General features: G+C 60.5%; 34 protein-coding genes and 1 tRNA gene. 24 read left to right on the top strand and 11 right to left on the bottom strand.

Features of this window, described 5'->3' with window-relative positions; all coding sequences use genetic code 11:
* Positions 1-80: 80 nt before the first annotated feature.
* A complete protein-coding gene (locus DW233_RS10180) occupies positions 81-548 on the bottom strand; it encodes a hypothetical protein (RefSeq protein ID WP_147326350.1) in 468 nt (155 codons plus the stop codon).
* Between the two features lie 275 nt (positions 549-823).
* On the opposite strand from DW233_RS10180, the gene DW233_RS07590 reads away from it, so the two are divergent.
* Entirely contained in the window at positions 824-1,255 is a 432-nt protein-coding gene (locus tag DW233_RS07590; protein ID WP_035138719.1) for an Hsp20/alpha crystallin family protein, read from the top strand.
* An 81-nt stretch (positions 1,256-1,336) separates the two neighbouring features.
* Here the strand turns inward: DW233_RS07590 and DW233_RS07585 are convergent, their stop codons facing one another.
* Positions 1,337-2,146, bottom strand: coding sequence for an MBL fold metallo-hydrolase (locus DW233_RS07585; RefSeq protein ID WP_118267576.1), 810 nt, complete (start codon positions 2,144-2,146; stop codon positions 1,337-1,339).
* Positions 2,147-2,194: 48 nt separating this feature from the next.
* On the opposite strand from DW233_RS07585, the gene tilS reads away from it, so the two are divergent.
* The 5 genes from tilS to DW233_RS07560 all read left to right on the top strand — a co-directional run bounded on the left by tilS (position 2,195) and on the right by DW233_RS07560 (position 8,913).
* The gene (gene tilS / locus DW233_RS07580) at positions 2,195-3,736 is read left to right on the top strand and encodes a tRNA lysidine(34) synthetase TilS (protein ID WP_199574613.1); all 1,542 of its coding nucleotides are present in this window, start codon (positions 2,195-2,197) and stop codon (positions 3,734-3,736) included.
* 147 nt (positions 3,737-3,883) lie between these two features.
* Entirely contained in the window at positions 3,884-4,432 is a 549-nt protein-coding gene (hpt, locus tag DW233_RS07575; protein WP_055251779.1) for a hypoxanthine phosphoribosyltransferase, read from the top strand.
* Positions 4,433-4,493: 61 nt separating this feature from the next.
* Positions 4,494-6,572 (top strand): ATP-dependent zinc metalloprotease FtsH, encoded by a 2,079-nt coding sequence (gene ftsH, locus DW233_RS07570; RefSeq protein ID WP_304999861.1) that lies wholly within the window; start codon positions 4,494-4,496, stop codon positions 6,570-6,572.
* 169 nt (positions 6,573-6,741) lie between these two features.
* Positions 6,742-7,932, top strand: coding sequence for a pyridoxal phosphate-dependent aminotransferase (locus DW233_RS07565; protein ID WP_118267572.1), 1,191 nt, complete (start codon positions 6,742-6,744; stop codon positions 7,930-7,932).
* 159 nt (positions 7,933-8,091) lie between these two features.
* Positions 8,092-8,913, top strand: coding sequence for a phosphatase (locus DW233_RS07560; RefSeq protein WP_118267570.1), 822 nt, complete (start codon positions 8,092-8,094; stop codon positions 8,911-8,913).
* Between the two features lie 79 nt (positions 8,914-8,992).
* Here DW233_RS07560 and rlmD read toward each other — a convergent pair whose 3' ends face one another.
* Positions 8,993-10,438, bottom strand: a complete 1,446-nt coding sequence (gene rlmD / locus DW233_RS07555) for a 23S rRNA (uracil(1939)-C(5))-methyltransferase RlmD (RefSeq protein ID WP_118267568.1) — start codon at positions 10,436-10,438, stop codon at positions 8,993-8,995.
* A gap of 338 nt (positions 10,439-10,776) precedes the next feature.
* Between rlmD and DW233_RS07550 the strand changes: the two genes are divergently transcribed.
* The 4 genes from DW233_RS07550 to DW233_RS07535 all read left to right on the top strand — a co-directional run bounded on the left by DW233_RS07550 (position 10,777) and on the right by DW233_RS07535 (position 15,584).
* A complete protein-coding gene (locus DW233_RS07550) occupies positions 10,777-11,637 on the top strand; it encodes a transporter substrate-binding domain-containing protein (protein WP_118267566.1) in 861 nt (286 codons plus the stop codon).
* A gap of 150 nt (positions 11,638-11,787) precedes the next feature.
* Positions 11,788-12,441: an amino acid ABC transporter permease gene (locus DW233_RS07545; protein WP_099432382.1), complete on the top strand. Its 654-nt coding sequence runs from the start codon at positions 11,788-11,790 to the stop codon at positions 12,439-12,441.
* The gene (locus tag DW233_RS07540; RefSeq protein WP_118267564.1) at positions 12,434-13,198 is read left to right on the top strand and encodes an amino acid ABC transporter ATP-binding protein; all 765 of its coding nucleotides are present in this window, start codon (positions 12,434-12,436) and stop codon (positions 13,196-13,198) included. The genes DW233_RS07545 and DW233_RS07540 overlap by 8 nt, the downstream gene beginning before the upstream one ends.
* Positions 13,199-13,508: 310 nt before the next feature.
* The gene (locus tag DW233_RS07535; RefSeq protein WP_118267562.1) at positions 13,509-15,584 is read left to right on the top strand and encodes a translation factor GTPase family protein; all 2,076 of its coding nucleotides are present in this window, start codon (positions 13,509-13,511) and stop codon (positions 15,582-15,584) included.
* A gap of 129 nt (positions 15,585-15,713) precedes the next feature.
* On the opposite strand, the gene DW233_RS07530 is transcribed toward DW233_RS07535, so the two are convergent.
* On the bottom strand, positions 15,714-16,691 hold the full coding sequence (locus DW233_RS07530; RefSeq protein WP_118267560.1) for a DNA/RNA non-specific endonuclease: 978 nt from the start codon (positions 16,689-16,691) through the stop codon (positions 15,714-15,716).
* Positions 16,692-17,000: 309 nt separating this feature from the next.
* Positions 17,001-17,879 (bottom strand): ATP-dependent sacrificial sulfur transferase LarE, encoded by an 879-nt coding sequence (locus tag DW233_RS07525; RefSeq protein ID WP_118267558.1) that lies wholly within the window; start codon positions 17,877-17,879, stop codon positions 17,001-17,003.
* A gap of 173 nt (positions 17,880-18,052) precedes the next feature.
* Between DW233_RS07525 and DW233_RS07520 the strand changes: the two genes are divergently transcribed.
* The gene (locus DW233_RS07520) at positions 18,053-18,703 is read left to right on the top strand and encodes an HAD family phosphatase (protein ID WP_118267557.1); all 651 of its coding nucleotides are present in this window, start codon (positions 18,053-18,055) and stop codon (positions 18,701-18,703) included.
* A 113-nt stretch (positions 18,704-18,816) separates the two neighbouring features.
* Here DW233_RS07520 and DW233_RS07515 read toward each other — a convergent pair whose 3' ends face one another.
* Complete coding sequence (locus DW233_RS07515; RefSeq protein ID WP_118206402.1) at positions 18,817-19,929, bottom strand: LacI family DNA-binding transcriptional regulator; 1,113 nt, start codon at positions 19,927-19,929, stop codon at positions 18,817-18,819.
* A gap of 311 nt (positions 19,930-20,240) precedes the next feature.
* Between DW233_RS07515 and glmS the strand changes: the two genes are divergently transcribed.
* Complete coding sequence (glmS, locus tag DW233_RS07510; RefSeq protein WP_118267555.1) at positions 20,241-22,088, top strand: glutamine--fructose-6-phosphate transaminase (isomerizing); 1,848 nt, start codon at positions 20,241-20,243, stop codon at positions 22,086-22,088.
* Between the two features lie 118 nt (positions 22,089-22,206).
* Here glmS and DW233_RS07505 read toward each other — a convergent pair whose 3' ends face one another.
* Entirely contained in the window at positions 22,207-22,908 is a 702-nt protein-coding gene (locus DW233_RS07505) for a GntR family transcriptional regulator (RefSeq protein ID WP_050766156.1), read from the bottom strand.
* Between the two features lie 193 nt (positions 22,909-23,101).
* Here DW233_RS07505 and DW233_RS07500 point away from each other — a divergent pair, with 193 nt between their 5' ends.
* From DW233_RS07500 to DW233_RS07490, 3 genes are all read left to right on the top strand, one after another.
* Complete coding sequence (locus DW233_RS07500; protein WP_117803964.1) at positions 23,102-24,136, top strand: YeiH family protein; 1,035 nt, start codon at positions 23,102-23,104, stop codon at positions 24,134-24,136.
* 280 nt (positions 24,137-24,416) lie between these two features.
* Positions 24,417-25,634: a helix-turn-helix domain-containing protein gene (locus tag DW233_RS07495; protein WP_118267554.1), complete on the top strand. Its 1,218-nt coding sequence runs from the start codon at positions 24,417-24,419 to the stop codon at positions 25,632-25,634.
* 84 nt (positions 25,635-25,718) lie between these two features.
* Positions 25,719-26,294: a hypothetical protein gene (locus tag DW233_RS07490; protein ID WP_158567828.1), complete on the top strand. Its 576-nt coding sequence runs from the start codon at positions 25,719-25,721 to the stop codon at positions 26,292-26,294.
* Between the two features lie 41 nt (positions 26,295-26,335).
* On the opposite strand, the gene DW233_RS07485 is transcribed toward DW233_RS07490, so the two are convergent.
* Positions 26,336-26,857, bottom strand: a complete 522-nt coding sequence (locus DW233_RS07485; RefSeq protein WP_118267550.1) for a nitroreductase — start codon at positions 26,855-26,857, stop codon at positions 26,336-26,338.
* Positions 26,858-27,151: 294 nt separating this feature from the next.
* Between DW233_RS07485 and DW233_RS07480 the strand changes: the two genes are divergently transcribed.
* From DW233_RS07480 to DW233_RS07465, 4 genes are all read left to right on the top strand, one after another.
* Positions 27,152-27,442 (top strand): CDP-alcohol phosphatidyltransferase, encoded by a 291-nt coding sequence (locus DW233_RS07480; protein WP_118260475.1) that lies wholly within the window; start codon positions 27,152-27,154, stop codon positions 27,440-27,442.
* Positions 27,443-27,621: 179 nt separating this feature from the next.
* The gene (locus DW233_RS07475) at positions 27,622-28,122 is read left to right on the top strand and encodes a MarR family winged helix-turn-helix transcriptional regulator (RefSeq protein WP_118267548.1); all 501 of its coding nucleotides are present in this window, start codon (positions 27,622-27,624) and stop codon (positions 28,120-28,122) included.
* The gene (locus DW233_RS07470) at positions 28,122-29,846 is read left to right on the top strand and encodes an ABC transporter ATP-binding protein (RefSeq protein WP_118267547.1); all 1,725 of its coding nucleotides are present in this window, start codon (positions 28,122-28,124) and stop codon (positions 29,844-29,846) included. The genes DW233_RS07475 and DW233_RS07470 overlap by 1 nt, the downstream gene beginning before the upstream one ends.
* 1 nt (position 29,847) lies before the next feature.
* The gene (locus DW233_RS07465) at positions 29,848-31,848 is read left to right on the top strand and encodes an ABC transporter ATP-binding protein (RefSeq protein ID WP_199574610.1); all 2,001 of its coding nucleotides are present in this window, start codon (positions 29,848-29,850) and stop codon (positions 31,846-31,848) included.
* 112 nt (positions 31,849-31,960) lie between these two features.
* Here DW233_RS07465 and cysE read toward each other — a convergent pair whose 3' ends face one another.
* Positions 31,961-32,665, bottom strand: coding sequence for a serine O-acetyltransferase (gene cysE / locus DW233_RS07460; RefSeq protein ID WP_118267545.1), 705 nt, complete (start codon positions 32,663-32,665; stop codon positions 31,961-31,963).
* A 224-nt stretch (positions 32,666-32,889) separates the two neighbouring features.
* On the opposite strand from cysE, the gene DW233_RS07455 reads away from it, so the two are divergent.
* Both DW233_RS07455 and DW233_RS07450 read left to right on the top strand, forming a co-directional pair.
* Positions 32,890-33,537 (top strand): DedA family protein, encoded by a 648-nt coding sequence (locus DW233_RS07455; RefSeq protein WP_117564330.1) that lies wholly within the window; start codon positions 32,890-32,892, stop codon positions 33,535-33,537.
* 288 nt (positions 33,538-33,825) lie between these two features.
* Positions 33,826-34,878, top strand: a complete 1,053-nt coding sequence (locus tag DW233_RS07450; protein WP_118267543.1) for a branched-chain amino acid aminotransferase — start codon at positions 33,826-33,828, stop codon at positions 34,876-34,878.
* Positions 34,879-35,439: 561 nt separating this feature from the next.
* Here the strand turns inward: DW233_RS07450 and DW233_RS07445 are convergent.
* A complete protein-coding gene (locus DW233_RS07445; RefSeq protein WP_118267541.1) occupies positions 35,440-35,991 on the bottom strand; it encodes a LemA family protein in 552 nt (183 codons plus the stop codon).
* 212 nt (positions 35,992-36,203) lie between these two features.
* On the opposite strand from DW233_RS07445, the gene DW233_RS07440 reads away from it, so the two are divergent.
* Positions 36,204-36,788 carry a TetR/AcrR family transcriptional regulator gene (locus DW233_RS07440; protein WP_118260291.1) on the top strand — a complete coding sequence of 195 codons (585 nt, stop codon included), beginning with the start codon at positions 36,204-36,206 and terminating at the stop codon, positions 36,786-36,788.
* 3 nt (positions 36,789-36,791) lie between these two features.
* On the opposite strand, the gene DW233_RS07435 is transcribed toward DW233_RS07440, so the two are convergent.
* A tRNA-Ser gene (locus DW233_RS07435) sits at positions 36,792-36,881 on the bottom strand.
* Between the two features lie 51 nt (positions 36,882-36,932).
* On the opposite strand from DW233_RS07435, the gene tadA reads away from it, so the two are divergent.
* Complete coding sequence (gene tadA, locus DW233_RS07430) at positions 36,933-38,714, top strand: tRNA adenosine(34) deaminase TadA (protein ID WP_118267539.1); 1,782 nt, start codon at positions 36,933-36,935, stop codon at positions 38,712-38,714.
* A gap of 500 nt (positions 38,715-39,214) precedes the next feature.
* Positions 39,215-46,828: a Spy0128 family protein gene (locus DW233_RS07425; RefSeq protein ID WP_118267537.1), complete on the top strand. Its 7,614-nt coding sequence runs from the start codon at positions 39,215-39,217 to the stop codon at positions 46,826-46,828.
* Positions 46,829-46,867 lie beyond the last annotated feature (39 nt).

Below are 46,867 nucleotides of genomic sequence, written 5' to 3'. Positions count from 1 at the left end.
GCCCCCCCCCTTTTTTGTGTTTGCGGGGCGTAAATGACTCAATTACACCAGACGATCTTATCGTTTTTGGTATTGAGCTTTTATTTAAAGAAAATAAATCGAATAACGAGGGCAACTGCTATGGCCACAATGATCATTAGCAGGATTGTCAGTCGATGCTGCTTGCGTCGTTTACTTGATGAAACGAAGATTGATTTTCCCTGTTTTGGCGTTTCGAGATAGCGAGCCGAGTGCGTCAAGGTTTGCTTGGGTCGAGGCCCTCTTTGTCGATGAGCGACGGATGCTTTCATCGGCTCATTCCTATTTGCGCTGTTTTTAGATAATGGTGCGTCTTTCAGATACACAGGGTCACCCGAGGCCACACCCATATGCTTGCGTCCCGTTTGCGCATCTTCGAGTGTTTGATAACGGTTTCTTGTCACATATTCGGGCTCTGGGTCATTGATGGGCTCTTGCGAGATGTGGGGGCGATGGAATCGAATCGGTTGCGGGCTGGATACTTCGTCCTGCTCCGGCATAAACGCGTTGTCCTGTTTTTGATCGTCCATGATGCCCTTAGTTCGTCATCAATATCGTGTATGCGCCCATTGTAAGCCAGCCGTCTAGTTTTGATGGGATTGCATACATTATTTAAGCCTTCGTTCAAATTCCGTTTATTAGACAAAATCTTAGTCAACCAGACTAAGATATGCTTATATCAATAGACTCAAAAAACTTTATAGTCGATGTATATATAAGAAGCGGTTGGGCATATATATGAGCGTCAAAAGAAGTCCCAGTCACCTAGAAGATGACTCGGCAGTCCTATAAAGGAGTGGTAAACATGGCAAGCATGGTTCCTTATCGTTCGGTTTTTGGCGTTCGTCCCTCTGCTAGCTCGCTGTTCGATCTGTTTGATGATATGAGTGATCTGGCGAACAGCTCGATTGCCTCTAAGGCGTTCCCTGTTGATGTTGAGGATAAGGGCGATGGCTATGAGGTCAAGGCTTATCTGACCGGCGTCGCCAAGGACGATATCGATGTCGAGCTTAACGAGGGCCGTTTGTCCATTAGCGTGAATGTCGAGGAAGACGAGGAGAACGAGGGCAAGAACTTCCTGCAGAAGGAGTTTAGCTCGTACAGCGCGACGCGCGGCGTGTATCTGAAGGACGCTTCGAGCGAGGGCCTTTCGGCTAAGTATGCTGACGGCATCCTGACCGTTACGGTTCCCAAGATTGTCGAGAAGAAGAACGTTACGAAGATCTCCATCGACTAACGATGGCTCTGCTTCAATCGAGAGTATGAGTTAAGGGGGGCTGGGAAGTGATTCCCAGCCCCCCTTTGTTGTCTTGAGGGGCTATTGAATGGTTGTCGGTTGATACTGGCTTGCAGGGCGTATCGAGAGCTTCCGTGGCCCTTGAAGACGGGTGGCAGAACTGCCGAGTTCATCATCGAGACTTGCATCAAGCGCGTTGGCATAGCTTTTGACGGTAAGGCTTGGACGATTATTGTCCTGGCTGATGTGCATGGCGATGAGTTGTTCGGTGCGATCGGTAACAAGTTCGCGCGCGGCTTCGGCGGCCTGGTTGTTGGAGAGGTGCCCCTTTGTGGACAGGATGCGCTCCTGAAGAAAGCGGGGGTACGCTCCTTCGCGCAACATAGTTACATCGTGGTTACTTTCGAGCGCGAGAACTCGACAGTCTTTGAGGATGCCTATGGCCTTGCTCGATAACTCTCCGGTGTCGGTGGCAAACCCAATGGAATCATCGAGAGCATTAAATCGATAGCCGACAGGATTGATGACATCGTGCGATGTTGAGTAGGTTTGCACGTGGATGCCGGCAATGGGGAGCGTGTCGCCGGGGTCAAATTCCTCTACGGGCAGGTGCGCGAGGTTTTCTTTGCATGAAAGGGTATCCCTGCTGGCAAAGAGGGGACCATGCCAGTGCTTGCACCATACATCGAGCCCCTTGATATGGTCACCATGCTCATGGGTGATTACTAGAGCGGCGACGTCGTCTGCCGAGAGGCCAAGCTCCGCCATGCGTTTAAGTGTCTCGCGGCGGGACAGGCCGTTGTCGATCATGATGAGCCCCTGAGGCCCCTCGACGAGTGCGCAGTTGCCTTTTGAGCCGCTGCTGAGGATATGAAGGTGCAGGCGAGACATAAGATTCCAAAGGATACAATGGGTGCGGACGAATAGAGGAGGAAGCGAATGCCAACGGTATCTCAGCACTATGGACATCATGCCGCACCGAGGACGGATAAGAGCGACCTGGCAACGCGGCAGGCCGCTGCCCCCGTAGTGCTCATGGTATCAGGCGGTGCGGACTCGACGGCGCTGCTCCTTATGGCTTGCACATCAAAGCTGGATATCCAGGACGGGCGCGGCGTCGCTCCCATTGCGCGCGAGCGATTGCACGTGCTGCATGTAAACCATCATCTGCGCGGGGAGGCATCCGATGGCGACGAGGCCTTTGTACGTGACCTGTGCGCGCAATACGGCTTGCCACTGTGTGTTGAGCATGCCTATTTTGATGACGAATCGGGCAATATCGAGGCTGCGGCTCGCGAGGTGCGCTATGCCGCGGCACGGAGATATGTTCGCGAACTTTGTGCCGAATCGGGCGCACCGCGGACGGCGGCTCGTATCTGTACCGCGCATACTTCGTCGGACCGCGCGGAAACATTTTTGATGAACGCCATTAAGGGGTCGGGTCCCGCGGGTCTATCGAGCATTCCGCGCCGTCGGAACATTGTGGTTCGCCCCTTGCTCGACCTCACGCACGATGAGCTCGTGAGCTATCTGCAGGTGCACGGTCAGCCATGGCGGGAAGATGAAAGCAACGAGGACGTTTCGTACCTGCGCAACTATGTACGCCATCGGGTGATGCCGGTGGTGGCACGGCGCAACGCGAGCGTCTGTAAGACGATTGGCGCCGCTTGCGAAATTCTGGGCGACGAAGACGCCTTTCTTTCCCAGCTTTCGGCACAGGCGTTTCGAAGCTGTCTGCGCAAGGAAGCGGCGGGCGCACTGGTGCTCGATGCGCGCCGTCTTGCCGCCGCTGAGGTTGTGATTGCACGGCGTATCGTGCGGTTGGCGATTAAGCGCATCGATCCCGACGCGCGACCGGAGATGCGGCACGTGGAGCGCGTGCTCGCCTGCGTCGCTGCGGGCTCGGGCTCGGTAACGCTTCCTGCGGGAATTGATGCCCGTGTGGAGTTTGGCATGCTGGCGTTCAAGGCCCCGGCGGCGCGCGAGGGCTTAGTGGCCGATTGGATCTCCGTTCCCGGTCATCTGCCGCTGGGGGCGGGGCGTATGCTGACAGCAGAGCCGATGGCTGTGGAGCCGGGGCGCGATATCGTGCACCGTGCCCGCGAGCTTGCTGCTGCCGGAGAGGTTGCGGCCTTGGTGGATGCGGCGGCCCTGGGGTTCGCCGACCGCGATAGCGAGCGGATGCTAGCCGGCTCGCGCGGGGAGATTCCCGCCGAGGCGCGATTGGCGCGCCTGTGGGTGGATAGCCCTGTGCCGGGAGACGTGATGTGCCCGTTGGGGATGAACGGCCGAAGCAAGAAAGTGTCAGACCTGTTAAACGAGGCGCGCATTCCTGTTTCAGACCGCTCTGGCGTACCCGTGGTAAGAACGGCTCCGGGAGGTGCCGTAGTATGGGTCGCAGGCGTTCGCACGGACGAGCGTTTTAAATGCACGGCCGCAACGCGCGTGGCGTATCTGCTTCGTGTGGTCGATGCGGAATAGCGTCCCACGCCAGCTATTCTGTGCGACGTTGACGGTATTCCCGCGCTGATGGCGCACGGGCTGGTAAATATACCCCGTGCGCTGCTAGAATGTGTAGTTCGCGTCCATACGGCGGTGTGTGGGCGATAAGCACAAGAAAGGGTTGTCATGGCTTCTCAACATCCGGATATCGAGAAGGTTCTGTTTACGCAGGAGGATATCGACGGTATCGTCTCTCGCCTAGGCGAGCAGATTACTCGCGACTACGCGGGTAAGGATCTGGTGCTGATTGCGGTCTTGCGCGGCGCCGTGGTCTTTATGGGCGACCTGATGCGCAAGATCGAGCTGCCGACCAACATCGATTTCATGGCTGTTTCGAGCTATGGCGACGGTGTGAAGTCCTCGGGCATCGTGCGTATCATTAAGGACCTGGATATCGACATCCGCGGTCGCGACGTGCTGATCGTCGAGGACATTCTGGACTCGGGCCTGACGCTCAAGTATCTGATGAAGAACCTCGAGAGCCGCAAGCCCGCCTCGCTGGAGGTCGCCGCCTTCCTGTGGAAGGACGTTGAGGACCGTACCTCGGCCGTCACGCCCAAGTATGTTGGAACCCATTGCCCCGATGCCTTTGTGGTGGGCTACGGCCTCGACTATGCCGAGCGCTATCGTAACCTTCCGTATCTGGGCATTTTGAAACCGGAGGTTTATTCGTAAGATGCCCGATGACCGTAACGATAACAATTCCCAGACTCCCCGGGAGCCTAAGATCCCGGGGATGCCCGGAGGCAAGAAGCCCACGCGTACGGGCTGGCTGTATTTTATTTTGGCTTGCGCGCTTCTGGGCTACGCCTTCTTTAACATGGGCTCCGGCTTTGCCAACTCCAGCAATACCGTTAAGCTCGCGACGAGCGAGATGGTCAACGCCATTAAGCAGGACCGTGTCGAAGATTTGACCTATACGGTTCAAGACGGAAGCGTGGCGGGTCATTACTGGAAGACAAAAAAGGACAAGGGCGATACGAGCGAGCTCAAGAGCTTCTCCTCGACCTATGTCGGCTCCGATTCGCTTGCCGAGCTTATGGCGGAGCACCCCAATACCAAGTACATCGTCAACACCAATGACCCCGATTTTTGGGGCGACCTGGCGATGAGCGTGCTTCCGACGATCGCCCTGATCGCCATCATGTTCTACTTTATGCGCCAGATGATGGGCGCCAACAACAGGAACATGCAGTTTGGCAAGACTAACGCCAAGACCAACGAGGCCACGCGCCCCAAGGTCAAGTTTGAGGATGTTGCCGGTGTGGACGAGGCCGTCGAGGAGCTCGAGGAGATTCGCGACTTCCTGAGCGATCCGGACCGCTATCGCAAGCTGGGCGCCAAGATCCCGCGTGGCGTGTTGCTGGTGGGCCCTCCGGGTACCGGTAAAACGCTGCTGGCCAAGGCCGTTGCCGGCGAGGCGGGCGTGCCGTTCTTTAGCATCTCGGGTTCCGACTTTGTCGAGATGTTCGTGGGCGTCGGCGCCAGCCGTGTGCGTGACCTCTTTAAGGAGGCCAAGTCCCAGGCCCCGTCGATCATCTTCATCGATGAGATCGATGCCGTAGGACGTCAGCGCGGAGCCGGCTTGGGCGGCGGTCACGATGAGCGCGAGCAGACGCTCAACCAGCTGCTGGTCGAGATGGACGGTTTTGAGGAGAGCGAGTCGGTCATCCTGATCGCCGCCACCAACCGCCCCGACATTCTGGATCCGGCGCTGCTGCGTCCCGGCCGTTTTGACCGTCAGGTTACGGTCGACCGTCCGGATGTGAAGGGCCGCGAGCAGATCTTGCGCGTGCATGCCGAGAACAAGCCGATGGACGAGGACGTGAAGTTTGAGAAGCTCGCCCAGATGACCGTTGGCTTCACCGGCGCCGATCTGGCGAACTTGCTCAATGAGTCTGCACTGTTGGCTGCCCGCCGTCATCGTTCTGTGATCTCGATGGACGAGGTTGAGGAATCGATGGAGCGCGTGATTGCCGGACCGCAGCGCAAGGGTCGCGTGATGACCGAGGCCGAGCGCACCACGATTGCCTACCACGAGAGCGGTCACGCCCTGGTGGGCCACATCCTGGAGCACTCCGATCCGGTCCACAAGATCTCGATCGTCAGCCGCGGTCAGGCTCTGGGCTACACGCTGCAGCTTCCGCAGGAGGACCACTTCCTCAAGACCAAGAACGAGATGCTCGACGAGCTCGCCGTGTTCTTGGGCGGTCGCGTTGCCGAGGAGCTCATGTGCGATGACATCACGTCGGGCGCGAGCAACGACCTGGAGCGTGCGACCAAGATGGCGCGCGAGATGGTTACGCGTCTGGGCATGAGCGAGGAGCTGGGTACGCAAGTGTTTGGCGAGGCGCAGCATCAGGTGTTCCTTGGTCGCGATTACGCCGATCACCAGGATTATTCCGAGGAGACGGCACGCCGCATCGATATCGAGGTTCAGCGCATCATGCGCGAGGCCCATCGCCGTGCAGTCGAGATTCTGGATGCCCGTCGCGGTCAGCTCGATCTGATGGCGAAGGTGCTGCTCGAGCGCGAGACCGTCGAGGGCGATGCCGTGAACGCCCTGCTCGACAACGAGTGGGACGCCTACCTTGAGCGCGAGGGTGATATCCTGGCGGCCAAGGAGGAGCGCAATGCCAAAGCTGCCGGCATGCCGACCAAGAAGCGCGCGCCGCGCATGAGCGAGGAGGAGCTTGCGGCGGACGCTGCGGCATTTGCGCAGGCGGCTATGCAGGAAGATGCCGAAGTCGCATCCGATGATGCCGACGATGACTGTGCCGTCAATGCCGGTGCCGACACCGACGACGACAAATAGTCTTTATGGCGAAAGCCTCCGCGGGGAAACCTGCGGAGGCTTTTTCTTCATTGATTGGGGACAGACTTAAATGAGCGTTTTCACGCATTTAAGTCTGTCCCCAATCAACATTGCTGCGGCGCTTTGCCCGACTAAAGCGTACAATAGCGCCTATGCGAAAGGGGAACAGATGATCAACGAAACTATGTATGCTCGCGGTGCGGAAAGCTCCATCATCCGCGAGATTTTTAGCTATGGCCTTGAGCGCAAGGCGCAAATCGGCGCGGAAAACGTGTTCGATTTCTCGCTGGGCAACCCGAGCGTTCCTGCTCCCGCTGCCGTCGCGGAGTCCATCAAAAAGGCGCTTGAACTGCCGAGTGACCAGCTGCACGGTTATACGCCCGCTCCGGGCCTGCCGCAGTGCCGTACCGCCGTGGCTGAGTCTCTTAACCGTCGCTTCGGTACGAGCTATGAGGGCAAGGATGTCTTTATGACCGTGGGCGCGGCGGCTTCGCTCACCTGCACGCTCAATGCCGTTACGAACCCGGGTGACGAGGTCATTGTTATCGCCCCGTACTTCCCGGAGTATCGCGTGTGGATTGAGAAGGCCGGCTGTACGTGTGTCGAGGCGCTCGCCGATGAAGATACGTTCCAGCTGAGCGTGGATAACGTGCTCAAGGCGATTACCGACAAGACGGCAGCTGTCATCATCGACTCACCGAATAACCCGACGGGCGCCGTGTATACGCGCGATACCCTGACGCGACTGGCCAATGTTTTACGCGAGGTCAACGCCAGGCGCGATCCCGAGAATCCGATCATGCTTATCTCGGATGAGCCGTATCGCGAGATTGTCTATGGCGCCGAGGTGCCTTGGGTGCCTTCGATCTACGAGCACACCATCGTGTGCTACTCGTATTCCAAGTCGCTTTCGCTACCGGGCGAGCGCGTCGGGTGGATCCTGGTTCCCAATACGAATCCTCAGGCAGCTCGTCTAATGCCCGCCGTTGCCGGTGCCGCCCGTACGCTGGGCTTCGTGTGCGCTCCGGCGCTCTTCCAGCGCGTGATTATTGATTGCATCGATGAGCCGAGTGACGTTGAGGCCTATGCACGCAACCGCACGGCGCTTACCGATGCGCTGGCGGAGTACGGCTACACCTATGTTGAGCCGGATGGTGCATTCTACCTGTGGGTGAAGGCGCTGGAGCCCGATGCGAACGCTTTCTGCGAGCGCGCGAAGAAGTATGAGCTGCTCGCGGTGCCTTCGGATAGCTTTGGCATGCCGGGCTGGTTCCGCATTGGCTACTGTGTGAGCTACGAGACCATCGTCAATTCGTTGTCTGCCTGGAAGCAACTGGCCGACGAATATCGTCGAAAGTAAAGCGCTCTGCTTGCAATGTTTTACGTGAAACGGGGTTTGGCGCTAAGCCAGACCCCGTTGTTTATGCCGTTGTGTGATTGGGATGAAGCAGTTTTACGACTGCCGAAGGCTATGCGTACAATGAATATAAGCGACGGCCATGCCAGATAAGGAGACCCGATGCCCTACCTGCTTTCTTGTGACATTCATACTCATACGATGTTCTCTGCGCATGCATATTCGACCATTGAGGAGAACGTGTACTGGGCGGCAGAGCGTGGCCTGCAGGTGCTCGGATCCGCCGACCATCTGAGCTCTATGGTTACGGCTTGCCCCAATGACCTGCGCAGTTACCAGTTCTTTATCAACCAGGATATCTGGCCGCGCATTTGGAGCGGCGTGCTAGTGCTGCGTGGTGCCGAGGCCGATATCGTTTCGCTGGACGGAAGCCTGTTTGGTGAGGACACTCCTGTCACGCTCGATATTGCCGGCGATTCATACAGCCGTCAGCATTCGCTGTTCGATTTGGTTACGCGTAATTTGGATTATTTGGTTGCAAGCGTGCATAATCCGCAGATTGCTGAGGGCGCGACGCTGGCCCAGACGACCGAGATGTATATCAACGCCCTGGAGCACCCCAAGGTGTTTATGCTTGGGCATACGGGTCGTTCGGGCTTGCCGTTCGATATCGATGAGGTGCTGCTGGCGGCCAAGGCCAAGCACAAGATTATCGAGATCAACAACCATAGTCTTGAACATGGTGTCGACACTGAGCATTGGGCCGTATGCCGCAAGATTGCCGAGCGTTGCGCCGAGCTGGGCGTGGGGATTGGCGTTTCGACCGATGCGCATATTGGCATGGCGATTGGTAAGCTCGACCAGGCGCGCAAGATGCTCGACGAGATTCACTTCCCGCTGGATTTGATCGTGACGCGCGACCGCGAGACGCTGCTGCGCGAGATGGCGGCAGCCGGCGTGTGTGACCTGCGCAAGGGGATGTAGCGGAGTTCATAAACCAAGCGAAGGGGGCGGTCCAGACGGGCCGCCCCCCTTTCTTGTCTCGAAAATCTACCGGGGTGGATTAGCGGCGCTCGAGGACCGCTACGGTTTCGGTGTGGTCGGTATGGGGGAACATGTCGACAGGCGTGATCTTGAGCAGGCGATAGCCTCCGTCGAGGAGCTGGTGCAGGTCGCGCTCTTGGGTCACAGGGTTGCAGCTGATATAGGTGATGCGGCGCGGCTTGAGTGCGCAGGCGGCTTCGAGGAACTCGGGGGTGGAGCCGGCGCGCGGCGGGTCGATGGAAAGGACATCGATCCGCTCGTTGTTGTCGGCGGCGTCCAGGATGTAATCGGTGGCGTCGTCGGCCATAAACCAAGCGCTGCGGGTGAGGCCGTTGAGCTCGGCATTGCGACGTGCGTCGGCAATGCCCGCCGGGTTGCGCTCCACGCCGAGCAGCATAATGCCGATGCCCTTGTCCTGGGCATCCTTCGCGGCGCACAGGCCGATGGTTCCGCTGCCGCAGTAAGCGTCCATAAGAATGTCACCCTGCTGCAGGTCCATGCCGTCAATGGCAAGTCGATAGAGCAGCTCGGTTTGCTGCGGATTGGTCTGATAGAACGCGGTGGGGGAGATATCGAACTCGCAGCCGAGCAGCTGGTCGCGCATGCATTCGGCGCCATAGACGATACGAGTCTCCTCACCCAAGATGGCATTGCCGGGGCGACCGTTGATGTTCTGAGCGACGGTGACGATATGCGGATCGAGTGCGGCGACAGCCTCAAAGAACTCCTGCGCATGCGGCAGGTCGCGCTGAGCGGTCACGAGGGTGACCATAATCTGGTCGGTGCGCCAGCCGCAGCGAACGACGGCATAGCGAAGCAGTCCCAGATGCTTGTCTTCGTTAAAGGCGGGAATATGCAGACGTTCGGCCTCGCGAGCGATGCCGTTGAGAATCTGACGAGCGCCCGGCGCCTCAACGGGGCATTTGGGAACGGCGACGATTTTGTGCGTCCCACGTTCAAAAAAGCCGCAGCGGACAGCGCCCTCTTTGCCGGGAGCAAACGGAGTGGCAGCCTTATGACGAAAACCACGCGGCGCAGGATATTTACCCGGGTCTCCCAGGGTGACTCCCATACCGCGAATGGGGTCGACGCTAATGCCCTCGCGCTCGCAAAGCGAGGCAAAAAGCTCCTCCATGGCAGCCTGCTTGGCCGCCAACTGCTTCTTATAAGGACGATTGAGCGCCGTGCACCCACCGCAGGCCTTCATGATGGAACAAGGAGACTTGGGATCCACAACCTTACGAGCAGGCGAAACCGAATCTTTATGCGGGCGCTTGGAGCGAGTCTGAGGCGCTTTATCGCCGTCCCGACGAGAACCAGAACGCTTGGTCTTAGCCCTGCTCTTGTTCGATTTGCTTTTTGCAGCTTTAGAAGACTTGGATTTCGTGGAAGATTTCTCCTCCGACCCCTCAGCCGCCTCGATCAAAGCACGACGAGCCTTACGCTCCGCACGAGATTCTGCCATCAATAACTCCACTAATTCATGAATTTAAGCTGCAAGTATTGTACCGTGCCAAGCCAGCAGACGATATACAAGCGGTTTATTCGTGTCGGTGATAAGCCCAACGACGGTTGCCCGCCGCGTGAGGGGTGTGGGGGTTAAGTTTATCGCGAGTTCCGCACGAACAGGAGGCCACTTAATGTGGCCTCCGTCGTGAGCAGGACTGTAGAGCAGGAAACTTAACCCCCACACCCCTCACGCGGCGGGCAAATTCGCCTTGTGCTCTATCACGCTAAAGTGTATGATTCTGAACGTTACATGACTCACTTTACTTAACTAAAGTGCTATCAAGGGGGAATACCATGAATACCGATATGTCTCGTCGTCAGTTTGTTGGTCTAGCCGGCTCGCTCGCCACGGTGCTTGGCCTTGGTCTTGTCGGCTGCGGCGGTGGTGCCGGCAAGGGCTCCGCTGCTGGTTCTGCCGCGGCCAAGGATGTGAAGGGCGCTGCGGAGTCCAAGAAGCTCGTGGTGGGCTTTGATAAGTCCTATCCTCCGTACGGCTTTGTGGGCGACGATGGCGAGTACACCGGCTTTGATCTCGATCTGGCCAAGGCTGTTGCCGATAAGCAGGGCTGGGAGGTCAAATACGAGGCCATCGACTGGGACGCCAAGGATACGCTGCTTAACTCAGGCGCCATCAGCTGCATCTGGAACGGCTTTACCATGGAGGGTCGCGAGGACGACTACACGTTCTCCGAGCCGTACATGCTCAATGAGCAGGTGCTCGTGGTCAAGAAGGACGCGGGTATCAAGAGCTGGGACGATCTTGCCGGCAAGACCGTGATTACCCAGACTGATTCCGCTGCGCAGGATGTGCTCGAGGGCGACCAGAAGGATCTGGCCGCGACGTTTGCCACGCTCGATACCATCGGTGAGTACAACACGGCGTTTATGCAGCTCGAGAGTGGTGCGGTCGATGCCGTTGCCTGTGACCTCTCGATCGCTCAGTATCAGCTGGCCGCCAAGCCAGATGCCTATACGCAGCTCGACAAGCCGCTGTCCAGCGAGCACTACGCCGTCGGCTTTAAGAAGGGCGACACCAAGTCGGCCGATGCTGTAACCGAGTCACTCAAGGCGCTCTACGAGGACGGCACGGTCAAGGACCTGTGCGATAAGTATTCAAGCTATGGTCTTTCCTTCGACAACTGGGTGCTCAAATAGCGGCTTTCCCAGGCACCCGATTTTGCCGTTCAAACCGTCGCTTGCGTACATTTAGTACGCGGCGCTCCTCTTTCACGGCAAACTCGGGCACCTGGAAAACCCGCTTTAGCATTGGGTTCGCTGTTCCGTTACTGTGAAAGAGAGCTTGGGTTGTCTATTCAGGTCATGATGCAGATGCTTGGCCAGGGATTCTTGGTCAGCTTGCAGCTGTTTGTGCTGACGTTGCTCGGGTCGATTCCGCTGGGAATTCCCGTGGCGTTTATGCGCATGAGCAAAATTGCGCCGCTTCGCTGGATCGCGCGCATCTATATTTCGGTCATGCGCGGCACGCCGCTCATGCTACAGATGTTTGCCATCTACTTCGCCCCGTACTACGTGTTCGGCATCTCGCTCACGCCCGATTCCAAGTGGACGGCGTGCGTTGTGGCGTTCATCATCAACTACGCCGGCTACTTTGCCGAGATCTATCGCTCGGGCCTGCAGTCGATTCCGCGTGGTCAATATGAGGCCGCCGAGGTGCTGGGCTACTCGCGTCTGCAGACATTTTTGTACATCGTGATGCCGCAAGTTGCCAAACGCATTTTGCCGGCGATGGGCAACGAGATCATCACGCTGGTCAAGGACACATCGCTGGCGTTTGCCATCGGTGTGGGGGAGATGTTCTCGACGGCCAAGGCGCTGGTTGCCTCGCAAGTGAGTATGGTGCCGTTTGCGATCGCGGCGCTGATTTACTGGGTCTTTAACTTTGTGGTCGAGATGCTGCTGGGCGCCGCCGAAAAGAAGCTGGACTATTATCATGACTAACTCAGTGATGAAAATCGAAAGCGCGCGTAAGGCGTTTGGCGGCAATGAGGTGCTCAAGGATATCTCACTCGAAGTCAAGCGCGGTGAGGTCGTGGCGATTATCGGACCTTCGGGCGGCGGTAAGTCTACGCTGCTGCGGTGTGCCACGCTGCTCGAGACACTCGACGGAGGCTCTCTCTCGTTTGGCGACCTTGCCGTTGCGACGGACGCGGGGCCGGGTGCGGTCTATGCGAAAGGCGACGTGCCCAAACAGGCGCGCTCGCGGTTTGGTCTGGTGTTCCAGAACTACAATCTGTTCCCGCACTATACGGTGATGAAAAACATCATCGACGCGCCGATCCGCGTGCTTAAGCGCCCGCGCGAGCAGGCGGAGGCGCGTGCGCGTGAGTTGATCGCGCAGATGGGGCTTACGGGCAACGAGAACAAGGTGCCGTGTGAGCTTTCGGGCGGTCAGCAGCAGCGCGTGAGTATTGCCCGCGCCCTGGCGCTCGATCCGGAAATCTTATTCTTTGACGAGCCGACCTCGGCGCTCGATCCCGAGCTGACGGCCGAGGTGCTGCGTGTCATTAAGGACCTCGCTGCGCAGAACATGACGATGGTGATCGTGACCCACGCAATGCAGTTTGCGCGCGATGTTGCCGACCGCGTGGTCTTTATGGATGGCGGTCGTATTGTCGAGGGGGGTCCTGCCGAGCAGGTTATCGACCATCCGCGCGAGCAGCGCACCCGTGAGTTCTTGAGCCGTATCGAGGGATAGACTCAGGTATTTACTCAACTATTAATTGAGGCGAAGCCGCCACGGGTCTTACGGTCTGTGGCGGCTTTTTGTTTACATCGACGGGGTTCAATAATTGCCCCACAAGCTTGTCTCTTCCTCTCGCCGCCTGTATTCATACGTGTGCCGAAAGGTATGCATGGACAGCCGCCCGTGAGGGTAGGGTGGTGGCATAGGACATTTGGAGGGTGAGTCGGCTCGGCTGCCGACCATGCTGCTCCCGGGACGGCACCGACCGCGAACTCTCCCCGTTGGCGTCGCGCATTGCGCGCGGCCCTGCAAGGAGGTCATCATGGGTGCTCCCAAGACCGGTAACGTAAGGAACGTGGTGCTCGTAGGCCAAGGCGGGGTGGGCAAGACTTCACTCGCCGAGGCCATGCTCCACCTTTCCGGCAAGACCGCCCGCCTTGGCGGCCACGACGGCACCAAGCCCACGCTCGACTATGACCCCGAAGAGGTCAAGCGTGCGTTTTCCATCTCGACGACCATTGCGCCGATCGACTGGAAGGGCGCTCGCATCAATGTGCTCGATGCCCCGTGCTATCCCGATTTTATCGGCGACGCCTTTGCCGCGATGAGCGTCTGCGAGACGGCTCTGTTTGTGGTCGACGCCGAGGCCGGCCCGCAGCCCACAACGGTTAAACTCTGGTATGCCGCCGAGGACCTGCGTCTGGCGCGTGCGGTGTTTGTAAACCGCCTGTCGCGCTCCGAGGCCAGCTTTGCGACCACAATGGACCTGCTGCAGGAGCGCTTTGGTACGCGCCTGGGCGCCGTGACTCTTCCCTGGGGCGAGGGCGAGGACTTTGACGGCATCATCGACCTGGTGCGCATGAAGGCGCGCCACTGCAACGGCGCCGAGGCCGTTGAGTCGGAGATTCCCGAGGAGTATCGTGCCCAGGCCGAGGAGGCCCATGACCATCTGTGCGAGCTGGTGGCCGAGGCCGACGACGAACTGATGATGAAGTACTTGGAAGGCGAGGAGACGCTGACGCAGGAGGAGCTTGAAGGCCTGCTGTCGAAGGCGATCGCCGAGCGCATCTTTGTGCCGGTCTTTGCGGGCGATTGCATTAAGGAGCAGGGCGTCAACTCGCTGATGGACGACATCGCCACGTACTTCCCGGCGCCGACCGACTACGGCGAGATGCCGCTCATCGACGGTGATTCGCTTAAGATCTCGAGTGACGATGACCGTCCGGTGGCGTTTGTGTTTAAGACGCTGGCCGACCCGCAGCAGGGCCGCATCAGCTTTATCAAGGTGCTGACGGGCACGCTTGAGCCGGGTCTTGAGCTGATCAACGCCCGCACGCGCAAGAGCGACCGTCTGGCTCACCTGTATGTGATGTGCGGCCGCGACATGACCGAGGTCGGGCACGCCTATGCCGGCGACATCATCGTGGCGCCCAAGCTGGCGGCCGAGACGGGCGATACGCTCTCGATTACCGGCAAGGTCGAGGCTGCGGCGTTTAAGTTCCCCAACTCGCAGTACCGCATCGCCATCGAAGCCGAGAACCGCGGCGACGAAGAGAAGCTCTACACGTTTATCGAGAAGGCTTGTAAGGCCGATCCGACCATGAGCATCGACCGCGACGAGGAGACCGGCCAGACCATTATCTCGGCGGTGGGCGAGGCACAGGTTTCGGTCCTGCTCAATCGTCTGGAGGACCGCACCAAGGTCGCTGCCAAGAGCGTGCCGATCCGTATCCCGTATCGCGAGACCATTCGCCGTACGGCAAGTGCCCAGGGCCGCCATAAGAAGCAGACCGGCGGCGCCGGTCAGTACGGCGACTGCTGGCTGCGCGTGGAGCCGCTCATTGGGCCCGACGGCACGAGCGACGGCTATGAGTTTGTGGATGAGGTCGTAGGCGGCCGCATTCCGCGCTCGCTGATTCCCGCCGTGGACAAGGGCGTCCAGGAGACCATGAAGGACGGCATCATTGCCGGCTACCCGCTCACGGGCATTCGCGTCGCGGTGTACGACGGCTCGTATCACAGCGTCGACTCCAACGAGATGGCGTTCCGCGCGGCGGCACGCATCGGCCTGCGCAAGGCATGCGCCGATGCCGACCCGGTGGTGCTGGAGCCCATCGAGGAAATCACGGTGACGATCCCCGAGAGCTACGCCGGCGCCGTGATGGGCGACATCTCGGCCTCGCGCGGTCGCGTGACGGGCATGGAGACCGACGAACGCGGTGATACCGTGGTCATTGCCCAGGCGCCGCTGGCCGAGCTAACGGATTACTCGACGCGCCTGCGCTCTATCACGCGCGGCACGGGCGACTTTACCATGAAGCCCGCCGGCTACGAGCAGGTTCCCTATGACGTTCAGGCCAAGCTGGTCGAGCGCTATGAGGAGGGCCGCGCCAAGTAGCGTGGGGCTTTGCCTGCAACATACATGCCGATGCAAGGGCCGCTCTGGGCAATCCGGGGCGGCCCTTTTGATCCCTGGGGGACGGAGGAAAACGGATCATTTTAGGTTTTGGGGCAGCTTTTGTCGGCCCTAGTCTCCCGAGGCCTGATTGCGGCCGGTGGCGTAGTCGATCTGCACATGCGGCTGCAGGTTGTAGCAATATACGTGGAAACAGAGGGTCTTGCCGTGGTCCTCGACCGATTGCGCCTCAAGGCGTACGCCACGGCAGACAAGTTCCTCTTCGTTATACATGGGCGTGACGCGGTAGAGCACATGGTTGCCCGTATCGCGGATATAGCCGAGAATCTGTTCTTCAAACGGTAGCATGCCCGTCTCGTTGAGATAGCGCGTGCCGGTGAGGAGATTCTTGCGGTTGGCGTTTTCGCCGCAGAGCGACCAAGCGATAAGGTGGCAGCGGTTGTAGAGGCTCTGACCCGGAACAAAGTCATAGCGTTGCTGGTGCCAGCCGGCGGGGTGGATGCGCGAGATATCGCCGCGCTTGCCCTGGCCGAGCGATTCGGGGCCTACGCAGGCGAGTGCCTTGCGAGTGCGGCCTAGGCTATCGAGCTTGGAGAATTTCTTAAAGCAGCCCTCTTCGGTGGCGCGCTCGTATTCATCGAGCGTGAATGACGGCGTGCCGAGCGGGTGCGTGCTGTCGGCGCGAAGGGCAACGTAGGGATTGCCGCCGTAGTCGGGAATGCTGCTGAGATATACGCCGCGGGCGCGGTCGAGATCGGGGTTTTCGACCTCGTCGATGGGGGTGACGTTTGAAGAGGCATCGTCAGCGGTGTCGGTCGTGGCGGATTCAGAGCCATCGCCGGAGTCCTGATCATCTTCGGAGTCCGTGGAGCTCGCTGTTCCCGATTCGAGCCGGGCGACCAAGTCCGCTTCGTCGTCGGTGCGGTTGGGGCTCTCGCTTTGCTTCTCGGCCAGAGCAGCCGCCTGCTCATCGCTTTGCGGCGAGAGCAGCTTGGGCGCTCCGTCGAGCGACCCTGTGAACAGCGCAAACCCCAGCACCACGGCGGTGCCGATGGAAAGTACTTGCTTGTAGGCGGACTTGCGCGACATTGAGGCTCCTGGCTAGACGGTTCGGAATCTACCAGTCTAGCAGGTGCCGGCAGGGGTCGCTCTACCGAACAAATACTTAAAGATTGGGAGACGCGCTATCGATCCATTTGCCCTAGAAGGGGTTGCGATGGTTGGGACGTGTGGGGCTCGACGTTTCCCCAGATAAAACCTGCCAAAATAAATCTGTCCCCTTTTAGAAGGTCGGCAACAATTTATGTGGTTCAGGTTGAGCATGCGCGAGCGAGCAGATTGCCGTGCCCGGGGCCTGCGCAGCGCCGAGCGGTTACGCCGTTTGTAAAACGGCGTAATTTAAAGATTCATGTTGCCGTGGATGTAGGGGGCGACCTCGGGGGAGATGTGTCCGCAGCCTAGGTTGCGCAGCACGGACTCGATGGCGGCGGGCAGCGGGGTCTTTCCCTCGTCGTTGACCACGGTACCGCCGAGGGCGGCGATCTTGGCGACATCTGCCGGGGCGGCTTCGATATGCATGCAGCCGCCGACCAGGCGTGCGCGGACCTGCGCCAGGTCAAGATCGTGCAGATAATCCTCGCAGGCGCGGATTAAATCGACCTTCTCGCGCGTAAGCTTCTCGCCCGTGGGGACGCGCGTGGCAAGGCAGGCCCCCGCCGGCAGGTTCCAAACGGGATAGCCCCATGCGCGCAGCAGCTCGCGCTCTTCGTCCTTGGTGAAGCCGACCTCCATAAGGGGTGAGCGCACGCCGAGCTCTTCTGCCGCACGCATGCCGGGGCGGTAGTCACCGCGATCGCTTGCATTGCTGCCATCGATGACGGTGGGAAAGCCTAGCGACTTGGCGTGGTTGACGATAGCGGTAAAGCCGGCGCGCTTGCAGTGGTAGCAGCGGTCGGCGTCGTTGCAGGCTATCTGGGGGAGCTGCAGCTGATCGACCGAGAGGTTGAGTACGGGAAGCTTGAAGTGCGGCCCCTCATCGGCCTGCCCGTCAACCGCCCGCTCAAACGAAGCCTGCTCGGGCGTGCCGATGAGCGGCGTGGTGAGGTGAACGAGAAGCGTGCTGGCGGGCATGATGCGGGCGCAGACCGCGGCCAAAAAGCTGCTGTCGACGCCACCGGAAAAGCCGATGGCGACGCGTCCGTATGCTAAAAGCAGCTGCTCGAGCGCTGCGAGTTTGTCCTGAAGCCCCTCTGCGGGTGCGGTGGTGTCTGAAAGCATAAGTCGATCCTTGCCGTTGAGTACTCGGTCGAAAACTATAATCCTACCGAGTCGCTTGTCATAAGACTTCTATCTATGTAACGAAAGTGCAATATGCTATATACGTTATATACAAGTTTACAGGTGCGGTAAAGTTGCGGGAGTACAGCAGCGCGAAGAGATGGGGGACCGATATGATCAAGGCCGTTATTTTTGACATGGACGGAACGCTGGTCGACACCGAGCGTTTGGGTATCAAGGCGTGGAAGGCGGGCGCGGCCGAGCTGGGATTCGCGATTGACGATGCGCTGATCCATCAGTTTATCGGCCGCACGTTGCCCGATGTCATGGAGATCCTTGATGGGCATTACGGCAGCCGCGAAACCGCTGAGGCAATCTATCGTCGCCATAGGGAGATTCGCGACGAGATGGTCAAGACCGATCTGGAGCTTAAGGCCGGTGCCGCCGAGTGCATAGACGAGCTGCTGGCTGCGGGCTATCACGTAGGCCTTGCGACGTCGTCGCGCCTCGTTACGGCCGAGCGCAACCTTAAGATGGTTGGCCTCTTTGACAAGTTTGAAACGGTGACCTGCGGCGAGGACGTCGTGCACGGAAAGCCCGACCCCGAGATGTATCTGCTTGCCTGCGAGCGCGCGGGCTTTGCTCCCGAGGAATGTGCCGTGGTCGAGGATTCGCGCAACGGCTGCGTCTCGGGCATTACGGCTGGCTGCCACGTCTTTGCCGTCCCCGATATCGTGCCGCTGCCGCAGGACGTCGTGGACGGCTGCGAGGCCGTGCTCGATACGTTGTTCGATCTGACGGCGGCGGTCAAGGCCGTGCTCTAGACAATTGCGGTGTTGAAACGAGCAATTACCCACGTTTGCGCTTAAGCAAAAGGGGCCCGGCAATGGTCGGGCCCCTTTTGCTTAAGCGGCGACTTGGCATACTTGCGCGCGTGCTATAGATACGCGCCCAGGTTGATGGCGGTGGCTTCGGCGTGGTTGCTTGCCTGGGTGCTGGCGCGTTCCAGCAGGAACGGCCGCACGAGTTCTTGGCGGTTGATGTCCTCGATGGCTGTGACCGCGGTGACGGTGCGCGCTGCAGAGCCGATGCGGACGTGCTTGGTCTTTGCCGGCGCCTTGTTCTCGATTTGCTCCATGAGCAATTGAACACCCTTGCGGCCAATTTCGTAGCCCGGCGGCGCCACGGTGGTAAGGGGGACCGACCCGCTCCAGGCAAGTGGATTGCCGTCGCAGCCGGCCACGCGGACCTGCTCGGGGACGGAGATGCCTTTGTCTATCAGCGCCGAGATAACGCCCGACGCCAGTACGTCGGTCAGGCCGATGACAAAATCGGGGCGCTCGTCGCCGGAGCGCTCGGCAATCTGGGCGCCGATGCTGTAGCCGTCGGCAGCGGTATTCCATTCGCCGGCGTCGATGACTTCGATCTTGATATCGGGGTGCAGGGCAAGGGCCTTGTGGATGCCAAGTACGCGCAGGGTGAGCTGCATAAATGCCGCTCTGCCCACAACGGTGATATGGCGTGCGCCACGGGCAACGGCGAGCTCGGCGATAATGCGCCCCTGCGCCTCGTTGTCGGCGGCCACGTAGTAACCGGGTTCGGAACAGTGGATGTCCAGATGGACGATCGGCACGGGCATCTTGGTCATAGCGGGGTGCCAGTCGGGGGACGCCATGGGCTGAACCATGACGCCGGACATCTGCGTGCCCATAAAGTAGCGCAGGTAATGGTCCTGGAGAATGCCGTCGTTATCGGCGTTGGCGATGAGCAGGTCGTAACCGTGCTTGCGGGCCTCGTTATGGGCGCCGCTGGCAATTTGGAGCGAGAAGCCGTGATCGAGACGGGGGAGGACCAGGCCAAAGGACTTGGTGGTGCCGCCTGCGAGCTGACGGGCACTTTGGTTGGGCAGGTAGCCAAGGCGATTGATGGTCTCGTTGATGAGCTTGAGGGTCTCGGGGCGCAGCTTTTCGGGATGGTTGAGCGCGTTGGAAACCGTGCCCAACGAAACCCCGGCCTCGCGCGCGACGTCGCTGATTTTTACCTTTGCCATAGCGGCCCCTTTGATGCGTTTCAAGTACAAGCCAGATTGTAGCATCCCAAACCTACCAAAAAGGGACAGGTTTATTTTGGCAGGTTTATCTGGGGAAACGCCGTTGCCAGCGCGGCCACCACAAAGGTGCCTGTTCCCATTGTGGTGGTTTGGACCGGCTGGACGTGTGTGCATCGGGTGGTATCTAAGTTGAGATACCACTTCTGGTATATCAGCTTGCGTTTGCGTGAGTACAATACTCGAACGTTGTACGTCTCAGCGCCCCTTGTGCGTGGACGTCTTGCAGTCACGCGAACGAAGGGATTTGTCCTATGTGCGGAATTGTCGGCTACACCGGCTTTGATATTGCAAAGAACATCCTGGTCACGGGCCTTAAGCGTATGGAGTATCGCGGCTATGACTCTTCGGGCGTCGCGCTCGAGGTGGGCGAGGGCGCCGCGGCGCACCTCGACGTCATCCGTCGCGTGGGCAAGGTCGCGGGCCTGGAGAGCGAGCTTTCCAACATCGACAGCGACGCTACCTGCGGCATTGGTCACACCCGCTGGGCCACCCACGGCAAACCTTCCGTCGTTAATGCCCATCCCCACACCAGCTGCGACGGTCGTATCGCCATCGTCCACAACGGCATCATCGAGAACTTCGCCGAGCTGCGCGAAGAGCTGGAAGGCCGCGGCCACCACTTTAAGAGCGAGACCGATACCGAGGTCTTCGCGCATCTGATCGAAGAGGCTTATGCCGAGACGCACGACCTGATGGCCTCCGTGCGCGAGGCTTGCACCCACGTGGTGGGCGCCTATGGCTTGGCCGCCGTTTCCGCCGATGAGCCTGGCGTGATCGCCGTGGCTCGCAAGGACTCCCCGATCGTAGTCGGCGTGGGCGAAACCGGCTCCTATGTTGCTTCCGATGTCATCGCGCTCATCGACGCAACCCGCGACGTCGTGGTACTCGAGGACGGTCAGTTTGCCAAGCTCGCGCCCGCAGGCGTCGAGTATACCGACGAGGCCGGCAATGTGATTGAGCCCAAGGTTACCCATATCGACTGGGATCTGGACATGGCCGAAAAGGGTGGCTACCCCGACTTTATGCTCAAGGAGATCCATGAGCAGCCGCGCGTCGTGCGCGATACCCTGGTGGGCCGCATGACCCCCGCCGGTGAGCTCGATATCGATGAGCTGGGCCTTTCGCTCGAGGAGCTCAACGATATCGACCGCGTCTACGTGATCGCTTGCGGCACCAGCTACCACGCCGGACTCATTGCCAAGAATCTCATTGAGGGCTGGGCTCGCATCCCCACCGAGGTGGAGGCGGCCAGCGAGTTCCGCTATCGCAATCCCATCATCACGCCGACGACGCTTGTCGTTGCCGTGTCCCAGTCGGGCGAGACGGCCGACACCCTTGCCGCCATTCGCGACGCGCGCATCAAGGGTGCCAAGGTCTTCGGCATCACCAACGTGGTTGGTAGCCCCGTGGCGCGTGAGAGCGACGGCGTCATCTACACTAAGGCCAACAAGGAGATCGCGGTCGCCTCGACCAAGAGCTTCATCGGCCAGGTCGTGAGCCTTACGCTGCTGGCTTTGCTGTTGGCGCAGGTTAAGTACCGTCTGACCACCAAACAGGCGCGCATGCTGTTCCGCGAGCTTTCCGATACGGCCGAGCAGATCCAGTGGATTTTGGATACCCAGACCGAGGCCGTTCATGAGGCCGCCCTGCTGTGCAAGGACGCGCAGTCCGCGCTGTTCGTGGGTCGCGGCATGGGTGCCGCTATTTCCTACGAGGGTGCGCTCAAGCTCAAGGAGGTCAGCTACCTGCACGCCGAGGCCTACGCCGCCGGTGAGATGAAGCACGGCCCCATTGCCCTGATCGACCCGGGCTTCCCTGTCATCGCTGTGGCCACCAAGAGTGCCACCTACGACAAGACCGTGTCGAACCTTATGGAGTGCAAGGCACGCGGCGCCAAGGTCATCGTCGTTGCCACCGAGGGCGACGAGGAGATCAACAAGATCGCCGACTGCATCGTCCGCGTGCCGGCAGTCCGCGACGTGTTCAGCCCCATCACGGCGAGCGTTCCTCTGCAGCTGCTCGCCCGCGAGGTCGCCATCCTGCGCGGCTGCGACGTCGACCAGCCCCGTAACCTGGCCAAGAGCGTCACGGTAGAGTAGTTGGTTCCGCCGTTATAACGACCAAGGCCCGGCTCCGCGTCATCAGACAGAGCCGGGCCTTTTTGTACGGAGAAACCACCACAAAGGTGTCTGTCCCCTTTGTGGTGGTTTTGGCAGGTTAGCGGAGCTTGCTGGTCTCGAAGTACTCGGGGAACTGGTCCAGAACCTCGGTTTGGTTGCGGAACATCATGTGCAGGTGCTTGCTGACCAAAAAGCTCGCTTCGATGGGGTCGCGACCGGCGATAGCGCGGCGAATCTGCTTGTGCTCGTTCACGATGTCCTGATTGTCGAGAACCTGCGTGGCGGCGCGCAGCCAGCGGAAGCGCTCCAGGTCGGCATTGGTCTCTTCGAGCCACGACCACACGGTGCTGCGACATGCGATGCTAAAAATCATGTGATGCATGAGGTTGTCGCTCAAAAAGAAGCCGATGCGATCCTCTTCGGCCATGGCCTTTTCCTGCAGCACGATGGCGCGGTCGAGCTGCTCGATGCCGGCCGACGTGGCGCGCGCACAGCACTCCACAATCACCTGCTTTTCCAGATGCTCGCGGATGTAACAGGCACTCTCGGCAAGGGTGAGGTTGATGGGTGAGACGTAGGTGCCGCTCTGGGGCACGGTGCGCACCAGGCCTTCCTGCGCCAAGCGAACCAAAGCCTCGCGCACGGGCGTGCGCCCCATATCCAGGTCGTCGCAAAGTTGCTTGACGCCCAGCTTTTCGCCCGGCTTGTAGTCCAGGTAGACGATTTTGCGTCGAATGGTGTGGTAGGACTGGTCCTGTAGGCTCGTTTCCTGCTCGCCGACGTGCATCGATTCTTCCATAGCGCCTCGCAACTGTTCTATCAAACTCATATGTCAGTTGTTAATTATGCCGCGAATCAGCTTTCCGCGGTGGGTAGTTCGGCTGTTGCCCAAGAACTATTGCGGCATCTTAGTCTTTGTTTACGCAAGGCTGCGCTCAATGTTGCCGTATCATAAGCCGTCGCAAACGTGAAAGAGAAAGAAGGAATCCCATATGCAACTGGCGAATATCGTACGTGAGCGCTGGAAGGGCGTCTTGTTCTGCCTGATCATCGCCATTCCCGCGACGTTGCTCGGCAAACAGATTGAGGTGGTCGGTGGGCCGGTATTCGCCATCCTCTTCGGCATGGTTCTGGCGCTCGTCTTTCCCAAGAATCGCCGCGAACAGCTCGCCGCCGGTGTCACCTATACGTCTAAAAAAGTCTTGCAGTACGCGGTAATCCTGCTTGGCTTTGGCATGAACCTCTCGCAGATTCTGTCCAAAGGCGCTCAGTCGCTGCCGATTATCGTGGCGACGATTTCGACCTCGCTTGTCATCGCCTTCGTGCTCTGCCGCGTTATGAACGTGCCGGGCAAGATCGCGACGCTTGTGGGTGTGGGTTCGTCGATTTGCGGCGGTTCTGCCATCGCCGCGACCGCACCCGTCATCGATGCCGACGATCGCGAGATTGCCCAGGCTATTTCGGTCATCTTCCTGTTTAACGTTATCGCGGCGCTCGTGTTTCCGACGCTCGGTGGTATGCTCGGGCTGACCAACGAGGGCTTTGGCCTGTTTGCCGGCACCGCCATCAACGACACCTCGTCCGTAACGGCTGCGGCGAGTGCTTGGGACAGTATGCATCCCGGTGCCAATGTGCTCGAGAGCGCCACGGTGGTCAAGCTCACCAGGACGCTGGCCATTATTCCCATCACGTTGGTCCTCGCATGCTGGCAGATGCATCTGGCGCGCAAGGCCGGCGGCGACGCCAAAAGCACGTTCTCGCTTAAACGCGCGTTTCCCATGTTTGTGCTGTTCTTTGTGCTGGCGAGCGTAATCACCACGGTGCTTCAGCTTCCCGTGTCCATCACGGCGCCCATCAAGGAGCTGTCGAAGTTCTTTATCGTGATGGCCATGGCGGCTATTGGCTTTAATACCGATATCGTCGAGCTGGTCAAAAAGGGCGGCAAGCCCATCGCGCTGGGCTTTTGCTGCTGGATTGGCATTGCGTGCATGAGTTTGGGAATGCAGCACGTGCTGGGAATCTGGTAGAGAAGTAGCTTATTCGCGTGCTGGTTGCTGGTTGCTGGTTGCTGGTGAGCGCAAGCCTGCGGTGGAGCGATAGGAGCTCTTGCGGGTATGGCTTGTCCGCAGGTTTATAAGTCCCGAAGAGCTCTTATCGCCCCGCCAGGATGGCGATGCGGGGCAACACCTATACTCGCAGGACGGCGCTTTCTGCCCTATAGTGTTTGGTGAGCAATATCGTTCAATTTTGAAACACTCGGTCGTGCGACCGTCGGCGGTTGCACGTCGCCGCGGACAGGGGCAAATCATGAATAGCGATGCCAAGCTGAACATCTTGACCGAGGCCCTGGCTGCTGCCGGGGCCTCGGCATTGGCAATCGATGCGCGTGGGGACGTCGTGATTTCGACCATGAATGACGCGGCGCTTGAGCGGGATGTGGCGGCTTTTGTCGCTGAGCGCCTCGACCGTATAGGAGACGGCGCGCGTCTGGTTATGGGGCGCGCGGGTACGCGCCTGAGCCTGACCGTTCGCCCCACCGACAAAGAGGGTGGGGGCCTTTGGGTCGTCGTGGTCCGCGAGATGCGCGGCGCCGCGGCACATGCGGGCATCGAGTGGCTCAACGCCGACGAAGTTGAGGCCCGCTACGAATCGAGCGCGTACGGCATCGTTGAGGGGGCGGCCTCGGTAGCTGCGCCGGTCGCCGAGAGCTACGCGCGCGGTGTGCCCCTTATGCTCGAGGGCGAGCTGGGAGCGGGTCAGGTCGAGATAGCCAAGCGCCTCTATCTGGACGGTCCTTTTGCCGATCAACCCTTTGTTGCCGTTGCGCTCGATGAGCTTACCGATCGCGGTTGGCGCCACGTGCTCAAAAGCGCCGAATCGCCGTTGTTCCAAACGGGGCTGACACTTTGCATTGCGGGCTGGAATGCGGTTGGCCCCCAGCGCCTTCGCGAGCTCGTTTCCACGATGGCCGACACCGCGTTGGCGACGCGCTGCCATGTGGTGCTGACGGCGAATGACATGCCGGGCGGCAGCGAAAGTGATCAAGCCGCCTTTGTGACCGAGCGCTTCGCCTGTGCGGTGAGCGTGGCGCCGGCAATCGTCGAGCAGGGAGCCACGTCGCAAAAGATTGCGCGCTATTTGGAATATCTCGCTGGTGCATTTGGGACGGCAGCGCCCACGCTGTCTGCCGCGGCGACGAAGGCGCTCGATGCTTACCGCTGGCCGCGCAATTATCTGCAGCTCCGCGAGGTCTCGGAACGACTGTATATATTGGTGGGGGCGGGCACGGTGGATCGCGCTGTGGCGGAGGAAGTGCTAGCCCAAGAGGACGTGATTAAGACCGCAACCTTTGGCGCCCCGACACTCGAAAGCGACCTGTATATCCTGCGACCGCTGGCCGATACCGAGCGAGATATCGCGCATCTGGTTGTAGATCATCTCCACGGCAACCGAACCCGTGCGGCGGAGGTGCTGGGCATAAGCCGAACAACGCTGTGGCGCTTACTGAAGGACGATGACCGTTGAGCGAGGCGCCCGTGACCGCGCGCGACGCGTGTGCTACAGTCCAAAGCGTTATTGTTTCGATTTGGTTACGGCGTGCGGGGGCGTATGGCTGAGACTACAAAACCGAGCCGCAGAAGGCGGAGCGCCGCGCCGGTTAACCGACGCACAACATCGGTGACGTGGGGCAAACACGCCTCGGGGTTTGACGGCTCGTTCAAGCGCACTAAATACGGCTATCCTTCGACAGGTGCCCGCTTGGCAATGCAGGCAGAGTCCTCGCTGTGGGACCGCAAACGCGTGGTGGGTTCAAAGCTCAAGCACGACGGCACGCTCGGCTACATCAGCCGCGGGGCGGCTCGTCGCAGCGGACTCAATCCGGCTGGTTGGCATCGTTATGTTCCGATCACGGTCGTCATTGCGGTGATCGTCATCGCACTCGCTGCGCTTGGCTACGCCGGCGGCGGCGCCAACTTGGACGCAGTGTTTAAATCGCCCGAGCTCGCGCATGCAGGCACAGAAGTTGTCGAGGGCGCTCAGACCCAGACGGGCGTCGCGCCCCAGCGCGGTATCGTTGCGGCAGCCTCCACCATCGCCGATGCGCAAAAGGACGAGGGTGAACAGGGCGACGACGCCGAAACGACTCAAACGAACGAAACGACGACAACTCCATCGGCAAGATAAGTTGCGAGCGGGTCCGCCGTTCGTTAGAACGGCGGAACTAATTACTTCACATACACCACGTTGTCGCGGCGCGGCTTTGCCTCGGGAAGCGCGTCTTCGGCATAGCCCAGAATGCAGTGACCGACGCCGCGTAGGCTTCCGTCGGTGGGCAGACCCCAGCTGGCCAGTAGCTCCAGGCCCTCGGGCGAATCGAAAACCTCGTGGGCGCGATGAATCCAGCACGAATCGACACCCAGTGCATAGGCGGCGTTGAGCAAGTTGCCCATGGCGAGCGAACCGTCTTCCAGATGCGTGGGCACGCTGCGGTCGACCAGTACCACCACAACAGTCTTGGCACCGTAGAAGGGGTCGCTGTTGCTGCCCATGACTTGCGCGTTGAGCTGCGAGAGACGCTCGACGGTCGCGGGGTCGGTGACGGCGACAAACGTCACCGGCTGGCGGCCCATGCCGCTCGGTGCATATTGGCCGGCTTCGATAATACGTGCAAGCTTCTCGGCCTCGACGGGACGATCGCTGTATTTGCGGCAGCTGCGGCGGTGAATGAGCGCTTCGATGGTCTCCATGGTGTCTCCTTGTGGTGGCGTTGCAGATGCCACGTTCATACCCGTCGGGCTCAAACGATAGACGGTCAATTGCCCGGCCAAAAGGATAGATTCCAATTGGGAAAGTAGGTTTGCATAAAAGTGCCTTCAGAATGTGACAAAGCAATGGGATGGTTAAACGTTTTATCCCGTCTACCCTGCGGTTTTTTACCACTTGCCTAAATGATGCGCGCATAAGCTCTGATAAAGGTTTTACTAAAGGAGTACCAACGTTTATCAGCGCGCCATGGTGGCGCCGGGCCAGGAGGTAACATCATGTTCCAGGCTGGAGATGTCGTCGAGACCGACTTCGAAGGATTTCTGAAGCTGCTGCGTTCCAAGACGCGCGCTTTCGTGTCGATCAACGATCACGAGTACTACATCACGCACACCGATGGCTATTGGCGTGTTCAGGATTGCGAGGCCCTCAACGATAAGGGCCACTTTACTGACTGCTCCGAGCTGGTCAACACGGTCTGCGAGGTCGTCGAACTGCCGTGGATCTGTGGCAAGAGCCTGCACGACAGCTTCTCGGGCGCCACGGTCTACGAGGCCGTCGCTGCGTAACGGCCAACAATCGATATTCTCTTGCAACCGCCGGCGCCGCCCCCGCGCCGGCGGTCTTTTTTGTCGACATGCCTATGTAGAGCTGACCATATATAACGAGCTTATTGACGATAGTCAAAACTCGGACTAATGTAGAGATGTCAATTGGTCAAAACTCGGACAATCGAATGGTGGGATAGATGAATAGTGCGGTTACGCTGGTCGATTTCGACCGGATGCTCAATGGACTCGACCATATCTATTCGGAGTTCTCGCGCACCTGCGGTCTTTCGGATTGCGCCTATTGGATGCTCGTCGACACCAGCACGGCGGACGGCAGCATCGCCGTGAGTCGTCTGACAAGCGAATGGTTCTATAGCAAGCAGACCATCAATTCGGCAATCAAGACGCTTAGGGCGCGAGGGCTTGCGACATTGGAGTTTGCCGAGGGCAGTCGTAAGAACAAGGTTGTGCGACTGACCGCAGAAGGTATGCAGTTTGCCAAGCGCTACGCGTTGCCGGCGCAAAAGGCCGAGCAGCAGGCATTCGAGGCGCTCGAGCCGTGGGAACAGCGCGAGATCATGCGCTTGGTCGGTAAGTTCTCCCATGTTCTTAACGAAGAATGCGAGGCATTTAAACGGCAAGTTGCCGCCGAGAACGAGGCTGACGATAAGGGCGAGGGGGAGACATGCGACTCTTAATGAGGTTTATGAGGCCGTATCGCGGGCTGATTGCGGTGACGCTGCTGGTGCTGCTAATCGACAACGTCGGTACGCTGCTCGTGCCCACGATGTTGGCGAACATGGTCAACACGGGCATCACGACGGGCGACGTCGATTACATCTTGCGCAACGGTCTGTACATGCTCATCGCGACCGGCATGGCCAGCGGCGGCGCGGTGCTGGGCTGCTATCTTTCGGCCCGCCTGGCGGCCAACGTGGCCTGCGATATCCGCAACGCCGTGTACGACAAATCGCTCGAGCTGTCCGCCAGCGACTTTGAGCGCTTTGGCACGGGTTCGATGATCACGCGCTCGCTCAACGACATCAACGTGATCCAGCAGGCCATTCTGCAGACGATTCAGTTGGTGCTGCCGGTGCCGTTCTTGGCCGTCGCGGGCATCATCTTTGCCTGGTTTATCGATCCTGCCATGGGCACGCTGCTGGGCGTGGTCGTTGCGATCGTGCTGGTGGCGGCGGTCTTTACGGTGGCTAACGCCGCGCCGATTTTTATGCGCCTTCAGAGCTTTATCGACCGCATGAACGTGGTGCTGCGCGAGAACATCGTGGGCGTGCGCGTCATCCGCGCATTTAACAAGGAACGCCACGAGGAGCAGCGCCTGGACGAGGTGTTTAGCGATTACGCGGCCAATGCCATCAAGGTCAACCACCTGTTTGTGGGTCTCGACAGCTCCAGCTTCTTTTTGATGAACATCGCCGAGGTGGCGGTGCTGTGGGTGGGCGGCAACCGCGTGGGCGTCCATGCCATGCAAATCGGCAGCATCTCGGCCGTGCTGGAGTACGCGATCCTGATCCTGTTCTTTGTGATGATGGCGCAGATGGTGGTGCTGACGCTCCCGCGCGCCGCGGCGTGTCTCAACCGCGCGCAGCAGGTGCTCGAAATCGAGCCGAGCATTGTGGACGGCAAGGCTACGCTGGGCGACGGGGCGCCTGAGTCCGCAGACGGCGCCGACGCGGTGGCCGTGTTCGACCACATGTCGTTCCGTTTTGACGATGCCGACGAGGACACCCTGTGCAACCTGAGTTTTGCCTGCCGCCGTGGACAGACGACCGCGATCGTGGGCTCAACGGGCTCGGGCAAGTCAACGGTGGCCAAACTCTTGCTTCGCTTCCACGATGCCACGAAGGGCGCCATTCGCCTGAACGGCGTCGATCTGCGCGACCTTTCGCAAGACGACATCCGCGGGCGTATCGCCTATGTGCCGCAGAAGGCATGGCTGTTCTCGGGTACCGTGGCAAGCAATCTGCGCTTTGGCAACGAAGATGCGGCCGAGGCTGACATGCTCCATGCGCTCCAGGTTGCCCAGAGCACCTTTGTACTCGATCAACCGCAGGGGCTCGACACTCCGGTGGCGCAGGGCGGTACGAACTTTTCGGGCGGCCAGCGCCAGCGTTTGGCAATCGCCCGCGCACTCATGAAGCGCGCCGACCTGTATATCTTCGACGACAGTTTTTCGGCCCTGGACTTTAAGACCGATGCGGCACTGCGCCATGCGCTGCAGGACGAGACGTGCGATGCCGCGGTGCTCATCATCGCCCAGCGCATCTCGACTATTTTGCATGCCGATCAGATCGTGGTGCTCAAGGACGGCGAGATCGTGGGCCTGGGCACGCACGACGAGCTCATGGAAACCTGCGAGGTGTACCGCGCTATCGCGGAATCGCAGATGAAGGGAGGTGAGTAGCATGACCGAGGAGCTCAAGAAGCGGGGCATCGCCGATGACGCCGCGGTTGCAGAGACAGTCGAGGAGACGGGCGCCACGCCCGGCCTGGACGAAGCCGCCAAGGCGGCGGAGCGCGAGGCTCGCCGCCAGGCGCTCTACGAGGAAAACGAGCGCGCCGAGGACGAGCGCGCCCGCGCCGAGGCAGAGCGCATGCGCGATGTTGACGACGAGGACGAGGACGAGACGCCCCGCGACACCTGGGCGACGGTGCGCCGCCTGTGGAGCGAGGCCGCCGGCGACCATTGGCGTTTCTATATCGTGTTCGCGAGCATCGTGTTCTACGTCATCTTTAACACCGCCGCGCCGGCGTACAGCGCTCACGTCATCGACGAGCTGTGGGGGCATATGCAGGTGGCGTTTGCCAACGGAACCACCTTCAACATCACCTGGGAGAACTGCGGCAAGACCATCTTCGTCTACTTTATGATCTGGACTGCCGCTGCCTCGTTCTATGCGCTCCAGAGCTTTTTGATGTCGAGCGTGGCCGAACGCCTCAACCTACGTCTACGCAACCGCATCGCACAAAAGCTCAATCGTTTGCCGCTTGCCTTCTTTGACGCGCATCGTCCCGGTGAGGTCGTCAGCCGTGCGACCAACGACTTGGATAAGATGTCCGAGAGCATGCAGCGCGGATTGCTGCAGCTGCTTGTGTCGATCGGCACCGTGACGGGTGCCATCATCATGATGTTCGTCTATAGCGTTAAGCTCACACTCGTCTTTTTGGGCTTCACGGCCCTGTCGCTGCTGGTGACCAACGTGGTTTCGCGCCGTACGCATGATGTGACGGGCGAGCGTCAGGAGTGGGTGTCCAAAATCACGAGCGCGGTCGAGGAAGGCTATTCGGGCCGTTTGGTGATTCGCGCATTCAACCGCGAGCACCAGAGCTCTGCCGAGGTGCACGAGGCCTCGGGCGAGCTGGCGCGCGTGAGCACCAAGGCCGACTTTATGATCAACGCCGTCGGACCCGCGGTTCGCTTTATTGGTCGCCTGGCGCAGATTGTGATTGCGCTCGTGGGCTGCAGCATGCTGGTCGCCGGTCACATGACCGTCGGCGTGTTCGAGGCGTTCTTCCAGTTTATCTACGAGGCGTCCGAACCCATGACGCAGCTGTCGTTCACTTTTAACTCGCTGCAGAGCGCGCTGGCGAGTGCGGAGCGCGTGTTCGACCTGCTTGATGAGCCCGAGATGGAGGCCGATCCGCTGCCGGACGAGGCCGCCAAGCTGCCGGGTCGCATTGAGGGCCGCGTCGCTTTTGAGCACGTGCGCTTTGGCTATGCGCCCGACAAGCCGCTCATGCGCGACGTGTCGTTTACCGCCGAGCCGGGCCAGAAGATTGCGGTGGTGGGAACCACGGGTGCGGGTAAGACCACGCTCATCAACCTGCTCATGCGCTTCTACGAGATTGACGGCGGCCGCATTACGCTCGACGGTGTGGATACGCGCCTCATGAACCGCGGTGAGCTACGTCAGCAGTTTGGCATGGTGCTGCAGGACGCCTGGCTGTTCGACGGCACGATTGCCGAAAACATCGCCTACGGCTGCCCCGAGGCAACGCGCGACGAGATCGTGGCTGCCGCCCGCGCCGCGCAGGTCGACTTCTTTGTGCGCACCATGCCGCAGGGCTACGACACGCGCGTGGCCAATGATGCCGAAAGCATCAGCCAGGGCCAGCGTCAGCTGCTGACCATTGCGCGCGTGCTGCTCAACAACCCGGCGATTCTCATTCTGGATGAGGCGACCTCAAGCGTGGATACGCGCACCGAGCTTGCCATCGGCCGTGCCATGGACGCGCTCATGCATGGGCGCACAAGCTTTGTGATCGCGCATCGCCTGTCGACGATCGTGGACGCCGACCTGATCTTGGTCATGGACCACGGCAACATTATCGAGCAGGGTACGCATAAGGAGCTGCTCGCAGCCGAGGGAGCCTACGCCGACCTCTATCTGAGTCAGTTCGCCTAAGGTGACAAAGGGGCAGCCCCTTTGTCACATTGGAAACAAGGCGCGCCGGGGATGAATTCCCTGGCGCGCCTTCTTGCGTTGATGCCGATGTCGTTTTGTGCTGCTTGCGTTCCTAGCGTTCGTCCGCGAGCTTGGCGACGAGGGCCTTGAGCTCCGCCACCTCTCGCTCGAGTTCCTTGACGCGGCGAGCGTTTTCGGTGATGCCCTGGCGGTTGAGGGCACTCTGCTCGGCGGCGTCATCGGGCATATACTCGCGATGCTGCTTGGCGTCGAAGCTTTCTTCGAACACGCGGCAGCCGTTGCGCTTGATGATGCGCCCGGGCACGCCCACGACGGTGCAGTTATCGGGTACGTCTTTGACGACGACCGAGTTGCCGCCGATCTTGACGTTGTTGCCGATGCGGATGTTGCCGAGCACCTTGGCGCCTGTGCCCACAGTGACGTTATTGCCGAGCGTTGGGTGGCGCTTGCCGGTCTCGTTGCCGGTGCCGCCGAGCGTGACGCCCTGGTAGAGCACGCAGTTGTCGCCCACAATGGTGGTCTCGCCGATGACGACGCCCATGGCATGGTCGATAAAGAAGTGCTTGCCGATCTGTGCGGCAGGATGAATCTCGACGCCAGTGATATGGCGGGTGATTTGCGAGAGCACGCGGGCGAGCGAGCGATGTCCATGTTCCCACAGCCAGTGCTCGGGCACGTGGTTCCACTTGGCGTGCAGGCCGGGGTAAGAAAGGAAGATGACTAGGCCGTTTTGCGCGGCGGGGTCCTGTGCCTGGACGGTCTTGATGTCCTCGCGAATGGTATTGATAAAGCTCACCGGCCGCCCTCCCTTAGCGCCGCGACAATGCAATTCAATAAAGTATAGCGATTCGCTAGGGATTAGGAAGAGCAATCTTGCTCGGCTTTGCGCGACAGGTGTCAATTATGCAAACTTGCTGGTAATGAAGTCACGCTTTTGTAAGGTCGTGTGCGTTGCCGCGTCACAACCGTATACTGGTCAACTTGGACGTGTCCGCGCCCACAACTGAGAGGTTTTACTTCATGGGTTTCATCAATTTTATCGCCGAGCTGCTTAAGGATCCGCGCACCGCGATCGCCAGCTGGATCGCTGCCGGCCCGCTTATGGCCTATGGCTGCGTGTTCCTGATCATCTTTATCGAGACGGGCGTGGTGTTCTTCCCGTTCCTTCCCGGCGATTCGCTGCTGTTTGCCTCGGGTTTCTTTGCCCACAACGGCGGCTTTAACATCGTGGCTCTGCTGGCCGTCGCATGGACGGCTGCCATCTTGGGCGATCAGTGCAACTTTATGATCGGTCATTTCTTTGGCCAAAAGATCATCGCCTCGGGCAAGGTGAAGGCCATGACGCCCGAGCGCATCAAAAAGTCCGAGGAATTCCTGGACAAATGGGGCCACCTGGCCATCTTCCTGGGTCGCTTCTTCCCGTTTATCCGCACCTTTGTGCCCTTCATCGCCGGCATGGGCGGCATGCATTGGCGCAACTTTGTCATCTTTAACGTGTTGGGCGGCATTACCTGGTCGACGGTCTTCACTCTGCTGGGCTACTTCTTTGGCGGCATCCCCTTTGTGCAGGAGCACTTTGAGCTGCTGATTATCGGCATCGTCGCCGTGTCGATCATCCCGACCGTGGTCGGTCTGGTTAAGGCTAAGCTGGGCAAAAAGAACGCGTAGCTCGAGCCAGCGCGCAAACCGTGCCGTTGAGGCCCGTCACCCTTTACGGTGGCGGGCCTTTCTGCTTCGGTCAAATGAAAATACTTTACTTAGTTAAAGAAAAGCGTTTTATCAGACGCGTACGGGGAGTACAATCTCGTGCATGCGAATCGACGTGCCATCGGCTTTGATGCCGTTCGCGTGTCCCGTCCGGCTCTACGCTCCGGGCGTGCGACGTTGCGACGCGGTCGGCTTCGGTCTTTGCGTGCGGGTTCGCGAGTATGCAACTGTGTATGTAAGGAGCGACATATGACTGTCGAGAAGAAGGATATCGATTGGGGTAGCCTCGGCTTTGGCTACATGAAAACCGATTACAGCTACGAGGCTCATTGGAAGGATGGCAAGTGGGACGAGGGCGGCCTGACCACCGACCACACCCTGCATGTTTCCGAGTGCGGCGGCATCTTCCATTACTGCCAGGAGGTCTTTGAGGGCCTGAAGGCCTACACCGCCGAGGACGGCAGCATCGTCTGCTTCCGTCCCGACATGAACGCTGAGCGTATGTATAACTCTGCCCAGCGCCTCGAGATGCCCCCGTTCCCCAAGGACAAGTTTGTCGAGGCCGTCAAGCAGGTCGTTTCTGCCAACGCCGCCTGGGTTCCGCCCTTCGGCTCCGGTGCAACCCTGTACGTGCGTCCGTTTATGATCGGCTCTGGTGACGTGATCGGCGTGGCTCCCGCTCCTGAGTACACGTTCCGCATTCTCGTGACCCCGGTCGGTCCGTACTTTAAGGGTGGCCTCAAGCCCGTCAAGCTGCGCGTTTCCGAGTACGACCGCGCCGCACCGCACGGCACCGGCAACATCAAGGCTGGCCTGAACTACGCCATGTCCCTCAAGCCCACGATGGAGGCCCATCGCGAGGGCTATGCCGAGAACCTGTATCTCGACTCTGAGTCCCGCACCTATGTCGAGGAGACCGGCGGCGCGAACGTTCTGTTCGTGAAGGAGGACGGCACGCTCGTCGTTCCGCAGTCGCACACTGACTCCATCCTGCCCTCCATCACCCGTCGCTCGCTCGTTCAGGTTGCTCAGGACCTGGGCATAACCGTCGACCAGCGCCCCGTCGAGTGGGCCGAGGTCAAGGCCGGCACCTTTGTGGAGTGCGGCCTGTGCGGCACCGCCGCCGTCATCTCCCCGGTGGGCGAGATCGACAACAAGGTCTACGGTGCCGACGAGACCGTGACCTTCCCGGCTGGCTACACCGAGATTGGCCCCGTGATGAAGAAGCTCCGCGAGACCCTGACCGGCATCCAATCTGGTGCTGTCGAGGATAAGCACGACTGGGTTTACACCGTCGCGTAAGCTGTCTTAGCTGTTCGGCCCGAGGGCAACCTTCCTTTCCGGCGCGTCCTCGGACATGAAAGAACCTCCGCTGCGCACTTCGTGCGGCGGAGGTTCTTTCGTCCTGCGGAGTGCGCCGGAAAGGAAGGTTGCCCTCGGGCCTGCGTTACCTCGGCGCTGCCGTTACGGGCAATATAGATCTGAATTAAAGATGGCGCGCGGCCTTTTAGGCCGTGCTTTTGTTTTGGTTCGCGCCATGTGGGGGTGATGGCGACGTGCATTTTTGCGAGTATTCTGCAATCGAAGGCCCCTGCATACCGACCTCGGGCAAAAAATCGGGATTTCTCGATGTTTTCTACGAATGATGGGCGGGGTTATGGGCTGACAGCGTTTGATTTGCAGGGATATTTGCGCTCTTTGGCATTTATCGCGGCGCCCGAAGCCCTTGGTTATGTTGAATACTCCTAAAAATGCACGGCGCTTAGAGGGGGAGCTTCGCGAAAAAGGAAACCGCCCCGTCGAAGTATGCATTCGACGGGGCGGTTTATGCATTTGGCCGATTAAGGATGCGCTGCCAAACTACTAGAACTTGACGGTCGGGGCCTGGCGGGCTGCTTCGGCGGCCTCGAAGCCCTGGCGCTCCTTAAACTGGAAGATGCCGGCAAAGATGACAGCCGGGAACGTCTGAATGGCGTTGTTGTAGCTGAGCACGCAGTCGTTGTAGCTCTGGCGTGCATAGCTAATCTTGTTCTCGGTATCCTCGAGCGACGCCTGCAGCTGCGTAAAGTTGGTGTTTGCCTTAAGGTCGGGATAGGCCTCGGCTACGGCGAAGAGCTGGCGTAGCGCACCGGTCAGCACGTTGTCGGCCTCCATCTTGGCCTCGGGCGTGGTGGCCTTGACGGCGGTGTTACGCGCGCTGATCACGGCGGAGAGCGTCTCTTGCTCGTGCTTGGCGTAGCCCTTGACGGTCTCGACCAGGTTGGGGATCAGGTCGTTGCGGCGCTGCAGCTGCGTATCGATGTTCTGCCAGGCGTTATCGATGCGGTTACGCTTGGTGACCATGTTGTTGTAGATGCCGGCGATGGCGCAGACAATCACAATGACAACAACGATGCCGATGATGACGGGAATCATGGTGTCTCCGTTTCGAATGGCCGCGGCGTCTTCCGCCGGCTGCCGTTGGTGTAACGCTACTAGTATACCCGCAACCCTTGGCGATACCGAACTTTCCGGTAAGCGTTATGTTTCCACCAAGGTGAGGCCGTTCGCCAGGGAGTGGGCGATACAGGTGTAAGATATGCGACAGATTAGTGAACGCTGTCTTTTCCTTGAGGAGGGCGATACGTATGGACCTTCGCATCAAGAAAACCTATCGGGCCCTGTTCGAGGCCTTTACTGAGCTGCTCGAAGAGCATCGGTTTGAGGACGTGACGGTTGCCATGCTGTGCGACCGCGCTATGATTCGTCGGACGACGTTCTACAAGCACTTCCGCGACAAAAACGATTACTTTGCCTTCTACATCGATGAACTCATGTCGGGCCTGCCGCAAAAACGGGCCGATGCGGATGGCTCGGAGGGCGCCGAGGACGTGCGCGCGCTTCGCCACGAAGTGTTCGCCGATGCCATGGATCTGATTCTGGCGCATGAGCAGCTCATGGATAACATTTTGGCGAGCAGTATGTCGGGCATGCTGACCAGCATGATTTGCGACCGCATCGCGCGCTCCATACGCGGGCGCGTGATGAGCGCGCTTGACGAGGATGCGCTTGCGCCCGTATCGCTCGAGACGACGTCTGAGTTTGTCGCCGGCGGCATTATTCGGCTCTTTACCATGTGGTGGGAATCGGGCCACGTACTGGAGCGCCGATCCGAAATCGCCGACGTGGTCGATGCGCTGTTCGAGCGGACCATGACGCCGGTGAGTCACTAAGAGTGGCGGAGAGAGGGGGATTCGAACCCCCGGAACGCTCTCGCGCTCAACGGTTTTCAAGACCGCCGCATTCAACCGCTCTGCCATCTCTCCGTGAGTCGTAATGATAGCATCGTTTTGAATTTGCAACAGGGAAGGCGAACGATGACGATCACCGAAATCGACGAGAAGTTCATGCGCGAGGCGTTGGCGGAGGCGCGAGCCGCCGCGGCGGTGGGCGAGGTGTCCATCGGAGCCGTAGTGGTGCGCGACGGCGAGATCGTCGCGAGGGCGCACAATCGGCGCGAGCTCGACCAGGATCCTTCGGCTCATGCCGAGTTTGCGGCCGTGTGCGCCGCTGCCCAGGCGCTTGGCCGCTGGCGCCTTTCCGACTGTACGGTCTATGTGACGTTGGAACCCTGCTGCATGTGTGCGGGGCTTATGGTCAATGCGCGCGTGGGGCGCTGCGTGTATGGCGCGAGCGACGCCAAGGCGGGTGCGTTGGGCTCGTTGTACGATCTCAATGCCGATTCGCGCCTAAACCATCGGTTTCATGTGACCGCCGGCGTGTTGGCGGATGAGTGTCGCGCGGTGCTGAGCAACTATTTTGCCGGTTTGCGCGGTGCGGATGGCGTCGGTTGCGGCTGCGGTGCAAACCTTGAGGCGCATGTTGCCCACGCCGAGGCCCTTGCTGACGGCGAGGATCTTGCCGGCGAGACGCTCGACTTTGGTCCCGTGCAGCGCCGGCCTCGCCGTGTGCTGCTGGCGATTGATTCCTTTAAGGGCAGCGTTTCGAGTGCGCAGGCAGAGGAGGTCGTTGCCGAAGGCGTGCGCCGCGTTTGGCCCGATGCCGAGGTGTGCACATTGCCGCTGGCAGATGGCGGCGAGGGAACGCTCGACGCCGTTGCCGCCTGCGGTGGCGAGCTTGTGACCTGCGAGGTTGCAGGTCCCTTGGGCGAGCGTGTGCCTGCCCGGATGCTGGTTGATGTCGAGCGCGAGTCCGCGGTCATCGAGATGGCCGAGGCGGCCGGCATTGGGTACTCGCCTTGCACGGAGTCGTCGGCGCTTGCGGCTTCGACCTATGGCGTGGGCGAACTGATGCTTCATGCGGTTCGCGCGGGTGCAAAGACTATCTATATTGGCTTGGGCGGCAGCGCCACCAACGACGGCGGCGCCGGCATGCTGCAGACGCTGGGCGCGCGTGTGGTCGATGGTCGGGGCTGCGATGTCGCCCCCGGTCTTGCCGGCCTTGAGCAGGTGGCGAGCGTTGATTTGGCGCCAGCGCTGCAGGCTTTGGATGGCGCTCGTATCGTTGTGCTTTCGGATGTCGAGAATCCGCTCGTAGGGCGTCGCGGCGCGCTTGCGGTGTTCGGCGGACAGAAGGGTCTGCCGGCGGATGATGCCGAGGCGCTGGGCAAGTACGACAACTGGATGGTCGGCTACGGTCGCCTGCTCGATGCGGCAATTTTCGAGGTGCGAGCTCAGGGGTTGTTGCGCACACCCGAGGGCACACGGACGTTTGGCTCGGTGCTCGGTGTGCCCGGCGCCGGTGCCGCCGGTGGTCTGGGAGCAGCGCTGTTGGCACTCGGTGCCGAGTTGCGCTCGGGCGTGGAGACGGTGCTCGACCTCGTGGGGTTTGACGAGCGCGTGCGCGATGTCGACCTCGTCATAACGGGCGAGGGCAATATGGATGAGCAGTCCGCCGCCGGCAAGGCGCCGGTGGGTGTGGCCCGTCGTGCGAAGCGATATGGCAAACCGGTGGTCGCCGTCGTGGGCGGTCGTGCCGACAGCCTGGATGCGGTGTATGGGCAGGGCGTCGACTTGGTGCTTCCGATCTGTCGCAAGCCCATGGACCTGGAGCGGGCACTCGATCCGCAAGAAGCCGCAACCAACCTCATCTGCGCCGGCGAAGCGGTCGCTCGATCCTACGACCTCGGTCGCATCTAGAAAAGTAGTCATTTTGGGACGGGGCTAGGAAAACACCCGTAAAGGCATGTGAATCTGAACAAATCAATCCTGTGCCTTGTGGCGCTCGATGGTGCTGTCTGGGGATCGGAGACTATGCACTTCAGGTGTTGACGCCGCCATTTATGTGCCATTAGTAGATTGCTCTTCGTTCAGTTGTTCGCCAATTAATCATGCCAATTAATTACCATCTCGGGCGAAGACGTGGATTATCTCCATGATGGGCCTCTTTGGGCATAATGTTGTCTTTAACTGTCCTTAATCAATAGATCGCTCTTGGGAAGAGAAGGCGACACCAGAGGGGGAGAAGGGAATTGGAGAGGAAAGTTTTCGGCGGGGGGCAGAGAGTCGCTGCTCTCTGCCTTGCGCTGGTTCTCGGCTTCGGATGTTTATCCGTTGGCGCGACGGCCGGTGTCGCATATGCGGCCACGGCATCGCGGACTGCGTATACTGCGGAGGGGTTTGAGATCACCCAGGACGGCGTGACCTATTCGTGCGAGACCACGGATATGGGCACGGCGGAAATCAAAGGTATTGTTGCTGACGACAGTGTGACCGCGGTGAGTGTGCCCGGCTCCATCGAGCATGGTGGCCAGACCTACAAAGTCACCGAATTTCGTTTCTCGTCTGATATCGTGGCCAAGAACGTTGAGCAGCTGACGCTCCCCGACACGCTCGAAAAAATGTCCGGAGGAGGATTCCATTTCAGGAAGTTCGCAAAGCTCAAGGAGCTCCATATCCCTGGCTCTATCAAGAACTTCGATTGCCCGCTGCAAAACTCCAGCTCGCTCGAAAAGCTCTATTTCGATGAGGGCGTCGAGGAGATTAGCGCCAACTCGATGGTCAATGGCTGCAGCAGCCTTTCGGAGATCGATCTCCCCTCCACCCTCAAAATGATTTCGGGCACGGGCGCCTTCAGAGGAGCTACGGCCCTCACAAGCATCGAGTTTCCAAAAGATGTCGCCTTCGACGACACCATAGTGGGCGTGTTCCAAGACTGCACGTCTCTGACAAGTGTGTCGTTGCCCGCTTCGGTTACCAAGATCCCCTCGTACATGTTTGACGGATGCACCTCTCTAACGTCCGTCACCGCGCTTAGCGAAATCGAGTCTATCGGGGATGGGGCGTTTCAGAATTGCTCGAGTTTAACTGGCATCGATTTCCCGGGCACATTGAAGAGCATCGGATCCTCTGCTTTCCGGGGGTGCGCCAGCCTGGTGAGCGTGACCGACCTGAGCAAAGTGACAAAGATGGGCAGCGCGGCTTTTCGCGAGTGCGGAAATCTGCGGGCGTCCGTGGACCTGTCCTCGCTTCAGAGCATTCCGGGCTATGCGTTTTGCTACACGCCAGTTAAGATCGCGGGGCTCTGCGACAGCCTGAAGAGCATTGGCGACTGGGCCTTTATCTGGAGCAATGTTGCCGTCCAGTTCCCCGAGACGCTCGAGACAATTGGCAACTACGCCTTTTTTAGCGGTACGTTGCCGGAGCAGCTTTCCATTCCAGATTCCGTGACTTCCGTTGGCGCGGCAGCCTTCTCGGGCGTAGATGGCGTGAAGGATGTGACGATCGGGCGCGGCCTTACCAAAATACCCCTGGACATGTTTGACGGCAGCTCGGTTCAAAAGATCACGATCGAAAACAGCAGGGACGACATCACCGACTCGGAGAACCTCCCGTCCTCTGGCGTCGATATCGTCTACACGCGCGAGTCCATCGATGACGGCGTCGGCGATACCGTGAGCAATGACAGCACCAAGACCCTTCAGGAGCTGGTCAGCGAGGCCCCCAAGGGCAAGGAGACCGTCATCAAGCTGGAAAAGCACGTGAAGCTCGGCTCCACGCTCACGATTCCTGCCGGGAAGATGATTAAGATCACGTCGGATGAGCCCTATACCATCTTGGCAAAGAAAAGCGGCTTCTCCGTACTGGTCAATGTTGCCGAGGGGGCATCCCTCGAGCTGTCGGGGAACGTGTCCCTGAGTGGTCGCTACAACAAGGGCGCCATTATTTCTAGCAGGGGAGCGGTTGTGCTCTCTGACGAGGCCGTTGTGTGCGACGGCGCTGCGAACACCGTCAATACGGGTGTCATCGACGTGTCGGGAGACAAGGCTTCGCTTACCATGATGGGCGGCGTTATCGAGCAGTGCGAACTTAAGGACGCGTATTGCGGCGCTGTCCACGCGAAGGACGGCGCCCATGTTGTCATGAAGGGCGGCGTTATCCGTAAGAACGGAATCGTCGTTACCGGAGACACTAACGGCTATCACCTCACATCTTCTGGCGTCATGTTGGTGGGCAATGCCCGCTTCGACATGAGCGGAGGCAGCATCGAGGGCAACAGCGGCTATCGAGGCAGCGCGGTCCTTGCGTACAGTGAGGGGGAGGGCGATAGCCAAAGAGCCAAGTTCACGATGACTGGTGGTCAGATTTCCGGCAACAGGAGCAGTAAACTGGAGGCGGGGCCCTTAGATCCCTCTGGAGCAGTTCACATTGAGGGCAACGCCGAGTTCACCATGAAGGGTGGAGAGATTGAGAACAACGTTGCGTCTGGCAACGGCAAAGGCGGCGGAGTGTGCGTGGTCGATCGCGGCCTGCAGCAGGGTGGTAGGGACCATACCGCTTTCACTATGAAAGGTGGCTCCGTATCGGGTAACTCCGCTTCCGCCGGCGGAGGCATCTATACCTATTCAGATGACGTCATGCTCAGTGCGGGCGAGATCAAGGACAATACTGCTCGGAATATGGGTGGCGGCGTATATAGCGAAGGCAACGAGTATCTCGTCTATAGCACGCTCCATATCGAAAACGCTCTCGTTGTTGATAACCATGCGAAAAAGCAGGGCGGCGGCATGTGGTTCTGCCCGACCGGAGATGCCAAGGTCTACGTCCAGAACGGTGGCCTGATCGCCAGGAACTCGGCCGATGAGGCGGGAGACGACCTCGTCTTCACCGGTTTCAAAGACGCCAAATACAAACTGACCTTGGCCAACCGCGCTCCGGGCGGCGGAAAGGTCAGCTGGTACAGAGACGGTGGGCTGTTTAACCCCGAAGGCACTTATGCGGAAACAAACACCGAAATCCCGCGATTCTCGCCCGACGGTGGCAACGGCGAGCCCCTGTCCTTTACCGACGCCACGCCGAACGTCGCGCTTAAATCTGTGATGAGCGAGGATGTGTATAACCTCGGCCGCGGTCAGACGTCGCTGACGATCTCTGGCAATACGGCCGAGCGGGGAGGCGGCATCGGCGCCAACGGCGGTGTCATCATCGGCAAGTCCGAGAACATCGACATTCGCATCAAAAAGGTCTGGGAGAACCCCAGGATTCCCCATCCTGATAAGGTAAAAGTAAATCTCAAGAACGGCGATACCGTCATCGATTCGATCACCCTGAGCGAGTCTGACGACTGGAAGGGCGTCTTCTCCAACCTGCCGCAGTGTGATGCTTCCGGCGCCGTGATCTCCTACACCGTGGCCGAGGACGCCGTCGACGGCTACAGCTCTGAGGTCTCCGGCGACGCCGAGCACGGCTTCACCGTGACCAACACCTTCACGGCCAAGGTCTCGGTGCCCGTCGAGAAGAAGTGGGTCGGCCCGGCGGCTGAGAAGGCCACCGTGCGCCTGCTCGCCGACGGAAAGGACGCCGGCAAGAAGATCGACCTCGACGAGTCCAACGGCTGGAAGGGCTCCTTCGAGGGCCTGGCCAAGTACTCCAAGTCCGGCTCCGTGATCGCCTACACCGTGGCCGAGGACCCCGTCGAGGGCTACAGCTCGAAGGTCTCCGGCGACGCCGAGCACGGCTTCACCGTGACCAACACTGTGAAGACGGGCGAGCTCGACGTCTCCAAGACCGTCGTGGCGCGCGAGGGCCTGGCGGTCGACGCGGACAAGACATTTGAGTTTGCGGTCGAGGCCGCCGATGCCGCGGGCCGCAAAGTATCCGGCGCCTACGGTGACGCGACGTTCGAGGACGGCAAGGCGACCCTCAAGCTCAAAGATGGCCAGACGGCGAGGATCACGGGGCTGCCCGCGGGAACCTCCTACACAGTGACCGAACGTGCCGCCGATGGCTACAAAGCCGCGGTGAACGGTGTCGAGGGATCCAAGGCCGATGGCTCCATCTCGGCTGACCAGGTCTCCTCCGCCGCCTTCACCAACACCTTCGACCCCGCCCCCGCCACGGCGTCCGTCCCCGAGCTCACCAAGGTGCTCGCGGGCGGCCGCAAGCCCGGCCTCCAGGAGGGGGAGTTCGTCTTTGAGCTCTCCCTCACCGACGGTGCGGGCAATGTGCTCGAGGGCTACCCAATCGAGGCGAAGAATGACAAGGACGGCAAGGTTTCCTTTGGCGAGCTCAGCTTCACCAATCTGGGCACCTACCACGCGACCGTGACCGAGAAGGCAAGCGGCGATGTCCTGATTGAGGGCGATGCGCATGCCTACACCTTCGACATCACGGTGACTCAGACTGGTGCCGGCCTTAAGGCCGAGATCTCCAACGAGCGGGGCAAGAAGACCTTCACCAACACCTTCTCGCCGCACGACAACACCAAGACCGTCACCAAGGCGGACGCCTCGGGCGCCAAGGTCGATGTGGATGGCAAACCGGTGGGCGTGGGCGATACCCTCACCTATACCATCGGCTGGGCCAATAACAGCGTCGACGACAGGGGCGCCGCGCAGGCGGCCGACGTGACGGTGACCGATGTCCTGCCCAAGGGCGTTAACTATGTTGAGGGTTCTGCCGACGGTGCCGCCTACGATGCCGCGACACGCACCCTTACCTGGTCGCTCGGCGAGCAGGCTGCGGGCGCCACGGGCACGCTCAGCTTTGACGTGAAGGTCTCCGCCGAAGCCGCCGTGGTCGACGACATCTCCAACACCGCCACGGTCAAGGTGGGGGAGAACGAATCCCAGACCAACACGACCCACAACAGCGTGTCCCGCGAGGGCAGTCTCACTGTCAAGAAGACGGTCGTCGGCGGCGACAGCCAGCGAGAGTTCGGCTTTACGGTCGCGCTGACCGACGGGGACGGCGAGCCCGTCTCCGGCACCTTCGGCAAGGGCGAGCACGCCGTGACGTTCGCGGACGGCAAGGCGAACTTCACGCTTAAGGATGGCGGGGAGAAGATCATCTCCGGCCTACCCGTGGGCGCGCGCTACACCGTGACCGAGGACGCCGCCGAGGGCTACACGACCACGGTCAACGGGGCTGACGGCTCCAAGGCCGAAGGCACCGTGACCGAGGACGGCGCGACCGTCGCGTTCACCAACACGTACGGAACGGCCGCCGAGGGCAGGGACGTCTCCACCGCGGGGCTCTTCACCAAGACGCTCGAGGGCCGCGACTGGGCGGAGGGCGACAGCTTCCAGTTCACGCTCGCGGGCGAGGACGGCGCCCCCATGCCCGAGGGCTCTGCCGACGGCTCCAAGACCGTCAGCGTGACGGCCGCCGCCGGCACCAGGGCGGGCGCTAAGGTCGCCTTCGACTTCGGCTCCATCCGCTACACGCTCGATGACATCAAGGATGCCGAGTTCGCCGAGGTCGGCGGCAAGCGCGTGCGCGCCAAGACCTTCACCTACACGGTGCGCGAGGTCAGGCCCGATGACGGCTCTGCCATCGCCGGCGTGGCCTACGACGGCCACGTCGCCACGATGACGGTGACCGTGACCGATGACGGCTCCGGCAACCTCGCGGCCACGACGCCCGCGATCGCGGAGGTGAGCGGCGGCGACTTCGTCAACACCTACACGACCGAGCTCGACTACTCGGCCCGCGCGGGCGTGCGCCTGTCCAAGACGCTCTGTGGTCGCGCCATGGAGGCGGGGCAGTTCGCCTTCACCGTGACCGCCGACGCCGAGACGGCCGCCAAGCTCGGCCTCAAGACCGACAAGGACGCCTACGCCGTGGCCGCTGCCGATGACGGAGAGGCCGACCTGGTCGACCTCATCGGCGGGATCGCGGAGAGCGACGTGAAGTTCACCGATGCCGACGCGGGCAAGACCTACAGCTTCACCGTCACCGAGACCAAGCTCGGCGGCGAGGGCTACGCCAACGACACCGCGCCGCGTACGGTGACCATCGCGCCCGCCTACGATACCGCGACGGGCAAGCTCACGGTCACGACCACGGTTGCCAAGGACGGTGTCGAGGTCGCCCGCAGGGAGGTCTCCACGGCAGATGATGCCATGGCGGCGCCCGCGCCCGTGACGGTCGCGTTCCAGAATTCCTACGAGGCAACCGGAGCCCTTGGCGGCGAGGGCAACGTGGCAATTAACGCCACCAAGACGCTGACGGGTCGCGCCGCGGCGGCGGGCGAGTTCTCGTTCTCCGTTCGCGATGCCCAGGGCAATGCGGTCGCGACCGCGACCAACCGGGCCTCCGGCGACGGCGAGGCCGTGGGACTTGCGTTCTCGCCCATCTCCTACACCACCGACGCTCTCGGGCGGATGGTGGCGGAGGGAACCGCCACCAGGGCCGCCGACGGCTCCTGGGTCATTCCCTATACCGTTTCCGAGGACGGTACGGACCGGCTGCCTGCGGGCGTGACGGCGGCCACGTCGAGCTTCGGCATCACGGTCAAGGTGACCGATAACGGCAAGGGCGGGCTGGATGTGGCCGTGACCTACCCCGAGGGCTCCGACGGCACGCTGTCGTTTGTGAATGCCTATAGCGCCGGCGAGGCGACGGTCGATCTCGCGGGCACCAAGACGCTGGCGCTTAGCCAGGCCGGACTCGGCCTCACGCAGGCCGGCATTGCGGGCAAGTACACCTTTAAGATTGAGCCGCTGGACGGCGCGCCCGCGCCGGTCGACGCCTCCGGCAAGACGGTGACCGAGGCGGCCAACGACGCCGCCGGTAACGTCGCGCTGGGCCACGTCACGTTTAAGCAGCCGAGCGACCTCGATGACGTCGAGATCGACGGCGGCGGCCTGCGCACCAAGACGTTCACCTACCGGGTGAGCGAGTCCGGTTCGGTCGACGGCGTGGTCAATGACGCGACGGCAACCAGGACCTTCATGGTCAGGGTGGTCGAGGACACCGCCGCGGGCACGCTTGTCGCGGAGGTCCTGCCCGCAGAGGGCACGCCCGAGGGTAAGGGCGCGTTCGAGTTCACCAACACCTACGGCGTGAACCCGACGCCGAGCTCCGTCACCGACCAGATCAAGGTGAACAAGAAGCTCAAGGGCCGTGACCTGGCCGAGGGCGAGTTCGAGTTCCAGCTGGTCAAGCTTGCCGCCGACGGCAGCGAGAGCGTCGCGGCGACGGGCAAGAACGCCGCCGACGGCACGGTCGAGCTCAGCCCCGCCACCTACACCGCGCCCGGCACGCACAGCTACGAGCTGCGCGAGGTCGCCGGCACGGCGGGCGGCGTGACGTACGACAAGACGACGTACCGCGTGCGCACGACGGTCACCGATGCCGGTAACGGCACGCTCGCCGTCAAGCACGAGCTGGCGGATGCCGAGGGCAATGCCGTGGGCGACACCTCGGTGACCTTTACCAACGGCTACGAGGCCGCACCCGTCACCCTCAAACTGGGCGCCGCCAAGGTGCTCAAGGGCGCCGAGCTCAAGGCGGGCCAGTTTAGCTTTGAGCTCAAGAGCCGGGACGGCAAGGTCATGTCGACCGCCAAGAATGCCGCCGATGGCAGCGTCACGTTCGATGCGCTGACCTTCAAGCAGGCCGGCACCTACACCTTCACGGTGAGCGAGGTCGACGACGGCCAGGCGCACGTGACCTACGACAAGGCGGTGCACAAGATCGTCGTCACGGTGAGCGACGAGGCGGCAGACGGCACCAAGACGGGCTACCTGTCGGCGAAGGTCTCCTACGAGGGCGACGCCAACCTGCCGCCGGTCTTCACCAACAGCTACGTCGAGGAGCCCGGCACCCCCGAGAACCCCGGCACGCCGGGCGGCGGCTCAGGTGGCGGTTCAGATAACGGCTCCGGCAGCGGCTCCAGCGGCGACGGCTCCAAGGGCGGCATGCCCGACACCGGCGACCGCAGCCTGCCGGTCGAGGCGCTCGGCGCCATGGCCGGCATCGGCGCGCTGGCCGTCGCGGGCGGCGCGGTCCTGTACCGCAGGCGTCGCTAGCGATATGGACGAGTGGGGCGAATCCATCCGATGGGTTCG

It is taken from the genome of Collinsella sp. AM20-15AC, from assembly GCF_003471405.1.
Taxonomy (GTDB): Bacteria; Actinomycetota; Coriobacteriia; order Coriobacteriales; family Coriobacteriaceae; genus Collinsella.
Note: the sequence above shows the minus strand (reverse complement) of the source record. Positions and strands in the feature narration are given on the sequence as shown.

What these genes read in the sequence shown, in the direction of transcription:
- DW233_RS07440 (WP_118260291.1), top strand. Translation starts at nt 36,204, where the DNA reads ATGGACCTTCGCATCAAGAAAACCTATCGGGCCCTGTTCGAGGCCTTT.
- DW233_RS07445 (WP_118267541.1), bottom strand. Translation starts at nt 35,991, where the DNA reads ATGATTCCCGTCATCATCGGCATCGTTGTTGTCATTGTGATTGTCTGC.
- DW233_RS07455 (WP_117564330.1), top strand. Translation starts at nt 32,890, where the DNA reads ATGGGTTTCATCAATTTTATCGCCGAGCTGCTTAAGGATCCGCGCACC.
- DW233_RS07465 (WP_199574610.1), top strand. Translation starts at nt 29,848, where the DNA reads ATGACCGAGGAGCTCAAGAAGCGGGGCATCGCCGATGACGCCGCGGTT.
- DW233_RS07480 (WP_118260475.1), top strand. Translation starts at nt 27,152, where the DNA reads ATGTTCCAGGCTGGAGATGTCGTCGAGACCGACTTCGAAGGATTTCTG.
- DW233_RS10180 (WP_147326350.1), bottom strand. Translation starts at nt 548, where the DNA reads ATGGACGATCAAAAACAGGACAACGCGTTTATGCCGGAGCAGGACGAA.
- DW233_RS07505 (WP_050766156.1), bottom strand. Translation starts at nt 22,908, where the DNA reads ATGGAAGAATCGATGCACGTCGGCGAGCAGGAAACGAGCCTACAGGAC.
- tilS (WP_199574613.1), top strand. Translation starts at nt 2,195, where the DNA reads ATGCCAACGGTATCTCAGCACTATGGACATCATGCCGCACCGAGGACG.
- DW233_RS07530 (WP_118267560.1), bottom strand. Translation starts at nt 16,691, where the DNA reads ATGTCGCGCAAGTCCGCCTACAAGCAAGTACTTTCCATCGGCACCGCC.
- DW233_RS07470 (WP_118267547.1), top strand. Translation starts at nt 28,122, where the DNA reads ATGAGGTTTATGAGGCCGTATCGCGGGCTGATTGCGGTGACGCTGCTG.
- DW233_RS07495 (WP_118267554.1), top strand. Translation starts at nt 24,417, where the DNA reads ATGAATAGCGATGCCAAGCTGAACATCTTGACCGAGGCCCTGGCTGCT.
- DW233_RS07525 (WP_118267558.1), bottom strand. Translation starts at nt 17,879, where the DNA reads ATGCTTTCAGACACCACCGCACCCGCAGAGGGGCTTCAGGACAAACTC.
- hpt (WP_055251779.1), top strand. Translation starts at nt 3,884, where the DNA reads ATGGCTTCTCAACATCCGGATATCGAGAAGGTTCTGTTTACGCAGGAG.
- DW233_RS07490 (WP_158567828.1), top strand. Translation starts at nt 25,719, where the DNA reads ATGGCTGAGACTACAAAACCGAGCCGCAGAAGGCGGAGCGCCGCGCCG.
- DW233_RS07450 (WP_118267543.1), top strand. Translation starts at nt 33,826, where the DNA reads ATGACTGTCGAGAAGAAGGATATCGATTGGGGTAGCCTCGGCTTTGGC.
- DW233_RS07500 (WP_117803964.1), top strand. Translation starts at nt 23,102, where the DNA reads ATGCAACTGGCGAATATCGTACGTGAGCGCTGGAAGGGCGTCTTGTTC.
- glmS (WP_118267555.1), top strand. Translation starts at nt 20,241, where the DNA reads ATGTGCGGAATTGTCGGCTACACCGGCTTTGATATTGCAAAGAACATC.
- tadA (WP_118267539.1), top strand. Translation starts at nt 36,933, where the DNA reads ATGACGATCACCGAAATCGACGAGAAGTTCATGCGCGAGGCGTTGGCG.
- rlmD (WP_118267568.1), bottom strand. Translation starts at nt 10,438, where the DNA reads ATGGCAGAATCTCGTGCGGAGCGTAAGGCTCGTCGTGCTTTGATCGAG.
- ftsH (WP_304999861.1), top strand. Translation starts at nt 4,494, where the DNA reads ATGCCCGGAGGCAAGAAGCCCACGCGTACGGGCTGGCTGTATTTTATT.
- DW233_RS07550 (WP_118267566.1), top strand. Translation starts at nt 10,777, where the DNA reads ATGAATACCGATATGTCTCGTCGTCAGTTTGTTGGTCTAGCCGGCTCG.
- DW233_RS07590 (WP_035138719.1), top strand. Translation starts at nt 824, where the DNA reads ATGGCAAGCATGGTTCCTTATCGTTCGGTTTTTGGCGTTCGTCCCTCT.
- DW233_RS07520 (WP_118267557.1), top strand. Translation starts at nt 18,053, where the DNA reads ATGATCAAGGCCGTTATTTTTGACATGGACGGAACGCTGGTCGACACC.
- DW233_RS07540 (WP_118267564.1), top strand. Translation starts at nt 12,434, where the DNA reads ATGACTAACTCAGTGATGAAAATCGAAAGCGCGCGTAAGGCGTTTGGC.
- DW233_RS07560 (WP_118267570.1), top strand. Translation starts at nt 8,092, where the DNA reads ATGCCCTACCTGCTTTCTTGTGACATTCATACTCATACGATGTTCTCT.
- DW233_RS07515 (WP_118206402.1), bottom strand. Translation starts at nt 19,929, where the DNA reads ATGGCAAAGGTAAAAATCAGCGACGTCGCGCGCGAGGCCGGGGTTTCG.
- DW233_RS07565 (WP_118267572.1), top strand. Translation starts at nt 6,742, where the DNA reads ATGATCAACGAAACTATGTATGCTCGCGGTGCGGAAAGCTCCATCATC.
- DW233_RS07535 (WP_118267562.1), top strand. Translation starts at nt 13,509, where the DNA reads ATGGGTGCTCCCAAGACCGGTAACGTAAGGAACGTGGTGCTCGTAGGC.
- DW233_RS07585 (WP_118267576.1), bottom strand. Translation starts at nt 2,146, where the DNA reads ATGTCTCGCCTGCACCTTCATATCCTCAGCAGCGGCTCAAAAGGCAAC.
- DW233_RS07485 (WP_118267550.1), bottom strand. Translation starts at nt 26,857, where the DNA reads ATGGAGACCATCGAAGCGCTCATTCACCGCCGCAGCTGCCGCAAATAC.
- DW233_RS07475 (WP_118267548.1), top strand. Translation starts at nt 27,622, where the DNA reads ATGAATAGTGCGGTTACGCTGGTCGATTTCGACCGGATGCTCAATGGA.